Annotated in this window: 57 protein-coding genes (2 of these 57 cut by a window edge); 17 read left to right on the forward strand and 40 right to left on the reverse strand. The window is 54.1% G+C overall.

The window, feature by feature from the left end; translation table 11 throughout:
* The 21 genes from SPV1_RS13895 to SPV1_RS14260 form a co-directional block, all read right to left on the reverse strand.
* Positions 1-180: the 5' end (the start) of a hypothetical protein gene (locus SPV1_RS13895; protein WP_009849643.1), read on the reverse strand. 294 nt of this gene lie to the left of the window's left edge; the window shows 180 of its 474 coding nt (coding positions 1-180); it begins with the start codon at positions 178-180; its stop codon lies off the left edge, out of view.
* Between the two features lie 120 nt (positions 181-300).
* Entirely contained in the window at positions 301-615 is a 315-nt protein-coding gene (locus SPV1_RS03125; protein WP_009849645.1) for a DUF5676 family membrane protein, read from the reverse strand.
* On the reverse strand, positions 612-1,274 hold the full coding sequence (locus SPV1_RS03130; protein ID WP_009849646.1) for a methyltransferase family protein: 663 nt from the start codon (positions 1,272-1,274) through the stop codon (positions 612-614). The genes SPV1_RS03125 and SPV1_RS03130 overlap by 4 nt, the downstream gene beginning before the upstream one ends.
* A gap of 57 nt (positions 1,275-1,331) precedes the next feature.
* Positions 1,332-1,529 carry a YHS domain-containing protein gene (locus SPV1_RS03135; protein ID WP_009849647.1) on the reverse strand — a complete coding sequence of 66 codons (198 nt, stop codon included), beginning with the start codon at positions 1,527-1,529 and terminating at the stop codon, positions 1,332-1,334.
* Between the two features lie 70 nt (positions 1,530-1,599).
* Complete coding sequence (locus SPV1_RS03140; protein WP_009849648.1) at positions 1,600-1,809, reverse strand: hypothetical protein; 210 nt, start codon at positions 1,807-1,809, stop codon at positions 1,600-1,602.
* A 55-nt stretch (positions 1,810-1,864) separates the two neighbouring features.
* Positions 1,865-3,559 (reverse strand): alpha-glucan family phosphorylase, encoded by a 1,695-nt coding sequence (glgP, locus tag SPV1_RS03145; protein ID WP_040881638.1) that lies wholly within the window; start codon positions 3,557-3,559, stop codon positions 1,865-1,867.
* 28 nt (positions 3,560-3,587) lie between these two features.
* Positions 3,588-4,910: a class I SAM-dependent methyltransferase gene (locus tag SPV1_RS03150; protein WP_009849650.1), complete on the reverse strand. Its 1,323-nt coding sequence runs from the start codon at positions 4,908-4,910 to the stop codon at positions 3,588-3,590.
* Positions 4,894-5,196 (reverse strand): YHS domain-containing protein, encoded by a 303-nt coding sequence (locus SPV1_RS03155; protein ID WP_009849651.1) that lies wholly within the window; start codon positions 5,194-5,196, stop codon positions 4,894-4,896. Before SPV1_RS03155 ends, SPV1_RS03150 begins: the two co-directional genes overlap by 17 nt.
* On the reverse strand, positions 5,184-5,327 hold the full coding sequence (locus SPV1_RS14255; RefSeq protein ID WP_009849652.1) for a hypothetical protein: 144 nt from the start codon (positions 5,325-5,327) through the stop codon (positions 5,184-5,186). Before SPV1_RS14255 ends, SPV1_RS03155 begins: the two co-directional genes overlap by 13 nt.
* 135 nt (positions 5,328-5,462) lie before the next feature.
* Positions 5,463-5,870, reverse strand: a complete 408-nt coding sequence (locus SPV1_RS03160) for a MerR family transcriptional regulator (protein WP_009849653.1) — start codon at positions 5,868-5,870, stop codon at positions 5,463-5,465.
* Between the two features lie 9 nt (positions 5,871-5,879).
* The gene (locus tag SPV1_RS03165) at positions 5,880-6,209 is read right to left on the reverse strand and encodes a P-II family nitrogen regulator (protein WP_009849654.1); all 330 of its coding nucleotides are present in this window, start codon (positions 6,207-6,209) and stop codon (positions 5,880-5,882) included.
* Positions 6,210-6,219: 10 nt separating this feature from the next.
* Entirely contained in the window at positions 6,220-6,723 is a 504-nt protein-coding gene (locus SPV1_RS03170) for a YHS domain-containing protein (protein ID WP_009849655.1), read from the reverse strand.
* Positions 6,724-6,725: 2 nt separating this feature from the next.
* Entirely contained in the window at positions 6,726-7,295 is a 570-nt protein-coding gene (locus SPV1_RS03175; protein WP_081441960.1) for a carboxymuconolactone decarboxylase family protein, read from the reverse strand.
* A gap of 48 nt (positions 7,296-7,343) precedes the next feature.
* A complete protein-coding gene (locus tag SPV1_RS03180; RefSeq protein ID WP_009849657.1) occupies positions 7,344-8,003 on the reverse strand; it encodes a hypothetical protein in 660 nt (219 codons plus the stop codon).
* A complete protein-coding gene (locus tag SPV1_RS03185; protein WP_009849658.1) occupies positions 8,000-8,536 on the reverse strand; it encodes a hypothetical protein in 537 nt (178 codons plus the stop codon). Before SPV1_RS03185 ends, SPV1_RS03180 begins: the two co-directional genes overlap by 4 nt.
* 46 nt (positions 8,537-8,582) lie before the next feature.
* On the reverse strand, positions 8,583-9,149 hold the full coding sequence (locus tag SPV1_RS03190; protein WP_009849659.1) for a TlpA family protein disulfide reductase: 567 nt from the start codon (positions 9,147-9,149) through the stop codon (positions 8,583-8,585).
* 15 nt (positions 9,150-9,164) lie between these two features.
* Positions 9,165-9,626 carry a DUF411 domain-containing protein gene (locus tag SPV1_RS03195; protein ID WP_009849660.1) on the reverse strand — a complete coding sequence of 154 codons (462 nt, stop codon included), beginning with the start codon at positions 9,624-9,626 and terminating at the stop codon, positions 9,165-9,167.
* Between the two features lie 20 nt (positions 9,627-9,646).
* A complete protein-coding gene (locus SPV1_RS03200) occupies positions 9,647-12,808 on the reverse strand; it encodes an efflux RND transporter permease subunit (protein ID WP_009849661.1) in 3,162 nt (1,053 codons plus the stop codon).
* 132 nt (positions 12,809-12,940) lie between these two features.
* Positions 12,941-14,455, reverse strand: a complete 1,515-nt coding sequence (locus tag SPV1_RS03205; RefSeq protein ID WP_009849662.1) for an efflux RND transporter periplasmic adaptor subunit — start codon at positions 14,453-14,455, stop codon at positions 12,941-12,943.
* The gene (locus tag SPV1_RS03210) at positions 14,448-15,755 is read right to left on the reverse strand and encodes a TolC family protein (protein WP_009849663.1); all 1,308 of its coding nucleotides are present in this window, start codon (positions 15,753-15,755) and stop codon (positions 14,448-14,450) included. Before SPV1_RS03210 ends, SPV1_RS03205 begins: the two co-directional genes overlap by 8 nt.
* 99 nt (positions 15,756-15,854) lie before the next feature.
* Positions 15,855-16,229 (reverse strand): hypothetical protein, encoded by a 375-nt coding sequence (locus SPV1_RS14260; protein ID WP_009849664.1) that lies wholly within the window; start codon positions 16,227-16,229, stop codon positions 15,855-15,857.
* 499 nt (positions 16,230-16,728) lie between these two features.
* On the opposite strand from SPV1_RS14260, the gene SPV1_RS14780 reads away from it, so the two are divergent.
* On the forward strand, positions 16,729-16,911 hold the full coding sequence (locus SPV1_RS14780; protein ID WP_081441961.1) for an antitoxin Xre/MbcA/ParS toxin-binding domain-containing protein: 183 nt from the start codon (positions 16,729-16,731) through the stop codon (positions 16,909-16,911).
* A 172-nt stretch (positions 16,912-17,083) separates the two neighbouring features.
* Here the strand turns inward: SPV1_RS14780 and SPV1_RS14785 are convergent, their stop codons facing one another.
* From SPV1_RS14785 to SPV1_RS03245, 5 genes are all read right to left on the reverse strand, one after another.
* Complete coding sequence (locus SPV1_RS14785) at positions 17,084-17,524, reverse strand: MbcA/ParS/Xre antitoxin family protein (protein ID WP_009849666.1); 441 nt, start codon at positions 17,522-17,524, stop codon at positions 17,084-17,086.
* Positions 17,525-17,688: 164 nt separating this feature from the next.
* A complete protein-coding gene (locus SPV1_RS13900) occupies positions 17,689-18,618 on the reverse strand; it encodes an HD domain-containing protein (RefSeq protein WP_050754707.1) in 930 nt (309 codons plus the stop codon).
* A gap of 5 nt (positions 18,619-18,623) precedes the next feature.
* Positions 18,624-18,899, reverse strand: a complete 276-nt coding sequence (locus SPV1_RS03235) for a hypothetical protein (protein ID WP_009849668.1) — start codon at positions 18,897-18,899, stop codon at positions 18,624-18,626.
* 49 nt (positions 18,900-18,948) lie between these two features.
* Positions 18,949-20,127, reverse strand: coding sequence for an Arm DNA-binding domain-containing protein (locus SPV1_RS03240; protein ID WP_009849669.1), 1,179 nt, complete (start codon positions 20,125-20,127; stop codon positions 18,949-18,951).
* The gene (locus SPV1_RS03245; protein WP_040881436.1) at positions 20,120-20,353 is read right to left on the reverse strand and encodes a hypothetical protein; all 234 of its coding nucleotides are present in this window, start codon (positions 20,351-20,353) and stop codon (positions 20,120-20,122) included. Before SPV1_RS03245 ends, SPV1_RS03240 begins: the two co-directional genes overlap by 8 nt.
* A gap of 137 nt (positions 20,354-20,490) precedes the next feature.
* Here SPV1_RS03245 and SPV1_RS03250 point away from each other — a divergent pair, with 137 nt between their 5' ends.
* Complete coding sequence (locus SPV1_RS03250; protein WP_009849671.1) at positions 20,491-20,712, forward strand: helix-turn-helix domain-containing protein; 222 nt, start codon at positions 20,491-20,493, stop codon at positions 20,710-20,712.
* Between the two features lie 19 nt (positions 20,713-20,731).
* Here the strand turns inward: SPV1_RS03250 and SPV1_RS03255 are convergent, their stop codons facing one another.
* From SPV1_RS03255 to SPV1_RS03265, 3 genes are read right to left on the reverse strand one after another with little or no spacing between them, the layout of a single operon-like run.
* Positions 20,732-23,929 carry a tyrosine-type recombinase/integrase gene (locus SPV1_RS03255; RefSeq protein ID WP_009849672.1) on the reverse strand — a complete coding sequence of 1,066 codons (3,198 nt, stop codon included), beginning with the start codon at positions 23,927-23,929 and terminating at the stop codon, positions 20,732-20,734.
* The gene (locus SPV1_RS03260) at positions 23,926-26,280 is read right to left on the reverse strand and encodes a hypothetical protein (RefSeq protein WP_009849673.1); all 2,355 of its coding nucleotides are present in this window, start codon (positions 26,278-26,280) and stop codon (positions 23,926-23,928) included. The genes SPV1_RS03255 and SPV1_RS03260 overlap by 4 nt, the downstream gene beginning before the upstream one ends.
* A complete protein-coding gene (locus tag SPV1_RS03265; protein WP_040881438.1) occupies positions 26,264-26,806 on the reverse strand; it encodes a ParB N-terminal domain-containing protein in 543 nt (180 codons plus the stop codon). Before SPV1_RS03265 ends, SPV1_RS03260 begins: the two co-directional genes overlap by 17 nt.
* Positions 26,807-27,307: 501 nt before the next feature.
* On the opposite strand from SPV1_RS03265, the gene SPV1_RS13905 reads away from it, so the two are divergent.
* Entirely contained in the window at positions 27,308-30,847 is a 3,540-nt protein-coding gene (locus SPV1_RS13905) for a PAS domain S-box protein (protein ID WP_009849675.1), read from the forward strand.
* A gap of 34 nt (positions 30,848-30,881) precedes the next feature.
* On the opposite strand, the gene gcvA is transcribed toward SPV1_RS13905, so the two are convergent.
* Positions 30,882-31,775, reverse strand: coding sequence for a transcriptional regulator GcvA (gene gcvA, locus SPV1_RS03275; protein WP_009849676.1), 894 nt, complete (start codon positions 31,773-31,775; stop codon positions 30,882-30,884).
* Between the two features lie 104 nt (positions 31,776-31,879).
* Here gcvA and leuC point away from each other — a divergent pair, with 104 nt between their 5' ends.
* The 4 genes from leuC (at position 31,880) to rlmN (ending at position 35,511) form a co-directional block, all read left to right on the forward strand.
* A complete protein-coding gene (gene leuC / locus SPV1_RS03280; RefSeq protein ID WP_009849677.1) occupies positions 31,880-33,283 on the forward strand; it encodes a 3-isopropylmalate dehydratase large subunit in 1,404 nt (467 codons plus the stop codon).
* Between the two features lie 11 nt (positions 33,284-33,294).
* Positions 33,295-33,930 carry a 3-isopropylmalate dehydratase small subunit gene (gene leuD, locus SPV1_RS03285; RefSeq protein WP_009849678.1) on the forward strand — a complete coding sequence of 212 codons (636 nt, stop codon included), beginning with the start codon at positions 33,295-33,297 and terminating at the stop codon, positions 33,928-33,930.
* 90 nt (positions 33,931-34,020) lie between these two features.
* On the forward strand, positions 34,021-34,365 hold the full coding sequence (locus SPV1_RS03290) for a 4Fe-4S dicluster domain-containing protein (RefSeq protein WP_009849679.1): 345 nt from the start codon (positions 34,021-34,023) through the stop codon (positions 34,363-34,365).
* A gap of 75 nt (positions 34,366-34,440) precedes the next feature.
* Positions 34,441-35,511, forward strand: a complete 1,071-nt coding sequence (rlmN, locus tag SPV1_RS03295) for a 23S rRNA (adenine(2503)-C(2))-methyltransferase RlmN (RefSeq protein WP_152909313.1) — start codon at positions 34,441-34,443, stop codon at positions 35,509-35,511.
* On the opposite strand, the gene SPV1_RS03300 is transcribed toward rlmN, so the two are convergent.
* A complete protein-coding gene (locus tag SPV1_RS03300) occupies positions 35,495-36,157 on the reverse strand; it encodes a Crp/Fnr family transcriptional regulator (RefSeq protein WP_009849681.1) in 663 nt (220 codons plus the stop codon). The two genes, rlmN and SPV1_RS03300, sit on opposite strands and share 17 nt — an antisense overlap.
* Complete coding sequence (ampD, locus tag SPV1_RS03305; protein ID WP_231288260.1) at positions 36,154-36,696, reverse strand: 1,6-anhydro-N-acetylmuramyl-L-alanine amidase AmpD; 543 nt, start codon at positions 36,694-36,696, stop codon at positions 36,154-36,156. Before ampD ends, SPV1_RS03300 begins: the two co-directional genes overlap by 4 nt.
* An 89-nt stretch (positions 36,697-36,785) precedes the next feature.
* On the opposite strand from ampD, the gene SPV1_RS03310 reads away from it, so the two are divergent.
* Complete coding sequence (locus tag SPV1_RS03310; RefSeq protein WP_026195411.1) at positions 36,786-37,697, forward strand: cation diffusion facilitator family transporter; 912 nt, start codon at positions 36,786-36,788, stop codon at positions 37,695-37,697.
* Positions 37,694-38,611: a hypothetical protein gene (locus tag SPV1_RS03315; RefSeq protein ID WP_009849684.1), complete on the forward strand. Its 918-nt coding sequence runs from the start codon at positions 37,694-37,696 to the stop codon at positions 38,609-38,611. The genes SPV1_RS03310 and SPV1_RS03315 overlap by 4 nt, the downstream gene beginning before the upstream one ends.
* Before the next feature lie 21 nt (positions 38,612-38,632).
* On the opposite strand, the gene SPV1_RS03320 is transcribed toward SPV1_RS03315, so the two are convergent.
* Positions 38,633-38,917 carry an EF-hand domain-containing protein gene (locus tag SPV1_RS03320; RefSeq protein WP_009849685.1) on the reverse strand — a complete coding sequence of 95 codons (285 nt, stop codon included), beginning with the start codon at positions 38,915-38,917 and terminating at the stop codon, positions 38,633-38,635.
* Positions 38,918-38,992: 75 nt separating this feature from the next.
* On the opposite strand from SPV1_RS03320, the gene SPV1_RS03325 reads away from it, so the two are divergent.
* From SPV1_RS03325 to SPV1_RS03335, 3 genes are all read left to right on the forward strand, one after another.
* Complete coding sequence (locus tag SPV1_RS03325) at positions 38,993-39,826, forward strand: thymidylate synthase (protein ID WP_009849686.1); 834 nt, start codon at positions 38,993-38,995, stop codon at positions 39,824-39,826.
* 185 nt (positions 39,827-40,011) lie between these two features.
* Positions 40,012-42,117 carry a PAS domain-containing hybrid sensor histidine kinase/response regulator gene (locus SPV1_RS03330; protein ID WP_009849687.1) on the forward strand — a complete coding sequence of 702 codons (2,106 nt, stop codon included), beginning with the start codon at positions 40,012-40,014 and terminating at the stop codon, positions 42,115-42,117.
* Positions 42,114-43,205, forward strand: coding sequence for an HD domain-containing phosphohydrolase (locus SPV1_RS03335; RefSeq protein ID WP_009849688.1), 1,092 nt, complete (start codon positions 42,114-42,116; stop codon positions 43,203-43,205). The genes SPV1_RS03330 and SPV1_RS03335 overlap by 4 nt, the downstream gene beginning before the upstream one ends.
* A 126-nt stretch (positions 43,206-43,331) precedes the next feature.
* On the opposite strand, the gene SPV1_RS03340 is transcribed toward SPV1_RS03335, so the two are convergent.
* From SPV1_RS03340 to SPV1_RS03365, 7 genes are all read right to left on the reverse strand, one after another.
* Positions 43,332-44,288 (reverse strand): AEC family transporter, encoded by a 957-nt coding sequence (locus SPV1_RS03340; protein ID WP_009849689.1) that lies wholly within the window; start codon positions 44,286-44,288, stop codon positions 43,332-43,334.
* Between the two features lie 172 nt (positions 44,289-44,460).
* Positions 44,461-44,664, reverse strand: a complete 204-nt coding sequence (locus SPV1_RS14790) for a hypothetical protein (protein WP_081441962.1) — start codon at positions 44,662-44,664, stop codon at positions 44,461-44,463.
* Between the two features lie 41 nt (positions 44,665-44,705).
* Positions 44,706-48,149 carry a translocation/assembly module TamB domain-containing protein gene (locus SPV1_RS03345; protein ID WP_009849691.1) on the reverse strand — a complete coding sequence of 1,148 codons (3,444 nt, stop codon included), beginning with the start codon at positions 48,147-48,149 and terminating at the stop codon, positions 44,706-44,708.
* Positions 48,146-49,870, reverse strand: a complete 1,725-nt coding sequence (locus SPV1_RS03350) for an autotransporter assembly complex protein TamA (protein WP_009849692.1) — start codon at positions 49,868-49,870, stop codon at positions 48,146-48,148. Before SPV1_RS03350 ends, SPV1_RS03345 begins: the two co-directional genes overlap by 4 nt.
* A gap of 115 nt (positions 49,871-49,985) precedes the next feature.
* Positions 49,986-51,374, reverse strand: coding sequence for a glutamate--tRNA ligase (gene gltX / locus SPV1_RS03355; RefSeq protein ID WP_009849693.1), 1,389 nt, complete (start codon positions 51,372-51,374; stop codon positions 49,986-49,988).
* Positions 51,375-51,501: 127 nt separating this feature from the next.
* Complete coding sequence (locus SPV1_RS03360) at positions 51,502-51,834, reverse strand: hypothetical protein (RefSeq protein ID WP_009849694.1); 333 nt, start codon at positions 51,832-51,834, stop codon at positions 51,502-51,504.
* On the reverse strand, positions 51,831-52,751 hold the full coding sequence (locus SPV1_RS03365) for a branched-chain amino acid transaminase (RefSeq protein ID WP_009849695.1): 921 nt from the start codon (positions 52,749-52,751) through the stop codon (positions 51,831-51,833). Before SPV1_RS03365 ends, SPV1_RS03360 begins: the two co-directional genes overlap by 4 nt.
* Positions 52,752-52,859: 108 nt before the next feature.
* Between SPV1_RS03365 and SPV1_RS03370 the strand changes: the two genes are divergently transcribed.
* From SPV1_RS03370 to SPV1_RS03390, 5 genes are all read left to right on the forward strand, one after another.
* Positions 52,860-53,669: an ABC transporter ATP-binding protein gene (locus tag SPV1_RS03370; RefSeq protein ID WP_009849696.1), complete on the forward strand. Its 810-nt coding sequence runs from the start codon at positions 52,860-52,862 to the stop codon at positions 53,667-53,669.
* Positions 53,666-54,466: an MlaE family ABC transporter permease gene (locus tag SPV1_RS03375; protein ID WP_009849697.1), complete on the forward strand. Its 801-nt coding sequence runs from the start codon at positions 53,666-53,668 to the stop codon at positions 54,464-54,466. The genes SPV1_RS03370 and SPV1_RS03375 overlap by 4 nt, the downstream gene beginning before the upstream one ends.
* Before the next feature lie 12 nt (positions 54,467-54,478).
* Complete coding sequence (gene mlaD, locus SPV1_RS03380) at positions 54,479-54,931, forward strand: outer membrane lipid asymmetry maintenance protein MlaD (RefSeq protein ID WP_026195409.1); 453 nt, start codon at positions 54,479-54,481, stop codon at positions 54,929-54,931.
* Between the two features lie 129 nt (positions 54,932-55,060).
* Entirely contained in the window at positions 55,061-55,690 is a 630-nt protein-coding gene (locus tag SPV1_RS03385; RefSeq protein WP_009849699.1) for an MlaC/ttg2D family ABC transporter substrate-binding protein, read from the forward strand.
* Between the two features lie 20 nt (positions 55,691-55,710).
* A protein-coding gene (locus tag SPV1_RS03390) for an AsmA-like C-terminal domain-containing protein (protein WP_009849700.1) crosses the window boundary here: on the forward strand, positions 55,711-57,671 show its 5' portion. It continues 1,117 nt past the right edge of the window; the window shows 1,961 of its 3,078 coding nt (coding positions 1-1,961); its start codon is at positions 55,711-55,713; its stop codon lies beyond the right edge, outside the window.

A 57,671-nucleotide genomic window follows, 5' to 3' on the forward strand; every position in this document is an offset into this window, starting at 1 on the left:
CATGTGAGGCTGCATTCCCTGCATTTGCATCATGCCCATGCCATTATTACATGGCTGTGCAGCAACGGCAGCACCGGATTTCCCTGCCGCTGAATCAGACGAATGATGTGCTTGCTCGGCAAATGCCGGTGCTGCGGCGATGCTCAGGGCGAATATACTAACGATCAGACTATGTTTCATGGTTTGCTCCTTTGTAATAAATTACGGCTGTTGGCTTATCCATCCTCCAGTCCGATGACAATCAGGCGCGTCAGTGCCTGATTCATATGTGCGGGGCTCCATGCCATCCACATTGCAGAATCACTGCCCTTGCTCTGCGTGTTCATCACTCTTTTCGTTTTTGCAACTGCATGGCCGGGATGCGCGGACGGCAAACACATTATACAGTGGCACCCAAATCAGGGCCGCATACCAGCCGTAGCCATAGGATTCGATCAGTCCGATGAAAAAGCTGCTCCAGTTGATACCGGTAAATCCCGGCAGCAGCTTTTGCCAAACTGTAAACATCGCATGCTCGGGCAACAGCACATCAAACGCGACGCATAGCGCAAAGGTGATGGCCAGAAACAGGCTGGTGGCGTGGCCGAATGCGGCAAGAGCAATTTTAGTATTCATACATCCTCCTCATTTACGTTGGAACGCTCCACGAGCTGACGCCATTGGCCCATACGTGGAAAAAACATCGGCACCTGCCGTTGATAAGCGCGGTATTCCTTACCGAACTGTTCGACCACCCGTTTCTCTTCGCTGCGCGCTAACAAAAAGTAGACCAGCACGATGACGGGAAACAGGCCCACCGAAAACAGTGTCGGCCAATGCACCACGCCCTCGCCGAAGAGTCCGATAAACAGTCCTGTATACTGAGGGTGCCGCACCAGGGCATACAAACCTGTTGTTGCCAGCCTGCCCTGCCGGTGCGCACGATAGAGTTCTCGCCAACCTTGAATGAACAGGCCGATACCAACAAACAGGAACGCATAGCCCAGCAGCATCGAAATCATCATGCCTGTCTCTCCAATGCCGAGCAGCGAGGACCAGAGGTTGGCGTTGAGATTGTGTTTATCCAGACCGAAAAAACGCACCAGCAGGTAAATGGTGAGCGGAAATCCATACATCTCCGCATACAGCGCAATAATGAATGCCTGCACCACCCCCGCACTCGCCCACTCACGCCAGGTTTTCGGAGCCAAATAACGATAAAGCACCCATGACGCCAGAACGATCATGATTGCGGCAATGCCCCAGGCTCCGGAATGCGCAATACCTTCAGTCATAGTAAACTCCTCTTTTATTTCGCTCTTTGGCTGTCACCGGCCCGCTCTTGTGCAGGCTTAAGACTGCTTAATCCCGTGCTGGCGGTGATGCCGAATGTACTTTTCAGGCTCCGACTCGAACGCCTCCCGACAGCTCGTGGCGCAGAAATAGTAGATCTTCCCCTGATATTCGAGTTCATCACTGGCGGTTATGCGGCTGACCTCCATGCCGCAAACCGGATCCTTGAAGTTTCGTTCGTTGCTTTGATGTTTCATCGCTGCCTCCTTAGAGATTTAGAAATATCTTGTCATGGCTCAACCCGCGCACAGATCGAGAGTGGCGACATCAATCGCCGGATCTCTGTTTATTGGCCAGCGCAAAGCACTCTTCTTGCCACATACAACCCTCCTGATCGCAGATGCCGTCAAAAGCTGTGGCGAAACAGTCAAAGTTGCCTTCGGCGCGCTGAATGTTGTGCACCAGATCAATCTTGCCGATGCGACCGGTTTTTAAACCCATATCTTTGGCTTTGCTTCGGATGATGTTGATATGCATTGTCGTCCTCCTTGATTATGCCGGTTTGCTACCGGTGTAGTGATAGTGAAACTTGTCAACGGATATACGCATCGGATGCATAACGGCGCATCATGCGGTGGCTGTTGAAAATGGACGCATTCTTGCTGATAGCCCTTTGCATAACGGAAATCCAGCCGTCTCTGTCTTCGTGATATAGAGGCAACACCACCTCATCAAGCTTGCGGTAGAGGGAGATCGCATCCTCACCATTGTCCGACTCATCATTGTTACCCACAGCCCAGCCGGTTACCCCCTCGATACAGCCCTCGACCCACCAGCCATCCAGCACGGAGAGATTCGGCACCCCGTTAAACGCGGCTTTCATGCCGCTGGTACCGGAGGCCTCGAAAGGTCTGAGCGGCGTGTTCAACCAGACATCGGAGCCCGATACCAACTTGAAGGCAATGTCCATGTCGTAGTTGGGCAAAAACACGATCGGGATGGCATCCGCCAGCTCCCGTATATGCTCGTGCAGCAGCTGGATCATCTGCTTACCCGCCTCATCCCGTGGATGGGCCTTGCCGGCAAGCACTATCTGGAACGGCCGACGCCGGGCAATCTCACGCAGGCGGGCAAGATCATGAAACAGCAGATCTGGGCGCTTGTAGGCAGCCATGCGGCGGGCAAATCCGAGTATGGGCAGTTCCGCATCGAGTGTGATGCCGCACCGCTCCTGGATCAGGGCGATAAGCGCTTTCTTGGCCTCAACATGCGCTTGCCAAAGATCATCCTTGGGGATACAGCAATCGGCACGTACCAGCTGCTCCGACTCATGGCACCAGCCGGGAAAATGTGCATCGTACAGCTTGCGCAACGGGATGGACGCCCATGTGTGCGGATGGACACCGTTGGTGATGGCGCGCACGCGATAACCGGGAAACATCCTGCGTGACACCTCGGCATGGCGCTTGGCCACGCCATTGACATAATCACTCATATTCATCGCCAGACTGGTCATATTGAGTTGATCCCGGCCGGCCAGGCCTTTCAGGGTTTCACTGTCAACGAAATCATCCAAAATACGGGAGACAAGATCATAGGGGAATTTATCCTGCCCGGCTTCAACCGGCGTATGGGTGGTGAAATTGCACAGCTCGCGCACACTGGGCACATCATACGGCGATTCCCCCTGCCGCAGATCAGCAGCAGGGTAGGCATGGCGGCGCAGCAATTCGAGAACGAGCAGGGCGGAGTGTCCTTCATTCAAATGATACTGCCGTACATTGAAATCGAGAGCATTCAATAATCTTACGCCGCCGATGCCAAGTACGATCTCCTGTTTGAGGCGGTAGCACGCATCGCCGCCATAGAGGCGGTCGGTGATTTGACGATCTTCCGCCGTGTTTTCATCCAGATCAGTATCAAGCAGGAGAACCGGTTGCCGACCGCCCATGTGACCTTCCAGGATGTATAGCCATCCGCCCACCCATACATCGCGGTTTTCAATGGTCACCGCAACTTTCGCGGGCAGCGGGGCCGCATATTTTTCCGGCGCCCATGGATCAGCTTGTTCCTGCTGCCCGCCATGATCGTCTATCGACTGGCGGAAATAGCCGAGCCGGTGTACCAGCGTGATCGCCACCATGGGCATCTCCAGATCGGCGGCCGAGCGCAACGTGTCGCCGGACAATACGCCAAGACCGCCACTGTAGGTGGGAATGTCATTCTGCAGCGCAATCTCCATCGAGAAATAGGCGATGCGCTCGTTGCGGATGAACTCTTTCAGCATGGCTTGGGTCTCCTTTGCGCAGGCATGTTCACACATCATTGACCTCCTTGGCTTGATAGATGTCCTCTCGGCGCAGCGGTATGGACAACGGCTGCTGTGCATGTCCTGCCAGCACCTGAAACAGGCCGGAACTGCCCAGTTCGAAATAATAAGCGCTCCCGGCCATGTAGAGCTCCCATACCCGAAAGCTTGGCTCACCCACAATCGCCACAGCCTGCGCCCGCCGGTTCTTCAGCGTCTGAACCCAGCGGCGCAAGGTCAATACGTAGTGACGCCGCAGGCCCTCTACGTCAATAATCTCGAAGCCGGCGTCCTCCATCGCGGTAATCACCTGACTGATGCGCGCCAGTTCGGCATCCGGAAATACGTAACAGTTCATAAATCGGGTAACAGGTGTATTGCGCCAACCGGTATCATTGGTAATACCGTGATTGAGAAACAGCCCTCCGGGCTTGAGCAGCTGTTTGACCGTTCCAAAATAGCCGGGGAAGTTCTTGACCCCGATGTGTTCGAACATACCCACGCTTACGATCCGGTCATAGCCGATATCACCCGGGAGATCCCTGTAATCGCGCAATTCGATCGTCACGCTTTCTTGCAGCCCCTCCTTTTTAACCCGCTCCACGGCAAAGTCATATTGCTGCTCGCTCAGCGTAATGCCATACACATGGACATCGTAGTTGCGCGCAGCCCAGCAGGCGAGCGCGCCCCAGCCACAGCCGATATCCAACATGGATTGACCCGGAACCAGTCGCAGCTTGCGGCAGATATAATCCAGTTTGTTTTGCTGCGCCGAGCACAGATCCTGATCGGGATCATCGAAATAGGCGCAGGAATAGACCATCTCCGGATCCAGCCACAAGCGGTAAAATTCATTTGAAACATCGTAATGGTGGGCGATACTGCTCTGGCAGTTGCGCTGCCTCTTTTCTGCAGCGCGCACAGCAGAAGCTTCCTTTTCTATCGTTGCAACCGGAATACGCAGCGCTTCCCGCATCAATCGGAAACGCAATGACAACGACAGTTCGAGCTCCTGCAGGTAATCGCTAATGCCGAGCAGCAGCTCCATATCGCCTTCCACGTCAACATATCCGCCCAGATACGCCTCAGCCAGGCGGATCACATCCTGATGCAAAACAAGATCCCGCAACGGTGCCGACCGTCTGAAGATAACGCGGCATGGGCTGGCTTCATCGCCGATCACCGTTTCACCGGTCCATAAAGCCGCTGCCACCGGCCCGCTGTAAGCATCCAGCAGCGTATGAAGAATAACTCTGGCAGCCACCGTTGCTGCCAGCGGCTCGGTTGCTGTCATGGCCGCACTTGCAGGCAGATCATGACTGGTGCTCATGATCCGCCTGACTTATGTGCTTGTTGATAAACAGCGTCGGTTGGCCGTCAAACTGATCCAGGCATTTTCGCGAACAGAAGCGGTAAAGGTTGCCCTCGTGCATCACCCCATAGCCTTTTTTCGGATCAACCTCCCTGCCGCACACCGGGTCGATGAATTTGCCCTGAGCCGTATCGTTTTTTACTGCATGGTCACCGTGACCATGCACCATATGAGCACCGCAGCCAAAACGCATCATCACATAAAACAGCAATGCGAAGACGATAAGCGAGCCTAATCCTTCCATATTCTACCTCCTTGGCTGGTCATGATAATAAAGGCCAGATACTGGGGATGACAGATGAGGGCATAGATGCCGGAATTGACCAGCAGCAGCGTCCACAGGCCATAATCATAGGAAACGGCAGGTGCGGTCATCAGCCTATCGCCTCGCTATCCAGCAGGAAGCAGGAAGCAGGTCATGTCATCATGAGAGATATTCAGGCATCGCACAATAACCTCCGGTCTGTGTCTGTCCGTGGGGTAGTATAGAGGGTTGGTGTAACACACAGGTCAAGTATCCATCGCATCAATGAGTCGACAAATCGAGCCCTCGTCCGGCATGCCATCTTCCATGCTCTGCCACTGACTGTCTGCCAGCTCCATCCGATCCTGTAATGCCAGCAGTTCATCTATGCGCTGACGGTTTTCTTCGATGCGTCGCCGGATGATTGCCCTCACCCGTGGGCAGGGGGAATCCCCGGCCTCCGCATCGGCGAATACATCGGTGATTTCAGCCAGCGTAAAGCCGAGCGACTTGGCGCGGCAAATAAATCGCAAGCGGTCGACATCCAGCATAGAAAACCGGCGATAACCATTCACCGGATCGCGAACAGGGCGTAGCAACCCGGTTCGTACATAATAACGTACCGTATCCGGTGTGACGTTGACTGCCGTAGCCAAACCCTTGACCGTCATCATACCCAGACCTCAGTCAGCACTATCGACACACGGTTCGGATCGGGTGCGGATGTGATAGAATTGTTCTACCGGCAGGATGCCTACGATGCCATCACCGGACATGCCGGTATGCGCCGCGTCCATAATACAGCGGGCAATCGCATTCGCCTCGGACGTCTGGCAGAAGATTTCGATGCGGGCATGACGGCATGTCATGTCATGCCGGTAAAAGTTATGATATTCACCGTAGCCGCGCACCTGAGTGACGCTGAGTCCGGAAACGTGCATGGCATTCAGCGCTTTTTCTACCTCTTCCAGTTTCTCACTTATGATAATAGCCATCACTTTTTTGTATTTCATGTCCTGCTCCCTATCCCTTTGCCGGTGGTTTATTGCAGCAGGCGGCATCGCCTGTTGCCAGATTATCAAGCTCATTTTCTTCGGTGTATTGAACCCAGCCGCGCTTGAGCCGTGCGGCCCAGCCGCTGCCAAGTGCCGCGCCTGCATCGGCCAACGCCCGCTCCATCTGTTCGGCCGTCGCCTCCAACAGATCGTATGTGATGGCGACATCACGGCCATTCACCTCCACATCCCTGACGCCCATCATTTGCTTCATAGTCTGGATCAGTTGCGCCTGCATCTCTCCCTCAATGACCTGATCCAGAGAAAACGACCTTCGCTTGATGATCTCCCGACCGGCAGACTTTGCCGATTGTCTGCCCAGATACAGCTGCGGACGGGCGATAAAGTTTTCCCTGCACTGAGGGGTGCAGAAGTAATATTCAATGCCGGTATGTTCAGCATGAACCGTTGAATCTTTCGCATCCATGCCGCAAACCGGGCAGGTATGTTCTTCCATATGCATCAATTGCATGACTAGCCTCCATCACTGTTTTTGTTTTTCGCGGGCAGGCAAAATCCCTGCGGCTCCACGCCGAGTGCTGCGTTGAACTTGCTCGACATATTCTGAAAGGCAATCAGCCCTGTTAACTCGATTATAGCATCGTCATCAAAGTAGCGGCGCAATGCCGTGAAAAGATTCTCACCCGGCTGTTGATCGGAGCATGTTACCGCCTCGGCATAGACCAGCGCCGCCTGCTCGCGCGCGCTGAACAAACCGCTTTCCCGGAACTCGGTCAGTTTATCGAATTTTTCTCTCTCCACCCCGCGCTTGAGCACCGTGGCTGAATTGATGTCCACACAAAACCTGCACCAGTTGATCTGGGAGACGCGCACAGTGACCAGTGATCGCAGCGCGGGTTCCAGCGGTGATGAACGCCGATCCAGAGCCCCGTACAGCAGGGCCAGCGAGCAGAACACCCGAGGCGTGCGCCCCCACAAACGCGCCGGCTCCAGTACCTGCCCGTAGCGCCGTCTCTGGTTCCAAAAGAACAAGCGCACATACCACGGGAAGCGGTAATCAGTGGGCGTTGTGATTGCGCTCACTGGATATAGCCCTCAGCCTGTAGATAATGGTTATCGAGGCTGTTCATTTCAAACTTCCGGCGATGGCCCGGGCTCAAAAAAGCCGCAGAAAGGCGCACGCGCATACCAGCCCGTCATTTCAAGCAGCAAAATGATAAATACGCCGACCAGTGACGCCAGCAGCAAGCCGGCTGCCGGGCCGAACAGCCACATGACGCTCGCTTCGGCTGTCTCCCCTCCCATGATCACGGTACGAAAACCCATCAGAATCCAGGCCACCGGATAGACCAGCGCGCCAATGCCAAAGGTCCATGCCAACGCTTTTTTCCAAACGCTCTTCACGGTTGTAAAAGCGACAATCAGCAATAGCCCTGTGACAAGGATGCCCAACCCCATCCAGTGAATATGGCCGCGCAGCAGTCGCTGCATGGCATCCATGGCCGGGCTGCCGGTGTGGGAATGCTGATGCAGGGCATCGGGCTCTCCGCTGTGGTGGTCTGATTCAGCGCCGTGCATGTTCATCCCCGTTTCCTGGGCCATCAAAGCAGATTCCTGCTTCTCGAATCCGCCGTGAAGTTGCTCATGGTGGGTCGCCAGATAGCCGGCCCACGATATACCCAGAATCATCGCGGCTATAGCCATCAGCAATCCATGTCGTACAGGTCGGATGACCGCCCATATCACGGCACGCATAGCGCCGGTTTCAATGCCTGTCGATTGAGGACTCATTTATTCGCTCCCTGCGCCTGATAGTCAATGCCACCAAAATGCTTGACGCCATCCGCCGTTTTGAACAGCAGCATCAACTGATGCTTGCCGGGGTGATCCAGGTTGTAGCCGGCCATATACCAATCGCCCATTTTCTTCAGCATTTTGGACTCTGATTTTCCATTGGGATGCACCACCTTGGAATTGGCCACGAGATTCGTTACTGCCTTTCCGCCCTTTTCAAATTTGATCATTACATTGTGACTCGGGGCATCCTGCCCCTCGCCCGAATGGTGACTGGCTCCATGCTTCATTCCCGCCATGGCTTTCATGATGTGAAAACTGACGGTGTAGCCGTCTATTTCCTTTTTGACCATAAAAGCACCCTTGGCGACTGCCATACACGGGTTTTCCATATCGACATGCATGCTATGCATCGAACAAGGATTGACTTTATCCATAGGCATAGCGCCATGCATATTCTCGCCGGCCATGGCCGGCTGGCTCATCGCCACTGCCAGTAGCGTGCTTAATACCAAGCTTGTCTTCTTCATATGATTCCTCCTGCTTTCAATGTTTTCTCTTCAGCTTTCATTACGTCTATCGCGCGCCGGGAGTGCCGGCGCTTGACTGCTCCGGGATTTTTCCGGTGTTATAAATAGTATTCAGAATACGGACGGTTATTGGCGAAGCCCAAGGGAATCCACCCATGATTTTTTCCAAATAGACACCGCGCCGGTTGATGATGAATGTCTCGGGATACTTGAACACGCCCAGCTGCGGCCCTGCCAGCTGCTTACCGCCTTTATCCCAGTAAATCGGAAAGGAGACATGCTTCTCTTCGATAAATTTGCGCACATCTTCTGCCTGATTATCCGCCGCCAGACCAACCACTATGAACTTATTGGCTGGCAGCAGACGGGAGAGTCGGATCAGATCCGGCATCTCCTTGCGACATGGCGGACACCATGTCGCCCACACATTTAAAATAATCACTTTGCCGGCAAACAGGTTGTGACTATCCACCAGCTTGCCATCCAATGTACCCATCTTGAATATCGGCATCGCCTGACCCTTGACCGGCAGCGCTTTGCCGGAGCTATCCGGATCAACCGAGCACGCGGCCAACAAGCCAGCCAGCAGCATAAGCCCGATGATTCGTGTCATGCAGCGTAGCATGGCTTAATACCGGTGAAACACAGTGGTAGTTCCATCCTTGTCAAAGGCCAACACATCATAATCCTGCGGCGGCTGACCAACGCTCTGCATACCTGGTGATTTCATCGGCATGCCCGGTGCGGTCAGCCCGATGACATTGGCCGGGCGCTCCTTCAGCAGCCGCTCGACATCGGCAGCAGGGACATGGCCTTCGATCACATAACCATTCACAATGGCTGTATGGCAGGATGCCAGTTTATCGGTGATGCCGTACTTCGCCTTGATCACATCCATATCATCACGCTTGTTCACCGTGACGCTAAAACCATCCTTGCGCATGTGCTCGGCCCAACCGCTACAGCATTCACAGGCGGGGGATTTGTACATCACAACTTCATGATTCATTTTCGCAACCTGCGTTCCACTGCCTTCAGCTATAGCGACAGCACTGGTAGAGCCGAACATCACACTTACCAGGGCTAACATCCAAGTGCATTTATATAGTTTCATACGGTCTCCTTATCTTTCTTGATAATTTGTTTTTCCCTGAACTGCAGAAGCATGCCGTAGATCACCGGCAGCACGACCAGGCACATGAGCGTTGTTGTGACCATGCCGCCGATCATCGGAGCCGCGATACGTTGCATTACATCGGAGCCTGTACCGCCACCCAGCATGATCGGCACCAGCCCTGCAATCACCGCCGTGGCGGTCATCGCAATCGGCCTTACGCGCTTGGCAACACCGGCCTGCACTGCGGCGCGCAAAGCATCCGGCGCCAGTTTTCCGCCTGCATCCTCACGCCTGAGCGCCACCTCCTGATCGATAAAGGTCAGCACCAACACACCAATTTCGGCCGCCACGCCGGCCAGCGCAATAAATCCGACAGCTACCGCCACGCTGAGATTGAAGCCCAGCCACCATACCAGCCAGAAACCGCCGATCAGTGCAAACGGCACCGACAACATCACCACCACCGGCGCCATCAGATTGCCGAAGTTGAAGTAGAGCAGCAGAAAGATCAGCAACAGCGTAGCCGGAATAACAATACGCATTTTAGCTGCTGCCCGCTGCATGTACTCAAACTGACCGGACCACTCCAGCGTATAACCTGCCGGTATCTTTACCTGATCATGAATCGCCTGTTTGGCCCGGGCTACATAACCGCCGATATCGCTGGAGCTGATATCCACATAGACCCAGGCATTGGGACGCGCATTCTCGCTCTTGATCACTGGTGGCCCCCGGTGCACACCGATCTCTGCTACGGCAGCCAGCGGTATCTGCGCCCCGGTCGGTGTCGGTATCAATACACGTTTCAGTGCATCAGGGTCACTGCGGTAATCACGCGGATAGCGCAGGTTAACCGGATAACGCTCCAGTCCCTCCACCGTTTGCGTCACATTCATACCGCCAATGGCCGACTGGATCACATCTTCGATATCACCGATGGTCAATCCGTAGCGCGCTGCCTTATCGCGCTGGATATCGATATCCAGATAATAACCGCCGGCTGCACGGTCACTGAAGGCCGAAGTTGTCTCCGGCAGCGTTTTGACCGCACGCTCTATCTGCATGCCGACGTCCTGCAACACATTCAGATCCGGTCCCGACACCTTGATGCCGATCGGCGTCTTGATGCCGGTGGAAAGCATGTCGATGCGTGTCTTGATCGGATACGTCCAGGCATTGGCCAGCCCCGGAAACTTGATGGCAGCATCCATCTCCTTCATCAAGGCTTGCGTGGTTTTTTCCGGATTGGCCCAATCCTTCTTCGGCTTCAACCGAATAATGGTTTCCACCATGGCCAGAGGCGCGGCATCGGTAGCTGTATCCGCGCGTCCGATTTTGCCAAAGACGGATTCAACTTCCGGAAAGGTTTTCAGTATCTTGTCCGTTTGCTGCAATAGCTCTTTGGCCTTGGTAATTGAGATACCGGGGAAGGTGGTCGGCATATAGAGAATATCACCTTCATCCAGCGGCGGCATAAACTCAGAGCCAATTTTCGCCAACGGCACAGCCATCGAAAACAGCAGGGCAATGGCAATCAGTATCGTCACCCACTTATGCCGTAAAGCAGCTGCCAGTGTTGGCCCGTGCATCCATTGCAGCGCGCGGTTTACCGGATTCTTCTCCTCCGGCATCACCTTGCCGCGAATAAACCAGCCCATCAGCAGCGGCACCAGGGTCACCGCCAGCAGGGCAGACCCCAGCATGGCGTAGGTCGCGGTGAAGGCCAGCGGCTTGAACAAACGGCCCTCCTGCGCTTCCAGCGTGAAGATGGCCATATAGGACACAGTGATGATCAGCAACGAGAAAAACAGCGCCGGGCCCACTTCTCTGGAGGCCCGGCCAATCGCCGCCCAGCGCTCGTTGATGCTCAGTACACTACCCTTAACGTGCTCCGACTGCTCCAGATGCTTGTGGGCATTTTCAATCAGCACAATCGCGCCATCCACCATCGCACCCAGCGTAATCGCGATACCGCCAAGACTCATGATATTGGCGGCCAGTCCCTGCCACTGCATCAGCATAAAGGCGATCAACACACCCAGTGGCAGCGTGATAATGGCCACTAGGGCTGAACGTGCATGCATCAGGAACAACATGCAGACGAGCGAAATAACCAGAAACTCCTCAAACAACTTGTCCTTGAGGTTTTCCACCGCACGCTCAATCAGGCCGCCACGATCATAGGTAGGCACGATTTCCACGCCTTCGGGCAGACCGGACTTCAGCTCTTCCAGTTTTTTGCGTACAGCTTCAATGGTGGTCAACGCATTTTCGCCGTAACGCATAATGATCACGCCGCCGGCTACCTCTCCTTCACCATTGAGCTCGGCCAGTCCACGGCGCAATTCAGGCCCCAGATGCACATGCGCCACGTCGCGCAGCAATATCGGGGTGCCATGCGCATCCACCCCTACCGGAATGGACTCCAGATCAGGAATTCCTTTCAGATAACCCTTGCCGCGCACCATGTATTCGGTTTCACCCATTTCAATCAGGCGTCCGCCAACATCGTTATTGCTGCGCTTGATGGCATTCCTGACCCTGGCCAGAGGAATGCCATATTCGGCCAGCGCATTGGGATCGACTTCCACCTGATATTGCTTCACAAAGCCGCCAATGGAGGCGACCTCGGATACGCCGCGTACCGTTTGCAGCGCATAACGCATATACCAGTCCTGAATGGAGCGTAGCTCGGCCAGATCATGCTTGCCGGATTTGTCGACCAGCGCATATTCATACACCCAGCCCACACCGGTGGCATCCGGCCCCAGTGTCGGCGTAACGCCATCAGGCAGACGCCCGGCCACGTAGTTCAGATATTCCAGCACGCGCGAGCGCGCCCAGTACATATCCGTACCATCATCGAAGATGATATAGACGACGGAAAACCCGAAGAATGAGTAACCGCGCACCACCTTGGAGTGCGGCACAGCCAACATCGCAGTGGTCAGCGGATAAGTGACCTGATCCTCGACCACCTGCGGCGCCTGACCGGCATATTTGGTGAATACAATCACCTGCACATCGGAGAGATCGGGAATGGCATCAAGCGAGATATTTTTCACAGCAAAAGCGCCGGCAGCGATGAGCAGGCCGGTGAAGATAAGCACGATTAACTTGTTGCGCAGGCTGGCATCAATGATTTTCGCGATCATGGCTGGCTCCACCTGTGAAAGTGAGAAAATTCAAAATCCTTTACTGGCCATGCCTGCGCATCCATGCGGCTGCGGCATGTGTGCATCCTGCACGTCACTGCACGCATAAAGGACGCAGAGAAGAATTTGCTTTTACTTGTGCTCATCTGTACCTCCCTCCATGCTCATGCCTTGCATTTTCTCTCCGTTCATCTGCATCCCCTTCATATCCATGTGATTCGGGGCATCCTGCCCCTCACCTTTCATGTGACCTTTGGTCATCCCATTTGGCTCTCCTGCCGAGTGGTAATCCATGGACATGCCCTGCATGTTCATGCCTTCCATGTCCTGACCGGCACTCCCACTGCCTTGTGGTGAGGCCATTGTCTTTGGTTCAACCATTTTGGCGGCGGCTTCGCGGATGGAGGATTCCGAGTCGATCAGGAACTGACCGCTGGACACCACCAGCTCACCGGCTTTCACGCCATCCAGAATCTCAACCTGTCCTTCGGCACTGGTGCCTGTTTTGACCGTACGTGGCTCAAAACGCCCGGGCCCGACCTGAACAAACAGATGGGCCTGTTTACCTGTAATCAGCACCGCTTCTCTCGGCACATAGATGCCGGGCTTGCTGGTGGATGAGGCGATAGCGACATCGCCGAACATATCCGGCTTGAGTGCGCCATCGCGATTATCAAACTCGATGCGCACCTTGTTGGTCCGTGTTTTGGGATCCAGGTAAGGATAGATATAAGTAATCTTGCCGGTGAACGTACGACCGGGCATCGAAGCAATACTCAGACTGGCCGAATCCCCCACTTTGACCCAGGGAATCTCATACTCATACAAATCGGCCAGCACCCATACGCGGGACAGATCGGCGATCTGATACAGCTCGGTCGCAGGCGTGACACGCGCTCCATCGCGTACGCCTATTTTTGTCACGATACCGGCTGCCGGTGCATGGATGTGCATGTTTTTCAGTACCTTGTGCGTGCGCTGCAGAGCCCGAATCTGGTGCTCCGGCACATCGAAAAAGCGCAGCCGATCCAGCGATGAGTCGAGCAGACGTTTTGCGCCTTCACGGATGTCCTTATACTGGCTGGCTTTCAGTTGCTCCCAGTTGGCCAGTGCAAGCAGGTATTCCTCCTGTGTCGCCACCAGTTCCGGCGCGTAAAAGGAGAGTAACATCGTGTTCTCCTTGACACTCTCACCGGTTTTATCGACAAACAGCTTGTCCACCCAGCCATCCACCTTCGGATGCAGGGTCGTCAGGCGCGTCTCATCAAAGGTAACACGCCCCACTGTGGTAACCTCACGCGACAGATTTTTTTGCACTGCTTTGGTGACGCGCACGCCGATATCCTGTGTTACAGTCGGATCAATCTTCACCGTGCCGGCCGGGCCACCGGCGCCTTCATCAGCACAGACGGGAATGTAATCCATGCCCATTGAATCCTTGGCCGGCGCCGGACTGGTCACCGACGGATTCATAGGATTGCGCCACATCAGCGGCTGCGCTCCTCCGGCACATGGACCATCAGCCCTGGCACTTGCTTTCGGCGAACGATCGTCCTTTTCACCCTGTTGGCCGCCGAAAATAAAATACCCGCCAGCCAGGCCGATCGCGACGGCTGCACTGATCCCTAGTAGGTTGTTTTTATTCATAATTATTATCACCTTTGTTTAAATCTTCTTTGCCGGCTGCAGCAGCCAGGCGCGCTTCGGCCTGTCGGGCCATCGACACCTGCTGCCAGTACTGGATATCGGTGTTGAATTCATTAAGTTGGGCGCGCACCAGGTTGAGAAAATCCACCTTGTTGACCTGATAACCGGCCAGCATTGATGCCGTGGTCTGACGCGCCTGTGGCAGAATGCCCTGCTCAAACAGGGTTAGCTGCTTACGGGCAATGCGTAGGTCCGATGCAGCAGCGTCAATCTCTGCATCCACCTGATTGGCCGCGTCCTGCCATGAAAACTCGGCTTTTGCCTTTTCAGCCATGCGCTGATCCACCGCCTTATCCTGCTTGCTGCCGGTGTAGAGCGGCAGCGACATGCTCAGCATCAGCGAAGCCATATCGGGCCGTGGCTGACGGTTGGTCGTGCCGGAGCGAAAGCCATACACTGCGCCCAGCTTGAAGTCGGGGTAATAATCCTTTTGCGCCAACGCCACCATGCTGTCTGCAGCCAGCACCTGATCGTTCATCGCCAGCAACATCGGACGATGCTCTCTGGCCCAGACTTTAAGTGCGGCGGTATCCGGTCTTTGCACACTGATATTCGTCTTCGCTTTACCGGCCAGTGCGATGGGGGTGGCAGCTGCGCGCCCAAGCAAGGCATTCAGCGTTGCTGATTCGCTGTTCTGTGCAGCCTGCAGCTTTAATTCCTGCTCCAGTAATTTGGAGAGTTCCAGTTGCGCCAGCAGCACATCCTGCTGCAGACCCTTGCCCGTCTTGTATTTGGTTTCAGCAATACGAACCAGATTGCGTAACAGGCTCTGGTTCTGGCGCACAATGGACAGCGCCTTATCCAGATATGCCAGATTCCACCAGTGGATGCGGGTATTGCGCAACAACACCAGCTTGAATTCCTGCTGGTTCTGCAGAGCTGCTGCAGCCATATGTTCTGCAGCTTCTGATTTCAGTCCAAGTTTGCCTGGAAAGGGGATTGCCTGCGAAAACCCCAGTTGCAACTGGGTCATCGCCTCCTGCGTGGTGGAAAATGAATCCACCGGCAGGTTCATCGCATTAAACGATAATGTGGGGTCAGGCAGACTGCCCGCCTGTGACGGAATGGCTGCCATGGCAGCTGCATTTTTAGTGGCAGCGGCGAGGGCCGGGTTATGCTTGATTGCCAGCACTTCGGCCTCTGACAGGCTTAAACCATCAGCCCATGCCATGGATAAATTTGGAACGGTGGCCAGCACCGTATACGCCAGCATACGCCGGACTTTTTGCGGGACATGCATAGAAACACGCCTCCTGCTAGAGATTCGCGCCATGCTGAAATGCACACAGCAGACGCACCCCCGACTCACAAGAGTGGTGGTATCAGCAGAAGGGTTTGATTAAATTCGGATGCGTTGGCTGGTTGTATAAAGAAGGGTGGATGAGCGCGGTGGCCCGGTCGGAGTGCGCACGGTAAACAGGCCGCTGAAGTCATTCCATGTCGGGGCTGCAGGTTCGATCAATAAAGCCGGCAACACTAATGCTATATGTGCAAAGGAGGAGGACAGATTCGACAACTCATCCGGCTGATCACAATGATAGCAACTACCCGAGTGATTCGAGGCATGATGCCCGTTCTCGGCTTTGGCACAGTGACCATCAACGTGGGCTGCTGTGTGTACTGAATGCACGCCAAGCATTGTCATCGCATGCGCTTCCGGCGTCAACATACAGAAGCCAGTGACTACAATTTGCAGCGCAAACAAACCCGCCATCAGGCGAGAGAGACCACGGAGATGTAGTTTATGCCTCAACATAGGCCGCACCATACTCATCCAAACATGAAAACACAATGAAATGAAACCGCGTAAATTCCCACTCAGAATCTCTCCGGTATGCGTTCCAGAAAATCATAAAGCGGTTTTGTCTAGCGTTCCAATTGCGGATGCCAGATTATTACAGATTGTTCCGCAAGCTCCGGAGGTTGATATGGGTACAAAATTGCAGACTGAAAGTAGCTGGTTTTCTGTCTACCACCCCCTCCAATCCGGAGAAGATAATGCAAGGCACACCGATATAGCGATTACTGAATGCACAGTGAAAATGGTCCGTCAGGGCTTAGACCCAAACTATGCATTTCAGGTGCAGGAGTTGCTTGGTGCGAACCAGGAAACCATAAGAAATATTTTCTGCGTATCGTACAGGACCCTACAGCGAAAAAGGAGCAAGAGATAGTTACTATCGCCCGCCATATCGGATCGTATTGCCAGATCTATGCGCTTACTCAGATGTGTCCTGGATACCTTTGGTTGCGGGCAAGAAGGTGCCCGCATCTGGTTACATCACCCTTGTCGACCGTTGGGAAATATACCACCCATCCAGTTAATGGATACCGATGCAGGGTTGATTGAAATTGAAGATGTTCTCGGACGAATTCGCCATGGCATTTTTTCTTAAACGCATTCAGCCTTGATTCTGAACTCCCCCGGCTCCCTAGTTGCAAATTGCACGCTAATCCCACAGGTGATTGCAACTCAAAATGGCGCAGTGCCACAGGCCCTCTTGACTCCATAAAGGATAATTTATTTACCACCATAGCATGGTGCCGGTTTACCAGCACGCGAAAATATCAATGCTGTCGGCACCTATCTAGGTATGTCCTAATCATAAGTAGCCCGGTGAACCCCCATTCGCTGATTACCTCAACAGGGGATTTACCATGGAATGCCTGGTTACGTTGTGTCATCCAGGCGTAAGCCAGGTCCCGATCTTGTGGGAAGATTAACCGGAGGCTTTTGTGGATAGAGAGAATATGGCCAGCCCGCTCTAACAGGTCACGATTTGAAGCCATGGGAGCGCCATGGCGGTAACGCAACAGCGTCGAGTGACTGGCATTGGATAGGCCGAGCATGGCCAGCTGATTGGAGTTGGTAAGCTTCCAATACTGAAATACTTTTGTTGTCATGCGAGCCAGCGCACGACGGTTCGTCTTGTCCAATTTTCTTGATACAGCGGTTACCACGCTTCTCCTCCTATCCAGTTTGCAGATTTTAGCACAGGTCACCTTCATGTGCAGAAAGCAAAGCGGCTTCCACAATTGCAATTTAAGTATTTAAGACTCAGCCACAAGCACTACTCATCATTCCACTTTTGAACTCGATTTGAGAGCCGGCCCCGGAAAACTGGACAGTGTTATAATTGGATTTCTTGCCTAATCTAAGCCGCCGGATTACATCAACAGGACAGTGCTATTTCAGTGGTTTGTTTGTGAACTTTAGATCGCAGTATCCTTCCTATCTGGCCACCACTGTAGCTCCGCTGCTCCAGATCTTTTTCGCCGCTCAATTTGTCGGCAAAGCGTAGTATATTTACCAGAGCACTTCTTGGATGCCTGATGCCAGTCCATTGAGGTGCCGGCTTGGCCACGAGAAAATGAAGTAAGGCAATTCGGGTTGGGTGATTGATTTCCCAAATGCTATTCATGATCGGAGCGAGCATTTCAAGTAGTGTTACTTCATGCCCGAGCAGTGTTCCACGGTCTGTCAGGCGTCGATACTGGTTGTACTCGTAGGCCTTACCAAGATCATGCAGAAAGGCCGCAACCAGAAGCAGATCACGTTCAATTGGTTGCAGGTTTCCAGATTGGGCCAGTACGATTTCCATTGTCTCACGAGTATGGCGAATAAGCCCGCCGGGGTAAGCGTGATGGTGATTAAGGCTGCCGGGCGCATGTAGTGTTGCTATCATAAACTGTCGATCTGAAATCACCTGAAATACAAGGCGACGAAGCTCTGCATTGCCGATGTCATCCAGCAGTGACGATACAAGTGCCGACTCATCGGGCAAAGGGATATCTGAAGGCGCCAGCAGAAGTGGGCAACCATCCCATGATGAGAGCTCAAGTATGGATATTACATCGCATATAACCTGCCTCCCAAGGATTCGTCCCTGGCCGGAGATCCATAGTACCGCATCTGTTTTAGGAGGTTCCAGCGGAGTGCCCCAGAAGTAGGCATCAATTTTTCCAGAGTGATCTGACAGACCAAGCTTCCAGTAATCTTTGCCCATACGGGAGATACTACCCATTGAGGATTGCAGGTAATAAATCCCGGAAAATCTCTGCCCATCAAGAATTGACCGAATTGAAGTGCCGTTGTTTTTCATCACATTCACCCTATATGGATATTTTGAAGGTAGGCTCGAAGCTCCGCCTCCAGAGATTCGACCAATAAGACAGCATCAGAACTGGGTAATGGCCACTGTTCTGTTTGCCCCAGCCTCATTAGAACCCAGGAGGCAATCAAATCAATAGTGTCTGTCTCCTGCCCATTTGCTCCTGGCAGTCGGCGCAACTGATTTCCCTGCCGGATCTGGAGAGAGAAGGCCAGGTGCCGCGCCAGCATTTGAGCAGCACTCCGGCGTTGAGGATCATCCTCTTTATTCATTGTTTTGCTTATGTGAGCTCCACAACTTGGGCACAAGGAAGCATGACCACTATTCATCGTCACTGCCTCCAACCCTCGTTTCGATTAATGCTCTAATAGCAGAGCCATCATTACGGGTCAGGTTGGGGATATAGCGGGAGTAGACTCTGAAAAGCATTTCCGTATTGGTATGGCCCAGTTGACGGGCTACCCACTCAGGGTTTTCACCTGAAGCAAGCCAGATTGTCGCTGCTGTATGACGCGTTTCATATGGTCTGCGTATTGGCAACCCCAGTCGATTCAACAGCGGGCGCCAGACCCGGCGCCTGAAATTATTTTGATGTAATGGGGTTCCACTACGACTACAAAACACCAACTCCATAGAACCGGAGTATTTTCTCTGGTCAAGTAAGGCTTCACGTACGATTGGGAGCATCATGATGTCCCTGTACGAGCTCTGAGTCTTTGGTGTGTCCTCCTCCCGGTCGACCACCGTTTCCCGAACTGCAATAATACCAAGATCAAAATCCACATATTTCCACTTTAGCCCATCGATTTCACCTGACCTCATGCCGGTAAAAAAACGGGTTACAAGGTAGTTGTGGTAGTCACCCCTGATTTTTTTACAAAGCAACATTACCTCATCCAACGTGAATGGATGTATCTCCTTTTTACCTTCCGGTATTTTTTTTATGCTGCGGAATGGGTTGGGGAAGTCATAACGCTCAGAAGCCTCGCCAAGAATCCCGCGTAGGGGCTTCATGATATTATTGATGCGTGATGGTGACCTTTTAATGCCACCCTTACCGAGTGTGGTTGATAGCTCGGCGCGAAAGGCGAGGATATCTGCTTTAGTAATGGCTCCCACCTCATAATGTCCAAATCGGGGGAAGAGTGGGTTTTCTAAAGTATATCGATACCCCTTGATCACCGATTTTTTCCAGCGCACCACATTTTCGGACATCCAAATTTCTGCGAAATCCCTGAATAGTGGAGTCCCTGTGTGTGAGCTTGATGGCAGTGGCCGGAATTCAGCAGCTCGTTTACTGTGGGGGAAGTATTTTGCATACGAAAACACTCCTGTAGCGATTTCCCTCTCAATTTTATCCAGCACCTTCTGCAACCGGCTGCGATTGCTTGGAGTGTCCTCCAACAGGGTCTGCTCCCGGCAGCGAACCCCCTGATAACGGAAGTCGATCACTAAGTGGCCAGCACCACCCTTTGATTTGCGAACAGTGATGCTACCCATGAATAGCACCTCCTGCGCGTAGCGGAATAATCGGTATTTCATCATTCGATGCCTTGTGCATCTCACCCTCTATCGCCTCCCAGATAAACAGGATCTTCCTGCGTCCAAACGGACGAATGTAGTGGACACCTTCGATGAACACGGAATCCAGCAAGCAGTTTCTTATGTATCTGGCATCGTATTTTATACGACTAGATAGCTCTCCAGTGGTTATATATTGACCCATAACGACCTCCTTTGGTTCGTATGTGCCAATTATGATACATTTGTAATGCTGTGTCAATAGCGATACATTTGTATCTTTGTTGACAACAAGTTGTCGCCAAACAATCATTGGAGTCACTTGACTTCTAAGGGGGAGCGATGATAAAAATAAAACTGAAGCAGTTGCTTGCTCAACGAGCCTATGACGGGGAGCGCATGACGCTTGTTGAACTTGCCGAACAAACCGGCATTTCCCGCACAACGTTACAGCGCATTGCTAACACTCCTGGTCATAGCACAACCACGGAGCACATTGATAAGCTTTGCAAAGCGTTGAACTGCAACCTGAATGATCTGATTGAATTTTCTCAGGACGAGTGATTGAGAGTTTCTTTGCTCGTCACTTCAATCCTTTAACTTCAGAGTGATGAGCGTCGTCCAAAATATATAAAATATAAAGAGCATACCTAAACCCATAAGGCATGCTTAGCTTTGCCTTCCTTTTTTTTCTTACACCACTAACTCCGGTGATTGAACTGATTGTAATACCAATGGTTCCATTTCCACGTTGTTGTCCAAATGTCGCTTTGATTAAATCACACTGATCAACAGGTATAGAGAGGGCGTTAGCCCACTGATCTGCCTGCAGTTTAGCTTCCTCCGCACTCCGACCCTTTCCTCGATAATGAAGTAGCTTCATCTCCTCCTTTCGAACCCCTATCATCGTCAAAAATTGCAAATACTCGATTGCATTTGCCTCATCTGTGAAGCGAATATCACCACCCTTTGGGGAGTAGTGGTGAATAAAGTGGTTGAGCCATTGATGAATAAGCTCACGTTTTTGAGGAACACGCTTTTGGGTGAACGAAAATATTCTGTCTGCCATTTCGATATCATATGGGGATGTTAATCCGGTGGGGAATGGAAGGAGGGCAGTTACTCTATGGCGAGGCTTCCCATTCGGGTGTGCCTTGGTCTTACGTGTTCGCATACCGAATAACTCATTCGCTCGACTAAACCAATGTTTTAGCTTTTGCTCTTCTATCGTATATTTTGCAGAAATATCAGAGACTGCCATCCTCTTGACCGACCTGTCTTCAAGTATGGATTGGACGGTTCGCCACTCAATGGGTAGGGGTTCAATAATGATGTCAGAAATATTTACTGCTGACAGCTGGTTAAGTCGCGGGTCTTTGAACTGATGCTTCAACTGCTTCCATGCAGGAGCAATAAAAGCTGAAGGAAGCCATTGATCCATACCTGCCTTCTGCCTCAGGCGGTATGCCATAGCTTTTTTAATGTCGGTTAAATTTAACACTGCTTCTAATGTTAGTATGGGCTGGGCTACATTCCTCATAGTACTGCAGCCAAGCAGCAGATCCAGCAGGTGAATGTAGTGCCTGAGGGACATTTCAGGACTTGAGTGTCCACACACAAGAGCTACATGATAGAGGGCCTTTCGATTTATGCGTAGATCAATTTGTAAATGATGATGTTCGACCAAACATCGCCTCATAGAGTTCATACTCTCATTTAAGGCAGATACACTTTTCGGTCGCCACGATGTCTGGCTGCCGGATTCCAGCCTATAGAAAAACCACGATGCAAAAGAGTGTCTCAATGTGTGAAAATGCAAGCTGGGGTCTGCTGACACTTGCCTTAATGCCTGATGAATCGCCCCAAATATCTGCCGCTCATCTATTGGTTCAAAGGGGGTTCCTGCTTTACAAAAAAGTAATCGTTTCTGATTCTTCTTTTCCCACTGAGTCTGATATTCAATACCATCCTCATGGCCTCTAAGGTGAATCCACTCCTTCAACCTGGTTAACTCATTATGCGTCAGAAATGCTTTAAGATGGATCTTTCTGACCGCACTGTCAGATTTTTTATAGGCGTATGGATTATGACGAATAAACAGCACGGGATTGTAGAGGCCACAGATATCAGAGCATAAAATAGTCATCACTTCAGCTCGTCTCAAACCGCACCTGAATCCAAGCATCATGATTAATAGCGCTATGAGGTTATCTCTAGGGGCTCTTGCTCCATATCTTTTTCCCAAGGTATTAGCAGCGTATTGGTAGATGGATGGACAAACAATGTTTGCGTCGACACCAAGGTCACTACTGCCTTTCCCTCTATAGAATTCTGTTAAATCAATCTTAGGGACATCCCAGTAGTAAACGAGGAAGTCATGGAACTCCGCCAGTCTCATAGCTGTAACTTGCTTATTGTTTTCACCGCATTTCGACTCGATGACATCCCGATATAACGCATAAAACTCACATTCATTCAGGGCCATAATATCGCTTCCACCTACATGAACCTGAAGCTTTCTGGCTATAGTAGTGACATATGTGCGAACAGATGATGGTGCGATTTTTGATCCTTTCCTTATACCACGCTTATAGGTGAAGAGCATGATCGCCCACTGTGCTATAAGCCAACCAAGTTGACTCATTTTACTGCCATGGAGTTCTAAAAAAATCTGAACAGCTGTTTTACTCGATGCTGAGCTACCACCCTCTTTTCGGGCTCGGCACTCTTTTGGGTGAATGGCTTCGTAAAGCTTTGCCCATAATGCAGGAGGCATATCTGTAACCGCCTGCTTGATATTTTTTGATTTCTCTTTAGGGATAAAATCAGAGTCTAAGGATAATGCCCTCAATTCAATCGGTACGGCATGTCCGACTCGTACTCTGGCCCAGACATCAGCAGGTAGTGAGACGGATTTAATTTTCTCAATTGCATAATCTGCCAGGTATGGTTTTGAGTAGAGCGATATTCTCGTATGTGCCATTGCCAGAAAATCTGATAGATTTTTTTGCCTGTGATTGATATCCAATTGCAAATGATCCATCAGTTGCGTGAGATACTGCCAAGGATCCACTCGGAGCCTGTTTGAGCCTATCTGTATGGATAACCTTATCCTGCCTAATATTAATAATGTTAAAGGGTCAATAAACCAGCGCTTATGCAGACTTATACATTCACCACTGTGTTCTTTATTGAAATACACAGGTCGGTAAATCTCTACCCATGCTATATCTTCCTCAAAAACCAAACCCTCAAAGGGATCTCTAAGCCAAGCGATTAACCATTGCCGACTGAGTAATCCACCATATACGGAGGCGGAGAAGGCTAGGTAACCTAATAATATCGAACTACCGTCAGTAAGTGGCCTGTCCAATGATTGTAAAAATAGGGACTCGAATGCTCTGAGCTTACCCAGCCCACGCATGGCATCACCTGTAAAATGCGGCGGTTCTCTTGTCGCATAGGTTACCGGTGCGGGTATATAGACTTGCCACCCTAGTTGCCCGGCTCCACGCTCCAAGCCTTGAACCAATAGGTTTCTACGCTGCTTGTAAATATGCCCGGGGGCATCTTTTCTTAGTACATCACAAAAATCCTCGGCCTCCTGCTTTGTCCATGATGCTCCAATGACACCAGCGTATATCTCTGGAAATGAGCCATGAAGAAGCCTCATGAGAATACGGAACTGTATACGCTTTCTCACAGCGGGTTGCGACCTGGGATTATTCTTGCTTGGTCTGGGAGCCAGCCCCAGCCATATTTTGTGAGGCTTAATCATCATGGAAAATAAACCATGGTCTCCCAACCGCAATCACCAAGTAATTTAGTGATGTGCTTTGCGAGAGTGACTTTATAATCAATCGGGCTCATGGATGAAAACTTTGCCCAGGGCTCCTGGCCTCTTTCCCAATGCCCCATGAACGCGTTGATCACGTCACCGGGGCAGCCCATTTCCAGCAGGTTGCTTCTGATAAAATGCCTATGTGCATTGGCTGGAAAAGGATATTCGCTTGGGAAAAATGTCTCGTATAATTTTGGAGTAAGCGTTGTTATGTTCTCATCTACGATTAAAAAAAAGCCCGGCAGTGATTTTTTATCCTTATTATCCTTTTCAATCGCACCCAGAAGCTCTTCACTTAATTTCTGATATACCGCAGGCAAGCAAACGGAAGCATATTCAAGTAGCTTGTGTAACTGGGATCTATAGACCTTTATTTGTTCTAAACAACCCTCTGGAATCCAAACCAATCTGGAGTGGTATTTATCATCACTATCTTTGTCCGATACAACTGCAAATCCTTCCATAAAATCGACTTCATCCAGTTTAAATGAAGGGTCTCCAACTGCTCGATAGCCGGTTGAGAAGTGAATAAATGCTGCTGTATATATCGACATAGCATTGTGTCGTGCAATCACATCCTCTTTTCCCGCCCTCAGAACATCTTGTTTCAACTTTTCACATAGTGCAGACACCTCTGACTTAGTTGGTCTTAGCCTTGCTCCATGCATCCGCTTATCTGGATAAAACGGCTTCAGGCACAGAGGTGACCGTTTTTCTGATTGAAATTCAAACTGAGTGTTTTTCGCAATGTGAAGACACGTTTTCTGGTATAGAGAATGCAACCGCTCTGAATCGGTGGCTGTATAATAAATAGGAGTAGCCCCAACAAAGCAAGCCTTTCCGGTAATTAACATCCCAGTGGTGACTTCCGAGTTAGCGGCACCTGCAATCGCCTCAAACATGAAGCTTGAAAGGCGGCCAACAGTAAGGCGGCAGCCATACTGGTTATTAACGCTGGAGAGAAAACCAGACACCTTACCTTTGTAATCCTCAACCGTACCTGAAAACAGCTTTTTACGGCAGTGGATTGATTGAAAGTATGTAGCAATGATCTGCTCTACAGATATCCCTGTTGTTAATTGCAAATGGGTAGCTATATCCAGCTTTGAATATTTCCTAACTTGTGATGTATAGTGAGGCTGGGCTGTTTTGATAAGCAAAAACGGCTGGGGTGATAGTACAAACGTCACAGCCTCAGTTGGGGACTTCGGCTCAATTCTATACCCAACAGTTCTGATGGCCTTTTCGAGAGGTGCGGAAAACCAGAACATAATAGCCAACAGCGCCGCCAGTTCGATCAATTCATTTTGGCGTTCCTGATCTTTATGTGTGATTCTACTTCTGTATAAAGTTGTGATGCATTTTGCCGCACAACTTGCCTCATACATCGATAGATTAGCCCAGCGCGATATCAGCATCTGGTTCGACATGGCCATGTTTTTATGGACATTTTTAGATCTTATAATGTGATCTGCGCTAGTTCTTCCATCCAGTGGTTTGTCATCACTGAATGATACTTCGGTTATCTCTAACGGGTATGTAAACTCACCAATAGAAAGCCCGCTTCGATCCAGCTCCTTTTCCTTTACAGGACCATACATTGGCAATTTGGTAATTGTTCCAGATACAACCGGTTGCCCACTGTCAGGGTTCTCGGATACAGGTTCTCTATCCCTTGCCGGATGCTTTCGGTGACCGTCACCACCTTCACGTGTGACCCCTTTTCTAATTCCAAGTGCATATCGAATAAACACAATGAATGATGTTACTCTAGGACAGTCATTCAACTCTATCAGATGTGATAAATAATCTTCTGTAGATGTGATCGTATCTGGCAGTTGTTCCAGCTCATGAATATGAGTGCTCTTGATGATCGAACGTGCAAAGGTGAATGCAGATTTTCTGCTACTTTTGAAAACGCTCCCTTTATCTTCGAGCCTGTGGCAGGAGGCATTTGCAACAAATAAATGCGCAAGCAGAATATCATGCTTGGTTAATAGATTATGATCCCTAGGAACATATGATAATGTTACATACGCTTGGTGCTTTTCATACAGTCCACGAAGTGAATCGATTGATTCGATGTTTGTACCTTGGGCCGCTTGAGCTTGCAGTGCGTTTTGGCATGATTGCAACCATAGTGGGATAGAAGATAACTCAGGGAGCTTGTCGAGGTTGGCTATCTTATTAACATGATCCAGTACTCGAATCAGGCGGGGAATAATAAAATGCGCCTCGTTGAGTTCTTCCGGTGCCTCAATATAGGCTATTAGATTAGGATTCAGTTGCATTGGGCTCATTTTGTTGCGCGTAAAAAAGTTTCTGCCTGCTGTAACCGATGGCTCTTGAATAAGCAGTTTTAGATGCATGAAGTGGCGCGAGCTTTCGGATGGTTTGTTCACCCAGCAAACGAAACAGACTTGCGAGCTGCTTACCTTGTGATCTATGCATCAGCTGAGTGAAGTGCTTCAAGTAAATATCAGACAGTGTCAACTCCATCAGCACACTATCATCTAACTGGTCATTCGGAATGAGTGTTGCTGGCACAGTAGCCGCGGACTTAATGCGGGTTCTCGCAGCTTGCAATGTTCGAATTCCTGCAACGCAATAGTATCTATCACGCTCTTTTATCACGATAATCGGCTGGGTGACCAAGAGGATGTTGATTGCCTCCGCCGATAAGTCAGTGAATGAAATGGCATATTGTAGTTTCGCCTGAGCACTGGCGGCATCTTGTATCATCGGGTGAATCAGGATACTACCCAGTTCCACGGGAGCTATGGCGGCGGAGACGGGGCATGGTGAAATATTCGTCACATTTTAACTCCTTACATTCTACTTTTTATGGATGATAGCAAGGGGTGGCAAGTTGTCCAATATTGCATAAAGTGACCATTTAAAATATTTAATTTGTTTATTTTAAACAAGTTAATATACTTTAAGGCCGTCTGTCACATCTAGCCTCCATTATCCTCCGAAGCCGAAGGCCAGTGGTTCGAATCCACTAGGGTGCACCATCTCTCAGACAGTTATTGCGACACCTGCCTGTCATCCACCCTGCCTCAGCACAGCTCCGTGACAGCACTACCGGAGGCCGCTAGCACCCGTTCCATCCCTGTTTGCCGATAAAAACCTTACAGGGACAATGATTTTGTTTCTGCTATAATCTGAAAACTCATCCCTTGCTCCTAAAGCGGGTGGTGGGGACGAATATGGGGTCACCTAAATGACAGGGTCAGAGAGTAAATCCCGTAACAAGCAACCTGCCGGGCTGAAAAAGAGCCGCCCGACCGGCATCTCCGGACAGGATCACACTGCATGAAGTCGAGGCGGGTGCAGGCAATACACACCACGGCCTGGTATCTGCTGCTGGGCGGGGGCTGGACGTTGCTTATCCATGTGCTTCCGGCCCTGCTTCACCCTGCTGACGCAGAGATCTTGTCTGCGGGCCATCTGGCCATGGCCGCCATACTCGCTACCGTGGCCCTGCTGCTCTACCTGATCATTCGCTTTCGCTTTCCCGAGGCAAAGAGTGGCCAGCAAGGTTCAACCCCGCCCTTTCCTGTGCGGCAGGCAGCAACGATGCTGCTCTCCTTCGCCGTGATCTCGACCTTCATCTTGACCAGCACCCTGCGCATCGACGACTTAATGAAGGAACATGCCCGGCAGAAGGAGTCGCAGGAACTGGAAAGCATTGTCGAACTGAAAGAGAACCTTGTTTCATCCTGGCTGCGCGAGCGATTGCATGACGCGGACCTGATTGGCGCGGATTATGACATCGCCGATCATTACTCGCTCGAACTATCGGGGCGGAACTCCGGACAGAATCAAGCGATCTTGCTGGACCGGCTGGAAGCCATCCGCAAGGAATACGGTTATACCAACGTCATCCTGCTGGACACTCAGGGCCAGCACCCAATCTATGCCGATGATACGCATGCCTACATGGCCGGCGCCACACAATCCCTTGCCCACAAGGCCTCCGCCAGTGGCAATGCCCTGATTTCTCCCCTTTACGTCGATGACCTGGACGGCGATGCACATATCGATTTCATCGCACCGCTAATGTTTAAGCATGGCAAAAAGCAAGCATCCATCGGCGCGGTTGTCATCCAGGTCTCAATCGAACAACAGCTCACACCGCTCATCCGCATGTGGCCGGTACCCAGCCGGACAGCGGAAACCCTGCTGGCCAAGAGGGTTGGCGACAAGGTGGTGTTCCTCAACACGCTGCGCTACGCCAACAGCAAACCCCTGGAGTACAGCAAGCCGTTAAGCGAAGCGAAACTGATTGCGGCCATGGCCCTGCGCGATGAACAGAATGTGGGCGAGGGGGTGGACTACCGCGGCGTACCCGTGCTGGCGGCGACACGACGCATCACGGGTACGCCCTGGATCATGGTGGCCAAGATTGATCAGGGTGAGGTGTACGGCGCACTGCCCCTGCAGCACTGGGCGCTACTCGCCCTTTCGCTGCTGCTGGTCGTCCTGACGGGCGGCCTCCTGTTATTCTTATGGAGACAGCAACAGTATGCCCGCATCGAACATCACTATAGGGAGATGATGGAACGCGAAGCGCTGCGCAACCATTACGAAACAGTGCTCCGGTATGCCAACGATATATCCCTGCTGGCCGATAGCGACGGGCGCATCGTCGATGCCAACATGCGTGCCTCCGAGTTGACCGGCTACAACCATGACGAACTGCTGGGCATGCATACCCGTGATTTGCACTCCGCAAAAAGCCGGGCGGCAATGGACAAACAATGGCAATTCGACGAACAGGGATCAGTCTTCGAGGCGGAATTCATGCGCAAGGACGACGCAACCTTCCCTGTCGAGGTCAGCGCCCGCATCATCGAGGTGGAAGGCAAGCAGTTCCGGCAGGCCATCATCCGTGACATCACCGAGCGCAAGCGGGCGGAGGATGATCTGCGTAAAAGCGAGCAGGCCTATCGCACTCTGGCGACGAACTTACCGGGGCTGGTCTACCGGGTGCTGACCCGCGAAGGCAATCGCATGCAGTTTTACAATGACATGTTCACCCAATTAACCGGTTACCCGGAGACTGAAATGACCGCCGGAAAAATATGCTCCATCGAACCGTTGATTGTGGATGAAGACCATGCACGTGTGGTCGCCATGGTCAGGGATGCAGCGGTCGGAAAACGGGCATTCGTGGTGGAGTACCGGCTAAAGCAGAAGCACGACGGTATCCGCTGGATGGAGGAACATGGCATGCCGGTTTACGGAGCGGATGGTGCCTTGCTTTACATCGACGGTGTGATCTTCGATATCACCAAGCGCAAGACTGCGGAGAAGGCGATCCGGGTATCACGCGACCTGCTGCGCTCGGTGCTGGAAAACGTCCCCGTGCGCGTCTTCTGGAAGGATAAAGAGTTGCATTATCTCGGCTGCAATACGGCCTTCGCCAAGGATGCCGGCATGTCGCATCCGAAGCAGCTCTACGGCAAGGATGATTTCCAGATGGGCTGGAAAGATCAGGCCGAGCTGTACCGAGCCGACGACATGGCCGTGATCCAGTCGGGCGAACCAAGGATCGGCTTCGAGGAGCCGCAGACCACACCGGACGGCCAAACCATCTGGTTGCGCACCTCCAAGGTGCCACTGCGCAATACCGATAACGAGATCACCGGCATGCTGGGCATCTACGAGGACATCACCGCGCACAAACAGGCGCAGGATTCGCTGCGCCATCTCAACCGTGCACTGAAAACTCTGAGCTCCGTCAACCATACGCTGGTGCATGCACAAAGCGAGGAGGAGCTGTGGCAGGGGGTATGCCGGGCGGCTGTCGAGGAGGGTGGCTACCTGCTGGCCTGGATCGGCTATGCCGAGGAAAACGAGACGAAATCGGTCAGGGTGATGGCCTCGCACGCTGTCAGGACGGGCTATACCAACGGCATCCGGATCAGTTGGGACGATGTGCCCGAGGGTCGCGGCCCGACCGGTATGGCGATACGCACCGGAAAGTCACGATATATCCAGGATATTGAGTATGACCCGGCCATGGCACCGTGGCAGGAAAATGCGCTGGCCTACGGCTACAAGGCCTGTATCGCACTGCCGCTATTTGAAAACGGCAAACCCTTCGGGGTGCTGACCATCTATGCGGCCGAAACGGATGCCTTCAATGACCAGGAGATTGCCCTGCTGGAGGAGATGGCCGGCGAACTGGACTACGGCATCCACATGCTGCGTACCGGCATCGAGCGCGACCTCTCTCGTGCCGAACAGCAGCAGACCCTCAAACAAATGCAGCAAGGGCTGGTGGAGACCGTTGAAGCGATTGCCAGTACGGTTGAGATGCGCGACCCCTATACCGCCGGCCACCAGCGCCGCGTCGCCGAGATAGCCGTGGCCATCGCTCGCAAACTCGGCATGGAGGAAGAGCAAATCCGAGGGCTCTTTTTGGCCGGCATCGTGCACGATCTCGGCAAGATCGGCATTCCCGCCGAAATCCTCAGTTACCCGGGCAGGCTGAGCGAAACGCAGTTTATGATGGTCCAGGAGCATTCACAAATCGGTTTCGACATTCTCAAGGATGTTCATTTCCCCTGGCCGATCGCCCAGATGGTATTACAGCACCACGAACGCCTGGACGGATCGGGCTACCCGCAGGGACTCAAGGGAGAAGAGATACTGCGTGAGGCGCAAATACTCAGTGTGGCCGACGTGGTCGAAGCGATGGCCTCACACCGGCCCTACCGGGCCGGGCTGGGGCTGGATGCGGCCCTGGCGGAGATCAACGACAAGCGCGGCACACTGTTCGAGGCTGATGTGGTCGATGCCTGCACCAGTCTGTTCCGCGAAGACGGCTTTGAGCTGCCGACCTGAAGCCGGAGAGATCATTCAAAACCAGTGGCCTGCTTCAGACTGCGGCTTCTTCAACCAGCCACTGCCGGAAAGCAGCCAGTTCCGGCGTATCCTTGCGCCGCTCGGACCAGACCAGATAGTAGGCGCTGCGTGTCGGCACGGCATGCGTAAACGGCTGTATCAGGCGCCCGTCCTTCAACTCCTCCTGCACCAGCAACGGATCGACAATGGCAACACCGAGCCCGCGCACGGCTGCGGCAATAGCAAAGTTGCGGGTTTCAAAATGCAGCTGCTGTGCCCCGACAAGCTCCGGCAAACCCTCGGCACTGAGCCATATACGCCAGTCATCAGGGCGCTGGTTTGAGTGCAACAGGGTATACTCAGCGAGATCGGCAGGCCGGGCCAGTGGTCGTTCAGCTGTGATCAGCGACGGACTGCATACCGGCGCAAATTGCTCATCCAGCAGACGTAGCGAGGCTGTATGCGGCCAGTCACCCTGACCCGAGCGAATCGCACAATCCACACCCTCCTGCTCAAAATCAACCAGCTCAATGGAGGTGGATATCCGCACCTCAATATGCGGAAAGGCTTGCTGGAAGCGGTGCAGGCGGGGAATAAACCAGCGCATGGCAAAGGTGGAGAGCATGCTGACGGTCAGTATGCCCGGATGATGGATCGGGCGCAGGGCAGCAACAGCCTCGACCAACCGGCTAAAACCCGCAGTCAGTTCAGGTAGCAACTGTTTCCCTGACTGCGTCAGCTCCAGACCGTGGCGCTGACGCACAAACAGCTTCACACCCAACTGCTCCTCCAGACCGCGAATCTGGTGACTCAGGGCCGAGGGGGTAACAAAAAGCTCCTCTGCCGCGGCGCGCAGATTCAGGTGGCGGCCAGCCGCCTCAAAGGCGCGCAGCGCATTCAGCGACGGCATCCTGACACGATCAGACATGAATAAAACTCATCATAACAGAAGAATATTTCCTTTTATCTATTTGTAAACAGCCGCTAAGCTTCTCATTCTGATGAATTAACTTCATTATGGCCGAGGTGGTTATGGGTAAAACATTATTTGAAAAAGTTTGGCAGCAGCATGTAGTCCAGCAGAATGAAGATGGCTCGACACTGCTCTATATCGACCGGCATCTGGTGCATGAGGTGACCAGCCCACAAGCTTTTGAGGGATTGCGACTGGCCGGACGCAAACCGTGGAAAATCAGCGCCAGCATTGCCACACCCGACCATAACGTACCTACAATTGACCGGGACAAAGGCATTGCCGACCCGGTTTCCCGCGCCCAGGTTGAGGCGCTGGATAACAACTGTGCGGAATTCGGCATTACCGAATTCGGACTTGGTGACATCCGTCAGGGCGTTGTCCATGTCATGGGCCCGGAACAGGGCTTGATTCTGCCGGGCATGACCGTCGTCTGCGGCGATTCACACACCTCCACCCACGGAGCTTTCGGCTCAATCGCCATGGGTATCGGCACATCCGAAGTCGAACACGTATTGGCCACGCAATGCCTGATCCAGAAAAAACCGAAAGTGATGCGCATCAGCGTCAACGGATCCCTGCCTGCCGGCATTACCGGCAAGGATGTGGCGCTCTATATTATCGGTGAAATCGGCACAGCCGGCGGCACCGGCTTTGCGCTCGAATTTGCCGGCGAGGCAATCCGCGCACTCTCCATGGAGGGACGCATGAGCCTGTGCAATATGGCCATCGAAGCAGGCGCCCGTTGTGGCATGATCGCCGTCGACGATGTCACCCTCGACTATGTCAGGGGACGCCCGTATGCACCGAAGGCTGATAACTGGGACGCGGCCGAAGCGATGTGGCGCGAGCTGCACTCCGATGCAGATGCCGCATTTGATGCCGAGCTTGTGTTTGATGCTGCCAATATCGTGCCACAGGTAAGCTGGGGCACGAGCCCGGAAATGGTACTGCCGGTCACCTCATCCATACCCGCGCTGCAATCAGCGCGCGATGAGGTCCAGCGGGAAGGTTGGCGGCGGGCGTTGACCTATATGGGACTGCAGGAGAACACCCCGATCACGGACATCGCCATCGACAAGGTCTTTATCGGCTCCTGTACCAATGGCCGCATTGAAGACTTCCGCGCTGCCGCTGCCATCGTACAGGGCAAAAAAGTAGCCGCCAACGTCAAGCTGGCCATGGTGGTGCCTGGATCAGGACTGGTGAAACAGCAGGCTGAAGCCGAAGGGCTGGATGCGATTTTCACCGCGGCAGGCTTCCAGTGGCGCGACCCGGGCTGTTCGATGTGTCTGGCGATGAATGCCGACCGGCTGGAGCCGGGTGAGCGCTGCGCCTCCACCTCCAACCGTAACTTTGAAGGCCGTCAGGGCATGGGTGGACGCACACATCTGGTCAGCCCGGCCATGGCTGCTGCCGCCGGCATTGCCGGTCATTTCGTCGATGTGCGCGACTGGTCATAGGAGACACTGATATGCAGGCATTTACTACTTTGAAGGGCTTGGTGGCGCCGATGGATCGCGCCAATGTCGATACCGACGCCATTATTCCCAAACAGTTCCTGAAATCGATCAAGCGCACCGGTTACGGCCCGTTCCTGTTTGACGAGTGGCGCTATGAAGATCGCGGCGAGCCGGAAATGGATTGCACTCACCGCCCGGTCAAAACGGACTTCGTACTCAACCAGCCACGCTATCAGGGGGCGCAGATCCTGCTGGCGCGTGAGAATTTCGGTTGCGGGTCGTCCCGTGAGCATGCTCCCTGGGCTATCCTCGATTACGGCTTCTCCTGCGTAATCGCATCGAGCTTTGCCGATATATTTTTCAATAACTGCTTTAAAAACGGCATCCTGCCGATCGTGCTGGATGATAAAGTTATCGACCAGCTGTTCAAAGAGTGTGCGGCAACAGAAGGATATAGCCTCACCGTGGATCTGCCGGCGCAGACAGTGACAACCCCGTCGGGGCACTCTTTCGCCTTTAACATTGATGGGTTCCGCAAACATTGTCTGCTCAACGGGCTGGATGATATCGGCCTGACGCTTACCCACGCTGACAGCATTCATGCCTATGAGGCTGCCCGGCGGCAGCAGGCACCCTGGCTGTTTTAAACTATTGCACTTAAATAGTTGCGTTGTAGCAATCGATGCGGACGCTGTGCTAGTCTGCGGCGCTCAAAATAGTTTGCGAGGTAATCAGCTATGGCTTTTGTTGTCACCCAGCTTTGTAAGGATTGTGTAGATACCGCATGCGTTGCCGTATGTCCGGTGGACTGTTTCTATCAGCCCAAGGATATCAGCGCTGAGACACCGAACATGCTCTATATCTCCCCGGAAGAGTGCATCGACTGTGCGGTATGTGAACCGGAGTGTCCGTGGGAAGCAATCTATCCCGAAGAGGATGTGCCGGATGTATTCGAAGACGATATTGCTCTGAACGAGCTCTCCGATACCGAGCGCGATCTGTTTGAGCTGGCAGAAGTGAAAGACCATACGCCGCCAAGTGCCGATGAAGTGGCTGCCAACAAGGCCAAATACGGTCTGTAATCCACCTGCCTTACGGATTCAAAACGCATGCGCAGCTAACTCTGCGCATGCGTTTTTCTTTTTAAGGATAAGATGATGTCACCCGCCCTGCTCAACGGCATGAACCATGACCAGCTGCTCGCCCTGTGCGGGGCGGCAGGAGTCTCTCCTGCTCATGCCGACAGACTCAGAGCGGCAATATTTCGTCACTACGGCAGCGATACCGACATCAACAACACGCCCGACTTGCCGCTACGCCTGCGCAGCTATCTGGCTGAGCATACCGCCCTGCTGCAACCGGCATCCACGGCAACAAGCGAAGGCGAAGACGGCACCCGTAAATTGCTGCTCGCCATGGCTGACGGCAGAGAGGTCGAAACCGTACTGATTCCGGGCAACGGGCGGCTGACCCAGTGTATCTCCACCCAGGTCGGCTGTGCTGTTGGCTGCACATTCTGCCTGACTGCAACGGCCGGACTGACCCGCAATCTCACTGCGGCTGAAATGGTCGCTGAAGTGACGGCCGGGCAACGTATCAGCGGGCGGCAAGTACGCAATCTGGTGCTGATGGGCATGGGCGAGCCGCTACACAACTATGATGAAGTAGCTCACTTTGTACGTCTCGCCACCGACCCGAAAGGCATGGCCTTCTCACCCAACCGCGTCACTCTCTCCACATCCGGACTGGTGCCGGCCATGCAGCGCATGATCCGCGATGAACTGCCGTGTAATCTGGCTGTTTCGCTCAATGCCACGAACGATGCCGTGCGCGATACGATTATGCCGATCAACCGCAAATATCCGATTGCCATGCTGCTGGATACCGTGCGCGAATATATTCGTGTGCGCGGCAACAAGCGGGTACTGATCGAATATGTGCTGCTCGACGGCATCAATGACTCACAGGCCGATGCAATCCGCCTGTGCGAGCTGATGGCCGGCATGGGCTGTACGGTCAACCTGCTGCCCTTCAACGCCTACCCGGGACTGCCGTTCCAGCGACCGGCCGATGCTGCAGTCTCAGCCTTCCGGGCCATACTGGTAGAGGCAGGCATCATCACCGTTGTGCGCGAGTCCAAGGGACGGGATATTGCCGCCGCCTGTGGCCAGCTCAAGACAGAAGTAGTGCAACGCAGAAAAGCCTCCCGCATCACACCTGCTGCGTAGCCAACTCCCTGAGCCCGTTCAGATCGGAGATCTCCACCCGGCCGCGCTTCAGCGCCACACTGCCCCGACGCTCAAAATCCTTCAGAATCCGGCTGATCACCTCACGCGCCGTACCAAGTTCCGTAGCCAGCTGATGATGTGTCAGCTGCAACGAATGCGTGCCATCATCGAGCTCCAGCAGGCGACGCGCCAACCGCACATCCATACGCCCGAAGGCAACATCCTCGATCAGCGCCATTAACTCCGCGATGCGATCGGAAATCATGCCCAGCGCAAACCGGCGGAAGGCGGGATCGGCCAGCAGTGCATCAAAACGGGCGGCCGGCAACAACACCAGTTCGGTCGGCTCTTCCACGACCCCTTCCGCCGGATAGGAGCGACCGGCCAGCAGACATGAAGTTGTTAACATACAGGTCTGCCCGTCTTCAACCCGGTAGAGCACAATTTCACGCCCTTCGGGGTCCATCTTCTGCACCCGGATCGAGCCGTGCATAACGAACACATAGCCCTGACAGCTGTCGCCATCACGAAACAACACCGTGCCCTTGTCGACCCGCATCTGTTTGAGGCCGGAAAATTCGCGCAGTATCGTTGCCGGTAACCCTGCAAGCGAGGGAAAGGCCAAAAGCATGGCGTCTGCCGTCATAATACCTCCAGTTGATCATGGCGAATATGCGACAGGGATCGATTAAAATGGTGCCAGTCCCATTGCCTGCCCGGGTCCCATTTACGCCCCGGTGCAATATCCTGATGGCCGACAATATTTTCACGCCTGATAAGCGGATAGCGCCGCATCAGATAACGACACAAGCGCGCGGTTTCCCTGTACTGTGCTGCGGTAAACGACTGCCTTTCATCACCGATGATCTCTATGCCGATGGCAAAATCGTTGCATTGGCTGCGCCCCTGCCACTGCGAGACACCGGCATGCCAGGCACGCTTCTCACAGCCGACAAACTGGGTCACCTCGCCCTTTCGATCCACCACGAAGTGCGCTGATACCGCAAGCCCCTTGAGTTCCGAAAATTCCGGGCAGGCACCACAATCCAGCCGCCCCATAAACAGATCCTCAACATATTGCATATCGAATTCACCGTCCGGCAGGCTGATGGCGTGCAGCACGATCAGCTCAATGCCCAAGCCGGCCGGGCGCGCATTCTGGTGAGGCGATACAAGCTGTCGCATGCGCTTATCATGCGGATCGCGGTATTGCTTGTCATGTCCGAATAATACCGAGGCTTTATTATCACAAGCTTTGCCGTCAAAATGCCCCGATGTCACGAAGTTCCCCCGATCAAGCAGCGCGTCTGATGCGCATGGCAACCTACGCCTCTACCAGTGTCGCACTGGTCCTTATTCTCACCAAAACAGCGGCGTGGATGATGACCGACTCGGTCAGTCTGCTGGCAACACTGATCGATTCCTGTCTGGATGCGGCAGCCTCCATGCTCAACCTGCTGGCTGTGCGTCATGCGCTGGAGCCGGCCGATAAACTGCATCGCTTCGGACACGGCAAAGCCGAGGCGCTGGCCGGGCTCGGGCAATCGACATTCATTGCAGGTTCCGCCCTGTTTCTCTGTTTTGAATCAATCGGTCGTTTTTCGCACCCGCAACCGATAGAGGCAATGCCGGTTGGCGTGGGCGTGATGATCTTCTCCATTCTGGCCACACTCGGCCTGATGTTGTTCCAGCGCCATGTCATCCGCCAGAGCAACTCAACGGCCATCAAGGCCGATCACCTGCACTATAAAACCGATCTGATCGTTAATGGCGCCGTGATCGCCGCCCTGATCCTCGCTTACTACGGCTGGCCGGGGTTCGACCCGGTATTCGCCATCGCCATTGCCGGTTATATCCTGTTCAGCGCAGCGGAAATCGCCCGCGAATCGCTGGATCTGCTAATGGACAGGGAGTTACCCGATGAGCAGCGCGCCAGAATCAAGGAGATCGTCAAAAAGCATCCGCAGACACGCGGCATCCATGATTTGCGTACCCGCAAATCCGGCATGACCGCCTTTATCCAGCTGCACCTTGAGCTCGATGGCCACCTGACACTGATGCAGGCCCATGCCATTGCCGATGATGTCGAGGCGCTTATTCTGGCTGAGTTTGAAGATGCAGAGGTCATTATCCATCAGGACCCTGCCGGCCTGATGGAGCAGCGACCGGAGTTTGCAGCAGCATGATCCGCCGACTGTACACTTTTCTCCTGTTGCTGATGCTGCTGCCTGCCACGCAGGCGATGGCCGCCACAGATGTGATCACCATCGACTATCTGCCATTGCAGGAGGCCGCCATGGCCGCGCGCAGCCAGCTCTCTCCCGACGGCAGCGTCGGTATTCTGGCCTCCCGACGCATGTTGCTTGTCGATGATGACGAAGCGCACCTGAAAAAAGTACGGGCGCTGCTGAAACGGCTGGATGTGCGCTCACAGCAATATACGCTACACCTCACCATCGAAGACGTGCTCAGCAACCGCAACAGCCAGGCGCAGATGAGCGGCAGCGCTAACCTCGGCAACCTGCCCGGCGGCTGGGTGCAACTGCGCCTGCAGGATCAGCGCAACCGCAGCATGAATTCCCAACAGTACTCGTTACGCCTGAGCGCCGGCCAGCCGGCCAGCATGGAGATCGGCACGCTCGAACCGATTGAGGAGACACGCGTCTGGCTCAGCAGCTACGGCCTGATGCAGGTCAACAGCGTCACCATGACTCCGATTACCTCCGGGTTTCACGTGACCGCGCGCCCGGCCGGAGCGGATCAGGTGCATCTGCGCATCACACCATGGATGCAACGACAACAGGATGTACAGCTGCAGGGACAACAGGAGATGCTGCTGGGGCTCGGCAACAGCAGCGCACCGGCTACGCCACCCGGTCAGACAGCCAATATGCGGCTCAATGCCCGCCCGGTCATCAAAGCCGGCCGTCGCATCAATATCAGCGGTGCGGCGACCGAAGTGACTGTGCACAAAGGAGAAGAGGTAGAAATTGCCGCAAGCCACGGTGAGGCCAACCGGCTGGGAGAGGCCCTGCTCAGTCGCTACTCAGGCACCGGCCAGCGACAGTTTGTCATTCGACTGAAGATCGACACGGAGTAGCCACTCCACTACAGCGCGCTATCACCGTTTCAGGCGATACCACTTCGCCTTTTCCTTGACCCAGAATGCACGATATTCATCGGCGCTGATTTCGCCGTCGCCATTAGCATCCATCTGGCTGAAGCGTTCATTTGCCCGCTTCTCGACCATGGCCTTATATTCATCAGAGGAAACTGTGCCACTGTCATCGCCATCCAGCGCCATGAATGTATCGACAACCTTATCGGTAGCTGTTTTCTGCTCAGCCCATGCAGGCGTTGCCATCAGGCCAGCCAACAGGATTGCACTCAAACAACGAATGAACATACTCAAAACCTCGCATTGCCGTGGGAGACGACAGACGGCATCATAGCCAAGTCATATTCATCAGGCGAGGGGAACATGAAGAGTTATCTGGATCTAATGCGTCACGTGCGCGATCACGGCACACAGAAGGGCGACCGCACCGGCACCGGCACCCGCTCGGTGTTCGGTCATCAGATGCGCTTCGACCTCTCCGCAGGATTTCCGATGGTGACCACCAAAAAAGTGCACCTGAAATCAATCATCCATGAACTGCTCTGGTTTCTCAAGGGTGAGACAAACACCGCTTATCTGAGCGAAAACGGTGTCAGCATCTGGAACGAGTGGGCTACAGAGGACGGATCACTCGGGCCTGTCTACGGCTATCAGTGGCGCAACTGGCCAACCCCGTCCGGCGAATCGATCGATCAGATTTCCGAACTGATCGAACAGATCAAGGCTCGCCCGAATTCGCGCCGCCTGATTGTATCGGCCTGGAATGTGGCCGATCTGCCGGATGAATCGATCAGTCCGCAAGCCAATGTGGCGGAGGGCAAAATGGCACTCGCCCCCTGCCATGCCTTTTTCCAGTTCTATGTCGCCGACGGTAAACTCTCCTGCCAGCTCTATCAGCGCAGCGCCGATATTTTTCTCGGCGTACCGTTCAATATCGCCTCCTACGCACTGCTGACCATGATGATTGCCCAGGTCTGCGAGCTTGAGCCGGGTGATTTCATCCACACCTTCGGCGATGCGCACCTCTACTCCAATCATACTGAGCAGGTGGAGACCCAGCTGGCGCGCGAGTGCTACCCGCTACCGACTATGAAGCTCAATCCGGCTGTGAAAAATATCTTTGACTTCACCTATGACGATTTTGAGCTGAGTGATTATCAGTGCCATCCCGGCATCCGCGCCCCGATTGCCATCTAAGCATGATTCACTGATCCGGTGAGCCGGCCGAGGCACACTTACGGGCACCGGCTACAAACCTCATTCAATACATAATTATGCAACTCAGGTTTCTTTAGCTACAATAGAAATCACCGGTGAGCTAATCGCAATATATCCATAGCCCCCCGCATGGCTAAAACGGGGGAATATTCAGAGATGTATTTATGATCAGGCAAACAAACGAGACAGCCGGCATAGATGATGCTATTCCCGAGGCCGGACAACCAAAGGCACTACTCAGGGAGGCGCTACAGAACGCGATTTTCAACAGCGCCAACTTCTCCAGCATTGCCACCGACGCCAACGGCGTCATACAGATATTCAATGTCGGTGCCGAGCGCATGCTGGGCTATGAAGCCGCCGACGTAATGAACAATATCACCCCGGCCGATCTTTCCGACCCGCAGGAACTGATCGCCCGTGCCGAGGCATTGAGCGCCGAACTCGACACACCGATCACGCCGGGCTTCGAAGCTCTGGTGTTCAAGGCGACACGTGGCATCGAGGATATCTACGAGCTGACATATATCCGCAAGGATGGCAGCCGATTCCCGGCAGTAGTGTCGGTCACCGCACTGCGCGACCCTCAAAACAACATCATTGGCTACCTGCTGATCGGCACGGATAACACTGCGCGCAAACAGGTCGAAGCCGATCAGGCAAAGCTCGACCAGCGCCTGCGCGACCAACAGTTTTACACCCGATCACTGATCGAATCCAACATCGACGCTATCATCGCTACCGATCCATCCGGCATCATCAGCGACGTCAATAAACAGATGGAAGCGCTCACCGGCTGCACTCGCGACGAATTGATCGGCGCGCCGATGAAGAACTTCTTCACTGACCCGCAGCGGGCCGAGGCGGGTATCAAGCGGGTACTGAACGAAAAAAAGGTTACCGACTACGAACTCACAGCGCGCGCCTGGGATGGCAAGGAAACGGTAGTATCCTACAACGCAACCACGTTCTACGACCGGGACAGAAAATTACAGGGTGTATTCGCCGCCGCACGCGACGTCACGGATCGCAAGCACCTGGATGTCGAGTTGGAGGACGCCAAGTCTGTGGCGGAAAAAGCCAGCCTCGCCAAATCGGATTTCCTTTCCAGCATGAGCCATGAACTACGCAGCCCGCTCAACGCGATTCTCGGTTTCGGCCAACTGATGGAATCCGAATCCCCCCCGCCAACGGATAGCCAAAAGGAGAGTATTGCACAGATCCTCCAGGCAGGATGGCATCTGCTGACACTGATCAACGAGATACTCGATCTCTCCAAGGTCGAGTCCGGGAAGGTGCCGCTGTCGCGAGAGCCTGTATTGCTGTCCGAAGTCATGCTGGAATGCCAGAGCATGGTCGAGCCACAGGCGCAAGAGCGTGGCATCCGCATGACCTTCCCCCAATCCGATACTCCCTATTTCATTCACGCTGATCGGACCCGGGTGAAGCAGATTATGATTAACCTGCTTACCAATGCGATTAAATACAACAGCGCGAAGGGAGAGATCGAGGTGGAGTACACCGAGAGCGCGCCCGGACGCCTACGCATCAGCATCAAAGACAGCGGTGCAGGCTTGACTCCGGAACAGTTGGAGCAGCTATTTGAGCCGTTCAATCGTCTCGGACAGGAAAATGGCAGCGAGGAGGGCACAGGTGTCGGCCTGGTAGTGAGCAAACGCCTGGTTGAACTGATGGGGGGCACTATTGGTGCAGAAAGCAGCCTTGGGGCGGGTAGCGTGTTCTGGTTCGAACTCGCATTGGTTGCTGAGCCAGCTCTTACCAAGAGAGAGAGCACCATTGAGGGTGATGATGCCGAGGCATCCGCTCAACCAACACATGAGCCTCGTGAAGTGCGGCCATGCACCCTGCTTTATATAGAAGACAACCCGGCAAATATGAAACTGGTCGAGCAGATCACCGCACGCCACCCCAATATCAGTCTGCTGACTGCCGCGACCGGGAATAGCGGTATTGATACTGCTTGCGAAGCCCTGCCTGACTTGATCTTGATGGACATCAACCTGCCCGATATCAACGGCTTCGAAGCCCTGAATATCCTGCGCGAAGACCCGGCCACCACGCATATCCCCGTCATTGCCATCAGTGCCAACGCCATGCCGGAAGATATCGAAAGAGGGCTGAAGGCGGGATTCTTCCGCTACATCACCAAGCCGATCAAGGTCGATGAATTCATAAATGCACTGAGTGAAGCGCTGGGGTTTGCAGAAAAAGACTCTGCCAAGAGCGCACAGGAACCGAAGCTATCATGATTGATTCATCCAACCTTCTTCACGGCACAATCCTGATCGTCGATGACCTGGAAGCCAATATTCTTCTGCTCGAACGAATACTGCGCGGAGCCGGCTATGATTCCATCACCTCCACAATGGACCCGTTCACAGTCTGCGAGCTTCACCGCAAGAATAACTACGATTTGATCCTGCTCGACCTGCAGATGCCCGGCATGGATGGGTTCCAGGTGATGGAGGGGCTAAAGGCAATCAAACCGGACAACTACCTTCCGGTGCTGGTGATTACCGCTCAACCGGCATACAAGCTGCGCGCATTTAAAGCCGGAGCGAAGGATTTCATCAGCAAGCCGTTTGAGGTTCCCGAAGTGCTGGCGCGCGTGAACAACATGGTGGAAATGAGCCTGCTACAAAAGGAGTTGCACAGCTACAACGACGTGTTGGAGCAACGTGTACAGGAAAGAACTGCCGACCTTCAGGAAAACTATCTGGAAACCATTTTCACAATGACGCGCGCAGCGGAATATAAAGACGAGGATACCGGAGACCATGTACAGCGCATCAGCTATTATTGTCGCGCCCTTGCCAAACTGCTCGGCCTGAATGAAATCTTCGTCGACAAAATATTTTTTGCCAGCCCGATGCACGACATTGGCAAAATTGGTATTCCCGATCATATCCTGCTCAAGCCCGGCACCTTCGAACCGGAAGAGTGGGAGATCATGAAAACCCACGTAACAATGGGCGCAAAGATTCTTGGCAAAAGCAAATCCCCTTATCTTAAAATGGGGGCAGAGATTGCGCTCAATCACCACGAGCGCTGGGACGGAGGTGGCTATCCGGAGGGCAAGCAAGGGAAAAGCATTCCACTTGCCGCGCGTGTTATGACTATCTGCGACACCTACGATGCGCTTCGCAGCAAGCGCCCCTATAAACCCGCATTTGATCACGAGAAGGCTGTACAGATTATTACCTGCGGCGATGGTCGCACCGAGCCGGCACATTTTGACCCGCTTATCCTTGCAGCGTTCACAAAAAATCACCAAATATTCTGTGATATCTTCGAAAAATATAGAGCACAGCTATCCGGGCCAAATGCCGCAGATTGACTATAAGAGGACTTTTAATGGAAGAAAAGTAAACCGCTGCTGTTTTGACGGCAATCGACGCTCCGATTGCGGTTTAACACCGCCAATAGGGAATGACACTTTTATTCTTATAAGTCCGACAGACTCCTAGGCAAGTATCCAGAAGACACTGACAAGTGTCACACCACTTACCAGACTGGCGGCCAGCAACAGCGCCGATGCCAGTGCAGCGTCTCCTCCATAGCGTCGCAGGAACACCGCGCCGAGAACTGCCGGCGGCATGGCGGCCAGCAGTACCAGAACCTCTTTCCATAGTTCGGGAAAACCAAAGCCGGTTGAAAGGGCGCCGGCAAGCATCGGTTTGATAATCAGCTTCAGCAGAATGACTATTGTCAGAGGCACGATAATAACCTTGCCCAGATGGGGCAGCCTGAACATGAGGCCAACCGATAAAATGGCAAGCGGAGTCAGCGCAGAGGCCAGCACATGGCCTAACTGGAACAATGGCGCCAGAAAAACATTCTCCTGACCGGGCAGCTGGAAGTGCCCCCAAAGCAGACCTGTGAGCAGCGCAAAGAATACGGGTGACCTGAAAAAAACCAGCGAGGACTTCCACTGTAATTTTGCTTCTGATTCGCCTGAACCGAAATAGGCGGCAAGCATGGGGCCCAGTATAAATATCGGGTAGCCAACGCCTATTTCCGAAATTAGAACGGCTTCACCAAGTGCCTGGGATGTATGCGGAAACATCTGCATAATAATCGAATAACCCAGAAACGTTGAAGAGCCGAATGCCGAGCAGAAAACAATGGCTCCCTGCTGCGCCTTGTTAAACTTCAGCAATGCACTGATCGCCCAGGCCAGGGCAACACAGGCAAGCTCCACTCCCAGCATGACCAGCGCCGGCGCCACCTGATCCAGCCGGATTGACTGCTTTGCCAGACTCACAAAAATAATGGCCGGCAAACACAGATCTGTAACAATACGGGCCAGAACCAGCGAATCATCTTCTGTCAGTATCCCTTTCTCTCGCAATAAAAGGGCCAGCGCATAAATAAAAGCAATCACCAGAATCGAATTCACCAAATGATGAATGGCATCCATCAGTTCACCACCCTGCTTCCAACGCCTGAGGGCGCCAGGCAGCCGGATCTTGCAAGTTGCATCACCTCTCCCCCTCGCCTTGATTCTTTTATGCTAACCAGAGCGTAGTTTACCCTGAGACAGAGTGCAATTTACCGCACCATGGCAACCGGTGTGAAATCAGCTGCCTGATTCAACTTCTGATAAAGTACGGTAGCGCGACAAGCGCGCTGCCGATGCCGACAAGGAGATAGGTATTACTGATAAAATAGGGAAAGATCATCAGAATCAGGCCGCAGGCCAGCGGCACAATCTTTCCCTGCCGCTTGCCAAAGATAAAAAAGCCAATGCCGATGGAGCCAAACAGCAGCCCCCAATAGAGCAGCGCGGTATTAATACTGCACCATGCTTACCCGACCTGCGTAATCCGGGCGATGTCTACTTATCATGCTTTGGCTCCTGCTTCGCCTTTGCCGGGCCGAACCACTCCTTGCTGTAGCGCAGCCCCACCATAGGGGCCATATTGACCGTCTGCCGACCGAACAGGGAGAGACTTTTGGTCAACATGTATTGCAAGGTCAATGCAGTACTCGCATCTCTGGATACAGTCTGATCCACCGTCAGCGTCACCTTGTCCGAGAGCTTGCGACCGGCCCGTATCTTGCCGCCGGAAGCATCGCCGCCGACTTCGAATACATCCAGCCCCGTCACCTGCTCAACCTTGCCCTGCACCTCCTGCATCATCGTGCCGGGACCAAGCAGAAACTCGGCAGCAGTCATCATATCACTGACACCATCCTTGCCCAGCGAGGCAAGCGGCCTGCCTGTGGCAATATAGGAAAAGATCTCGGCATTAGACATCGCCGGTTGCGAATAGAGCTGTGTGGTCAGTTGGTCAACCGGCCCCTCGACAATCACCCCGGCTGTAATATCGCCAATCTTGCGGGCGGCTTTGACATAGATGGACGGCCGTTTCGGATCGCCGGAAAACACCACCCTGCTGCCGGGCTGAATATCGAGTTTCACACTGCGGAATTCAATTTTTCCGCTGGCCAGATCCAGCACCCCGGTAAGCTTCGGTTGCGTCACGCTGCCACCCAGATGCAGCTTGCCTGTCGGTTTCAGGCTCATGCCCCGTCCGTAAATCTCGGCATCACCGCTGAGCAGCAGATCGACATCCACTTTCGAGAGCGGCACCCTCTTTTTGCCGGCACTGGCAACCGAATCACTCTTCCACTGCAGGTCGGTTGTCGGCCCGGCAACCGGATTGGGGATCTCCAGACGCAGCTTCACCACCTCCAGCGCGCCCTTGATGATACTGACCTTCTTTTGCTCGGATGCGCTGATCGTACCACTGACCACCAGTTGCTGATCCGGCAGATTCATCAGCGCAAAGCGTTTGAACTTCAGGTCCGGTACCGTTCGCCTGTCGATATCCAGCGGGCCGCTGATAACCAGCTCTCCATCACCGCTGTGCAGATGCAGATCAACCGACGGCTTGCCATCGGCCAGTGCGGCTGTAAGCCCACCCTTCATCTCCAGCCCGAATTCGGGGATGCCGATAGCATCCAGCGTGATCACACCGCTGCCTTTGGCACTATGCAGCGTCATCGGCATACTCCAGCTCAGGTTCATATTGCTGCTACCCTTCAGCGGATCGATGCGAGGCAGCAGCGCCTGCAGATCGGAGAGCCGTGAAAACTTAACGGATACAGCGCCAGAGCCCTGCTGCTTATCGGGAAAGGCCAGCTGCCACGGCTGCACGACAAACGTCATCGCCATCTGACCGCTACTTGCAAGCCTCCCCCCTGCCGGGGCTTTTGCCTGCAGCTGCCAGGCAAGCTCTTGCCGGCCGTAATCCAGTTTCAATCTGACATCACTGAGCAGCAGCGATCGACCTGCCTCTGTTGCAAACATCGGATGAGTGACCCGCAAAGCCGGCGAGGTGAGCTCCACCACAAGCGTCGGTGCCTGCGGCGAGCCGGCAAGTGACACTTTCACCGCTACATGCGTTGCAAGATGATATGGCACTCCGGCAAGCCAGGGTTCATTGCCGGATATATTAAATGCCGCAAGCGCCAGTTTACCGCTGATCCGCTCAGGCAACAGATCAAAGGCGACAGTCCCTGTTGAGCCCAGCAGGCGGATGTCGGACTCGGGCAGGTGAAAGTGGCTGCCGTCAATATCCAGCGCCAGCCTGTCAGCTGCCAGCCATTCGGATTTTGCATAGCTTACGCGCGCTGCCGTCACCACAATCGTGGTGTGGGTCGGGTCGGCTATGCCGACCGCCACCCCGGCGCTACTCTTCAGTCGTCCTTGCGAGGAGAACTTCAGGCTCAGCCGCTCTGCCTTCAATCGGCCCGTAATATCCAGCTTTTCCATCTCCCGCCGGCCATCTATCGACACATTGCCGGCAACCAGATGACAGGCGCCGGCGCTCGCAGCATAGGTGCCACTCAGACTAACCCTGTCGATGGCCACCGATGCAAGCTTCACACCGCGAAGCTTCGCCGTGATATCCGCATGCGGGGCAGCATAACTGCCTGCCAGAGCGATATCCGCCTGCAGATTGCCGGCCGCCTGATCAATGCCGACAAACTGTAGCGCCGGCGCAATATCCGTCCCGGCCAGTGAGCCGGTCAGCTTGAATCGCTGGCTGTCACCCTGGCCAGCAAGATCCAGTTTCAGCCCGAGTGCGTGGATATCAGCCCGCCGTATCTGCCAGCTGCCTGCATCGCCCTCACCATCAATGTGTATACCGGCAATCAGGCCTGCCAGTTCGCCCTTGTCGATATCACCCTGCAGGCGCCACTGCCCGCTCTCTGACTGCCAGCTCCCGTGCATACTGCCACTTAATCGCCCGGCCGCGTTTTTTAGTGGAGAGTCCCATCCGGTCAGTGTCAAATCACCCTGCAGCAGCGCGTCGCTATAACCCAGCGCCAACTTCAGACCATGCTCCTGCTCCTTGATCACGGCAGAGAAGTTTTCCTTTTTCCATATCGCACTGATCTCCAGCGGCATCGTCCGTGCCAGCAATGCACCGCTGCTTGCCACAGCATGCATGGAGATATCTGCACGCGAAAAATCGAGCGGCGCATGAAATTTCCAGGCACCGCTTATTGCACCGCGATCGGCATGCAATTTTAGCTTCCCGTTGGCTGTCAGTGCGCCCTTCTGCTGCTGCCAGAGCGCCTGCATCTGCGCACCACCAGCACCGGACACAAGCTCCAGCTTCGCCTCACCGTCGTGCAGGTAGTGACCCGCAAGCGAGAAGGCGGCCTCTCCTCTGACCTTGCTGGCAAGCTTCCCGTCCGCGCGCCAGTTGGCCAATTGCCCGGCAAGCTGAACAGTGACATTGCCGTCGGGCAGCTCTGCCTGCAGATGACCGGCAACGGTTTTACCCAGCTGAAAACCATCGAGACGGATAGCTGAAATCCGGGTGGACGTGCCGTCGCCCTGCTCGACATTCAGCTCACCTATATCCAGCGCGTCCAGACGGGCGGAGTAGAGCGGCACTGCTACAGCCGCCTGCGGCCCGGTCGCTGCTGACGCAGTGCTGCGCAGATCTATCCTGTCGGCCTTGAGCATGCTGATGCTCAGCTCGCCCGAGAGTAACCGCCATGGCGACCAGGCCAGTGTCACCCGCCTGGCCGTCATCTCCACGCCGTTGCCCTTAAGCAGCAGCGAGCCGGCACTGATCTGCGTCAGCGGGTGCCCGCTTAAAGCCCGTATAACAACACGGCCGTCGCTTTGAGAAGCAATGGTATCGGCCAGCCACCGGCGACCGCCATCACTACCCAGCCAGCCCCACAGACCGGACACGGCGAGCACAAAGATCGACAGCACAGCCAGAACTGCAAGCAACAGGCGCGATCGGATCAAAACACATCTCCGAGCGTCAGGTAGAACTGGAAACGCTTGTCCTGCGGCCGTCTGTTCAGCGGTATCGCCAGATCAAGACGCAAGGGGCCTGCCGGAGTGCGCATAATCACACCGAAACCTGCCGAGAACACAGTCGGCGCAGCCTTGCCAATGGCCTGCCACACTTTCGCCGCATCAGCGAACAGCAGCGGCGAAAACAGCTCTGCTTCAGGCATCAGCACCAGATCCACGCCGCCGTATGTTTTCATCAGCCCGCCGGTAGCCAAGCCGTCAGCGCCGATGGGACCCAGCGAGTCGAGCGAATAACCCCTTGCACTGGCGGCGCCGCCGGCAAACTGGCGATATGTTTTGGGAACTACGCCCTGCAAATTGAGCGTGCGCCCGTAACCTGCGCGAGGGGAGAACAGCAACCAGTTCACTGGCCGGAAAAAGTAGCGAGCAGACGCATCAAACACAGCCCAGAGTCCAGCACTGTTGACCCGCAGCGGCAGACCTGCGCCAAGGTTCATACGCCATCCCTTTAGCGGCACCAGTCCGCCCTGCTCATGTGAGAAGCGCACATCCATGCGGGGGCCGAGCGTGAGCAGGTGAGCTCCCGCTTCGCGCACATTTTCAGCCTGCAGTGTCAGGCGCAGGTAGTCCTTGCGCCTGAAATTCCATTGCCAGAAGGGGCCGCCACTAACGGAGTCGTAGAGCCGTCCGTCCGTACTCTTGCGCAAATAGTCTACATCGATGCCGACCTGCTGATCATACTCCGGCCACGTGGGCACTCTCAGCGTAGCGCCCGCACCGGAGGTTGTACGTGACGTCTGGGCGCGCAGCGCATATTCAAGCTTGCCCTGTAACAGGCTGCGATCCACCCAGTTGGCCCCCAGCCCCAGACCTGCATCGGTTGAATAACCGACATCACCACTGAGTTTTCGCCAGCCTGCCTCACTGACTGTGATGCGCAGCGGCACCCGGTTACCGACGGCCTGCTGCATCTGCGGCACAACCATTGCGTGCTGATAACGGGAGTCTTCGGAGAGATGCTGCATCGCATCCTGCAGGCGCTGTTGGGTAACGATTTGGCCCGCTTGCAACTGGCTGATTCTAGTAGCCAGATCGGCCGAGTACTGCGCTGCACCGTCAACATGGATCGTTGAAATATAAAACAGCGGTCCCGGCACTATATGCCAGGTGATATCCACTTCCCGGGTCTTTTTGTCCGGAATGACAACAGCCTTGTCGAATGCGGCCTTCAGATAGCCTGCATCGCGCCATGCCCAGCGCAACGCCGATTTGGCCTGCTCATAAGCGTCACTGCGAAATGCATCGCCGGAATGCGGTAGTGCCGCCACATGAGTGCTGAGCGCGGGTGACACTTCGACGTGGCGAATCCGCCACAGGGCACCGGCATCAACGCGCCAGCGCGCTTCACCTGCTTCCAGCACAGGCGTAACCTTCGCATCCAGATATCCCTCACTGCGTAACCACTGCCGGATCAGCGCAGCATCCTGTCCCGCCATATATCGCACCACACCGGTGCCGACGGACGGTTTCAGCCGCAGCGTGTCCATCTGCCTGAACAGGGATTCGGGTACGGCAACGGGGGAATTGACGATACGGCTGGCATCATCAGCCAGTGCAGGCAGGCAAAACAGCAGTGCCCCCGCCAGCAACAACAGACGCAGCAGCACACCGGCATTCAGCGGCTTGCCCACATGACTACATATATGCATGACAGGGCATCATCGGGCAATGCGCCATGGAATACAACGATGAAACAGTTGACGGCAATCGCCGACTGCAGCTAACAAGCGGCCGGCACAAAACGGGTGCACCGGCCGGCGGATCTTACTGCTGCAATGCCGCCATGCCCGCTTGCAGGCGTTTTACTGTTTCAGCCTTGCCGAGCAGGTCGAGGGTCAGATCAATCGGCGGAGAGACAGGCCCGCCCGAGATCAGGATACGGATCGGCTGGGCCAGCTTGCCCATATTCACGCCTTCGGCTTCACAAATCGACTGAATCAGCGCATGCACCGCCTCACCCGAATAGTCATTCATCGCCTCAACAGCTGTAACAAAGGCGTTCAGCAATGGCCATGTTGTATCTTTGAAATTCTTTTTGACGGCCTTTTCATCATAAACGGCCGGAGCGACATAGAAAAACCTGGCCCCTTCCGCCAGATCCAGCAGGTTTTTCGAGCGCTCCTGCAGTGAGCCGATGACAGCCGTCAGGTCGGGGCCGGCCGAAACATCGAGCGCCAGGAAGCGGGCAACTTCATCAACCAGTGAGGCAGGCGAGGCAGTATGCAGATAGTGGCCGTTGAGCCAGTCCAGCTTGTGCTGGTCAAAACGGGCGGCAGCCTTGCCCACCTGCGCCAGATCGAACAGTTCAATCAGCTGCTCACGGGAGAAGACCTCTTCATCACCATGCGACCAGCTCAGCCGGGCCAGATAATTATTCACCGCATCGGGCAGATAACCCTGCTCGCGATATTCGGTAAGCGCGACCGAGCCGTGACGCTTGGACATCTTGGCTCCGTCGGGTCCGTGGATCAACGGAATATGGGCAAACTGCGGCATCGGCAGGCCGAGCGCCTGATAGAGCTGAATCTGCCGCGGTGTATTATTCAGATGATCGGAACCGCGTACCACATGCGTAATACCCATGGCCGAATCATCTGCGACCACAGCCAGGTTATAGGTCGGTGTGCCATCGGTGCGCAGCAGGATCAGATCATCCAACTCGGCATTGGGAAACACCACCGGCCCGAGCACCAGGTCATTAACGATGGTGTCGCCTTCATCGGGCGAACGGAAACGAACGACAAAAGGAGCATTCTCGGGCCTGTCGGAACGATGACGACAGCGACCGTCATACATCGGCTTTTTGCCTGCGGCACGCTGGGCTTCACGCATATCATCCAGCTCTTCGCGCGAGCAATAGCAGCGGTAGGCATGGCCCTCCTTGATCAACTGCTCCACAGCCAGTACGTGCTCGGCCTGACGCTCCGCCTGAAACACCGGCTCCTGATCCCAGTCCAGCCCCAGCCACGTCAAACCATCGAGAATCACCTGAGTCGCTTCATCGGTAGAACGCTCGCGATCGGTATCTTCAATGCGCAGTACAAACTCACCGCCGTGATGGCGGGCAAACAGCCATGAGAACAGCGCGGTTCTGGCGCCGCCGATATGCAGCATGCCGGTCGGTGAAGGGGCAAAACGGGTACGAACAGTCATGGAAATCTCCTCGAAAATAAAACCGCGCCGCAGCCTAACCGGAAGAGGTGAAAAGATGTAGCTGTACCTGCCATGCGAAGCATACAGACAGAGCTATCTTAAGCTTGTGGACTGATCTCCTGCGATCTCAGGGAGTCTTCGGAGCGGGTGCAGCAACAACAGTTTTATCAGCATGTGGAGGCACGGCGTTTAACACCTCACTGCCACTGATGAGGGAGAACTGTCGATGGTGCACCTCTTCAGTCACCGAAGGCGTCATCAGCCACAGGCATGTGGAGAGCACCAGAAAGATCACCCCGCCAATCCATTTATCGAAATAGAGAAAATACAACAGGGTAAGCAACATGCTCAAACCGGTCATAACTGTCAGAGCAACATCCACATAGGGAAGCCAGCCTACAGGCAGGCTATAGACAAGCGTATGGAGCATCCCGCCCAGCGCATTAAGGATGGGAATCATACGAAATCCAGCCAGTCCCGGTGCTCGTCACTACGACCATGGACGACATCAAAATATTTCTTCTGCAGCACTGCGGTGATCGGGCCGCGCGAACCGCAACCGATGGTACGTCCGTCCAGTTCCCTGATCGGAGTGACCTCGGCAGCCGTACCAGTAAAAAATGCCTCATCGGCCACATAGACCTCATCACGGGTGATACGCTTCTCAACCACCTGATATCCCTCTTCTTCTGCCAGCTGCATCACTGTCGAGCGCGTGATACCATCGAGTGCACTGGTTAATTCCGGCGTATAGATCACACCATCGTAAACCATAAAGAAGTTCTCGCCGCTGCCTTCGGTAACAAAGCCGTCCACATCCAGAAACAGCGCCTCGTCATAACCGTCGCGCAGCGCATCGGAAAGTGCCAGCATCGAATTGATGTACTGACCATTGGCCTTGGCCTTACACATGCCAATATTAACATGGTGACGGGTAAACGAAGAGGTGCGAATACGAATACCCCGCTCCAGTGCATCCGCGCCCAGGTAGGCGCCCCAACTCCACGCTGCCACAATGACGTGCGATTTCAGGTTATCGGCGCGCAGACCCATGCCTTCGGAGCCGTAAAACACCATCGGGCGCAAATAGGCCGAGTCCAGTCCGTTTTCACGTACCGAGGCGAGCTGAGCTGCATTCAGCTCTTCTTTGGAAAAAGGCATATCCATATTCATGATTTTGGCCGAGCGGAACAGGCGATCCGTATGCGCCTGCAAACGGAAAATAGCAGTACCGTTATCGGTCTGATAGGCCCGCACACCTTCAAACACACCCATGCCATAATGCAGGGTATGCGTCAGCACATGCACCTTGGCCTCACGCCAGTCTACCATTTCCCCATCGAACCAAATCAAGCCATCACGATCTGCAAAATTCATCTGTCTGCTCCCGAAAAAAAGTGCCCCAAAGGTAACGCCTGACAACCCGTTGCGCCATCCTTGGGCGCGCGCGCGTGCATTGGCAATCTGGCGTGCTAGTCTGCGGACATGATTCGTGGAGAAAAACTTAGCAAACGCTACGGCGATGTCACCGCACTCAGTCCGACTGATATTGAGATCAGCACGGGAAAAATAACGGCTATTATGGGCGGATCGGGTTCAGGAAAAACAACCCTGCTGCGCCTTTTGGCCGGACTCGAAGCGCCGACCACAGGTCATATCTGGTACGGCGATGAAGATCTGTGCGGCATGCCTGTGAAGCGTCTGTACGAACTGCGTGAAAGCATGGGCATGCTGTTTCAGTATTCCGCCCTGCTCAACTCGCTCAATGTCTATGATAATGTCGCCTTCCCGCTACATGAGCATACCGAGCTGGATGAATCGGTCATCGGCACCATGGTTTCCATGAAACTGGAGCAGGTCGGTTTACGTGGCTTTGAAGATTTGATGCCGTCAGAACTCTCCGGCGGCATGGCCAAACGCGTGGCTTTTGCCCGTGCCATGGCGATGGACCCAAGAGTGGTGTTTTTTGATGAGCCTACATCGGGACTGGACCCGATTTCGGCAGGCGTGATCAGCAACCTGATTAGCGAGACCTCGCGCAAGAACCGCATGACCTCGATTGTCGTAACCCACGACGTCGACGCCGGGCTGGGTATTGCCGACCACGTTATTCTGCTCTGGCAGGGTTGCATTATCGCCGAAGGAGCACCTGAATCGATCAGAAACAGCGACGATGAGCGCGTCCAGCAGTTCCTGAATGGACGCCCGGACGGACCTATTCCATTTTCACGCAGCACGACATCCTATATTGATGACCTGACCCATAAACCGGGTACGGTACGGTTTGCATCATGAGTAATTTATTTGTCAAACAGTCGGCTACGGCCACATTCTTCGGCAGGCTGGGCCGACATGCTCTGCGCGGAATCGAGCAGATCGGTGACGCCACCATGCTCGGCCTCGGTGCACTCTCGTTGTTCTTCGTCAGGCCGTGGCAGGGCAAACATTTTGTATTGCAACTCTCGGCACTGGGCGTCGGCTCACTGATTATCATCATCATTACCGGCGCCTTCACCGGCATGGTACTGGCCCTGCAGGGCTATTACACGCTGGCCAAATTCGGTTCGGAATCACTGCTCGGCGCAGGTGTGGGCATGTCGATCATTCGCGAATTAGGCCCTGTGCTCGGTGCATTCATGGTGATCGGCCGGGCTGGCTCCAGCATTACCGCTGAAATAGGCATCATGCGCGTGACCGAGCAGACCGATGCACTGGAAATGATGGCAATCAATCCGAAGCAGCGCATCCTGCTGCCGCGCATTGTAGCCACAACCATCGCTGTACCGCTGCTGGTCTCCATCTTTGATGTGATCGGCATCGGCTCCGGCTACATTGTCGGCGTAGAGCTGTTGGGCGTAAACCCGGGCGCTTACATGGCCGAGCTGGTCTCAACAGTCACCATGCACGACATTTACGGCGGCTGGGTCAAGGCTGTGGTATTCGGCTTCATGATCGGCATGATCTGCACCTACATGGGCTATCGCTCCGAACCCACTACCGAAGGCGTGGCACGGGCCACCACTCAGGCTGTAGTTGTGTCATCCGTGACCGTCCTGATTTTAGATTATATCCTCACCTCGTTTTACCTGTAAGGAGTTCATAACATGCAACCATATAGACGTGTCGAAATGAGTGTCGGCGTATTCGTGTTTCTGGGTATTCTGGCCATCGGCTGGATGGCCCTGAAACTCGGACAGGTTGGCGGCCTGGGTGAATCCGGCTACACACTGGTCGCGAATTTCGATGATGTGGGCGGCATGCGCAAAGGCGGCGATATCATGATGGCCGGCGTTATTATTGGTCGCATAGACGCCGTGCACCTGGTCAAGAACGACCATGCCCAAATGGTTTTGCGCATCAACAATGGCGTAAAAATCACTGAGGATGCATACGCCTCCGTACGCACCAAGGGCATCATCGGCGACCGCTACCTGCGCATCACGCAGGGGCCGTCGGAAACCTATCTTAAGCCCGGCAGCGAAATCGAGGAGACCGAATCGGCGATCAATATTGAAGACCTGATCAGCAAATACATTTTCAGCGGCAAGGGCAAGTAACAAACCCACACCCGACTGACTGCAGGATGACATTTTGCGCCGGGCACGCGAAAAATACGATATTCACGCATAAGCATGACTGTTAGCCTGCATATGCCCGATATCAACACGTTATACAGGAGTATACATATGAAACGTATTCAATTTGCAATTGTAAGCTGTCTGGCACTTGTCTTCGCTTCCCCCCTTTGGGCGGCCAGCGAAGGCACTGCTGGCGAAGAAGGTCCCCGGGCGGTGATTGAAAGCACGGTTAACGATATTGTCCATATTCTCGAAGCGCGCAAGGATACCAGCAAGATGTCCGCTGCTGATCGCGAAGCGATCCGCCATGCGATACAGGGGCGTTTCGACTACACCGCCATGGCCAGTCGCAGCCTGGGTAAGCCGTGGAGAAAAATCGATAGCGACGAGCGCGCACATTTCACAGAGCTGTTTCGCGAACTGCTTGAGCGCTCCTATGGCAATCGCCTGAGCGGCTACAAAGGGCAGAAAATTGTTTTTGCAAATGCTGAGGAGAAAGGTGACAAGGCGCGGGTCAAATCAACCGTCATTGACGGAACGCGGGAAACGCCGGTGGAATACCGCCTGCACCAGACCCCTACCGGCTGGCAGGTTTATGATATCCGCATTGAGGGTACCAGCATGGTGCGTACCTTCTATCAGGACTTCCAGTCCACACTGGATAACGGTAACTATCAAACCCTCGTCAAAACCCTGCAGGACAAAATCGCCGACCTTAAAGGTAAGGAGCAAAGCTGACCGAAGCCGGGAAACCGGTTGTGCCCGGCACTATTCTGAAGCGCGCGCTGGCATCATGCCGGCGCGTGTTCCTTTTGCTGTCGCTGGCGGCTACCCTGTTTGTCGCATGGGTCTACTGGCAGGCGCCCGGGCTGGACAATATTCGCCCGAGTATAGAGAACTATCTGCAGCAGGACCTGAACCTCAAAGAGCTGCAACTGGGCAAACTGTCCTGGTATTGGGCAGGTTTTCTCTGGATTCAGGCCGATCAGCTGAACTTCACCAGCCGGGACGGCCATCTGGCATTTCACGACGGCCATGTTGCCGTCAGGATTCCATTGCAAGACCTATTGGCTGGCAATATCACACCTGACCGGATACGCCTGAGCGGCGGCCGTCTTGATACGAGAGTCGACCTCTCCGAGGTATCGGCTCCTGCAGGAAAACTACTACTGGATCATGTCGAGGTAACCTGGCGATACGGTGAATGGCAGGGCAAGATTGAAAATATGTCGCTAACACTCGACGGTAAGGACCGCAGCCTGAAAGCCACATCTCCTACACTGAATATGACAGGCAGCCTCGATGCGGACGGACTGCTGAATACGCTGAATCTGCAATGCAAAGATATCCGCTGGCTGCCGGAGAGTGTGCGGAAAGATATACAGGGTTCACCGTCAGCCACTCTTCATACAAAGCGCAGTGACCCGCAAACCTGGCAGGTCGATTTTGAACTCAGCTCCAAAGATCCCGTCACCATTACTCCGGAAACCACCCCAATCAAGGTTGCCCTGAACAGGCTGAAAGCAGGACTCAAAATTACAGCCATCAATAGTGCCAAGGGACTGCAAGCTCAACGCATTGACATCAACCGACTGGTCTGGTCACTGGGAGAAAACAACATCACTGCAAGCGGACGCTGGCTGCAGGGGCAGCTCAGCATGCAGGCGGAATCCCCTCAAATCCAGATGCCAGTAGTTTGGAGCTGGCTGGAAGGGGCTGGTGATGAACAGTGGAGCCACTGGTTAGGCCTGATGCACGCAGGCCATGCCAGTGAGGCGATGGGCGAACTCGAGCTGGCATGGGCCAACCCGTTGCAGCAACTGCCGTCTGAGAAGGATTTGCAGGCCATGCGTTACCATCTGCGGGCAACCATTGACGATGCAGATATAGCTCTGGGGGTCAGTAACGACTACCTGCAACACACCCGTGGACAGGTCGATCTTAACCAGGAGGGCATGCTGGCGAAGATTACAACCGAACTGCCCGGAGGCCTCGGTACTTCAAGCGCTAAACTGCGTATTCTCTGGAATACACTCGATCTGCATATCTCTGGAGAGGCAGAAGCCGATATGGCCGGCTTACTGCACTGGCTTGAACCGGACGTCGCGACTGACTGGCAGTGGAACGAAGCACGCACGAAGGGCACGTTCAAGCTACTGTGGAACCCCAACGACGCAGAACCAAAACAGGCATCTGCCGAATTGCATCCGCTGGGCACATGGCATATTTCGATGGCAGGTCAGGACCTGGACCTGCTTGCAGGTGACATCCGCTGGGATAAGGCCACAGGATTGACACTGGAGCAAATGAAAATTCAGGCCGACCACCTGAATGCATCGCTGTCGCTTACAGCAGCACCTGGCAGCCCATCGGCAGCCGGGAGTAAGCAGCAGTGGCAGCTGCAGTCACTGGATGCGCATATTCAGGGTCAACTCTCATCTCTGGCGAGCCGTTATCAGATACCGATTTCGGATGTCGATGGCAGCATCAGTTCAACCCTGCACTACGATGGTCACTGGTCGGGCATACTGGATATGCAGCAGGCCGGCTGGAAACACCTGCTGGGTTCGCAAAAAAACATCGGTGAGCCATTCGCGCTGCATTATCGCGGCGAGCTGAAAACAGTGGATGGCATTCCCACCGTCGAGTTAAGTAACCTGAAGAGCCAGGGCAATGTGTTCAAACTCTATGGTGGCTCCCTGAGCATCAACCGCAACAG

The organism is Mariprofundus ferrooxydans PV-1 (genome assembly GCF_000153765.1).
GTDB lineage: Bacteria > Pseudomonadota > Zetaproteobacteria > Mariprofundales > Mariprofundaceae > Mariprofundus > Mariprofundus ferrooxydans.

Coding starts and splice junctions, on each gene's coding strand:
- SPV1_RS03125 (WP_009849645.1), bottom strand. CDS start 615: ATGAATACTAAAATTGCTCTTGCCGCATTCGGCCACGCCACCAGCCTG.
- SPV1_RS03130 (WP_009849646.1), bottom strand. CDS start 1,274: ATGACTGAAGGTATTGCGCATTCCGGAGCCTGGGGCATTGCCGCAATC.
- SPV1_RS03135 (WP_009849647.1), bottom strand. CDS start 1,529: ATGAAACATCAAAGCAACGAACGAAACTTCAAGGATCCGGTTTGCGGC.
- SPV1_RS03140 (WP_009849648.1), bottom strand. CDS start 1,809: ATGCATATCAACATCATCCGAAGCAAAGCCAAAGATATGGGTTTAAAA.
- glgP (WP_040881638.1), bottom strand. CDS start 3,559: ATGCTGAAAGAGTTCATCCGCAACGAGCGCATCGCCTATTTCTCGATG.
- SPV1_RS03150 (WP_009849650.1), bottom strand. CDS start 4,910: ATGAGCACCAGTCATGATCTGCCTGCAAGTGCGGCCATGACAGCAACC.
- SPV1_RS03155 (WP_009849651.1), bottom strand. CDS start 5,196: ATGGAAGGATTAGGCTCGCTTATCGTCTTCGCATTGCTGTTTTATGTG.
- SPV1_RS14255 (WP_009849652.1), bottom strand. CDS start 5,327: ATGACCGCACCTGCCGTTTCCTATGATTATGGCCTGTGGACGCTGCTG.
- SPV1_RS03160 (WP_009849653.1), bottom strand. CDS start 5,870: ATGATGACGGTCAAGGGTTTGGCTACGGCAGTCAACGTCACACCGGAT.
- SPV1_RS03165 (WP_009849654.1), bottom strand. CDS start 6,209: ATGAAATACAAAAAAGTGATGGCTATTATCATAAGTGAGAAACTGGAA.
- SPV1_RS03170 (WP_009849655.1), bottom strand. CDS start 6,723: ATGCAATTGATGCATATGGAAGAACATACCTGCCCGGTTTGCGGCATG.
- SPV1_RS03180 (WP_009849657.1), bottom strand. CDS start 8,003: ATGAGTCCTCAATCGACAGGCATTGAAACCGGCGCTATGCGTGCCGTG.
- SPV1_RS03185 (WP_009849658.1), bottom strand. CDS start 8,536: ATGAAGAAGACAAGCTTGGTATTAAGCACGCTACTGGCAGTGGCGATG.
- SPV1_RS03190 (WP_009849659.1), bottom strand. CDS start 9,149: ATGACACGAATCATCGGGCTTATGCTGCTGGCTGGCTTGTTGGCCGCG.
- SPV1_RS03195 (WP_009849660.1), bottom strand. CDS start 9,626: ATGTTAGCCCTGGTAAGTGTGATGTTCGGCTCTACCAGTGCTGTCGCT.
- SPV1_RS03200 (WP_009849661.1), bottom strand. CDS start 12,808: ATGATCGCGAAAATCATTGATGCCAGCCTGCGCAACAAGTTAATCGTG.
- SPV1_RS03205 (WP_009849662.1), bottom strand. CDS start 14,455: ATGAATAAAAACAACCTACTAGGGATCAGTGCAGCCGTCGCGATCGGC.
- SPV1_RS03210 (WP_009849663.1), bottom strand. CDS start 15,755: ATGCATGTCCCGCAAAAAGTCCGGCGTATGCTGGCGTATACGGTGCTG.
- SPV1_RS14260 (WP_009849664.1), bottom strand. CDS start 16,229: ATGGCGGGTTTGTTTGCGCTGCAAATTGTAGTCACTGGCTTCTGTATG.
- SPV1_RS14780 (WP_081441961.1), top strand. CDS start 16,729: ATGCGCTTACTCAGATGTGTCCTGGATACCTTTGGTTGCGGGCAAGAA.
- SPV1_RS14785 (WP_009849666.1), bottom strand. CDS start 17,524: ATGAAGGTGACCTGTGCTAAAATCTGCAAACTGGATAGGAGGAGAAGC.
- SPV1_RS13900 (WP_050754707.1), bottom strand. CDS start 18,618: ATGAAAAACAACGGCACTTCAATTCGGTCAATTCTTGATGGGCAGAGA.
- SPV1_RS03235 (WP_009849668.1), bottom strand. CDS start 18,899: ATGAATAAAGAGGATGATCCTCAACGCCGGAGTGCTGCTCAAATGCTG.
- SPV1_RS03240 (WP_009849669.1), bottom strand. CDS start 20,127: ATGGGTAGCATCACTGTTCGCAAATCAAAGGGTGGTGCTGGCCACTTA.
- SPV1_RS03245 (WP_040881436.1), bottom strand. CDS start 20,353: ATGGGTCAATATATAACCACTGGAGAGCTATCTAGTCGTATAAAATAC.
- SPV1_RS03250 (WP_009849671.1), top strand. CDS start 20,491: ATGATAAAAATAAAACTGAAGCAGTTGCTTGCTCAACGAGCCTATGAC.
- SPV1_RS03255 (WP_009849672.1), bottom strand. CDS start 23,929: ATGATGATTAAGCCTCACAAAATATGGCTGGGGCTGGCTCCCAGACCA.
- SPV1_RS03260 (WP_009849673.1), bottom strand. CDS start 26,280: ATGCAACTGAATCCTAATCTAATAGCCTATATTGAGGCACCGGAAGAA.
- SPV1_RS13905 (WP_009849675.1), top strand. CDS start 27,308: ATGAAGTCGAGGCGGGTGCAGGCAATACACACCACGGCCTGGTATCTG.
- gcvA (WP_009849676.1), bottom strand. CDS start 31,775: ATGTCTGATCGTGTCAGGATGCCGTCGCTGAATGCGCTGCGCGCCTTT.
- leuC (WP_009849677.1), top strand. CDS start 31,880: ATGGGTAAAACATTATTTGAAAAAGTTTGGCAGCAGCATGTAGTCCAG.
- leuD (WP_009849678.1), top strand. CDS start 33,295: ATGCAGGCATTTACTACTTTGAAGGGCTTGGTGGCGCCGATGGATCGC.
- SPV1_RS03290 (WP_009849679.1), top strand. CDS start 34,021: ATGGCTTTTGTTGTCACCCAGCTTTGTAAGGATTGTGTAGATACCGCA.
- rlmN (WP_152909313.1), top strand. CDS start 34,441: ATGTCACCCGCCCTGCTCAACGGCATGAACCATGACCAGCTGCTCGCC.
- SPV1_RS03300 (WP_009849681.1), bottom strand. CDS start 36,157: ATGACGGCAGACGCCATGCTTTTGGCCTTTCCCTCGCTTGCAGGGTTA.
- ampD (WP_231288260.1), bottom strand. CDS start 36,696: ATGCGACAGCTTGTATCGCCTCACCAGAATGCGCGCCCGGCCGGCTTG.
- SPV1_RS03310 (WP_026195411.1), top strand. CDS start 36,786: ATGTCACGAAGTTCCCCCGATCAAGCAGCGCGTCTGATGCGCATGGCA.
- SPV1_RS03315 (WP_009849684.1), top strand. CDS start 37,694: ATGATCCGCCGACTGTACACTTTTCTCCTGTTGCTGATGCTGCTGCCT.
- SPV1_RS03320 (WP_009849685.1), bottom strand. CDS start 38,917: ATGTTCATTCGTTGTTTGAGTGCAATCCTGTTGGCTGGCCTGATGGCA.
- SPV1_RS03325 (WP_009849686.1), top strand. CDS start 38,993: ATGAAGAGTTATCTGGATCTAATGCGTCACGTGCGCGATCACGGCACA.
- SPV1_RS03330 (WP_009849687.1), top strand. CDS start 40,012: ATGATCAGGCAAACAAACGAGACAGCCGGCATAGATGATGCTATTCCC.
- SPV1_RS03335 (WP_009849688.1), top strand. CDS start 42,114: ATGATTGATTCATCCAACCTTCTTCACGGCACAATCCTGATCGTCGAT.
- SPV1_RS03340 (WP_009849689.1), bottom strand. CDS start 44,288: ATGGATGCCATTCATCATTTGGTGAATTCGATTCTGGTGATTGCTTTT.
- SPV1_RS03350 (WP_009849692.1), bottom strand. CDS start 49,870: ATGCATATATGTAGTCATGTGGGCAAGCCGCTGAATGCCGGTGTGCTG.
- gltX (WP_009849693.1), bottom strand. CDS start 51,374: ATGACTGTTCGTACCCGTTTTGCCCCTTCACCGACCGGCATGCTGCAT.
- SPV1_RS03360 (WP_009849694.1), bottom strand. CDS start 51,834: ATGATTCCCATCCTTAATGCGCTGGGCGGGATGCTCCATACGCTTGTC.
- SPV1_RS03365 (WP_009849695.1), bottom strand. CDS start 52,751: ATGAATTTTGCAGATCGTGATGGCTTGATTTGGTTCGATGGGGAAATG.
- SPV1_RS03370 (WP_009849696.1), top strand. CDS start 52,860: ATGATTCGTGGAGAAAAACTTAGCAAACGCTACGGCGATGTCACCGCA.
- SPV1_RS03375 (WP_009849697.1), top strand. CDS start 53,666: ATGAGTAATTTATTTGTCAAACAGTCGGCTACGGCCACATTCTTCGGC.
- mlaD (WP_026195409.1), top strand. CDS start 54,479: ATGCAACCATATAGACGTGTCGAAATGAGTGTCGGCGTATTCGTGTTT.
- SPV1_RS03385 (WP_009849699.1), top strand. CDS start 55,061: ATGAAACGTATTCAATTTGCAATTGTAAGCTGTCTGGCACTTGTCTTC.